The 55219-nt window shown below is 64.3% G+C and carries 57 protein-coding genes, 2 tRNA genes and 1 pseudogene; 31 read left to right on the plus strand and 29 right to left on the minus strand.

Annotated features, from left to right (window positions below):
• Positions 1 to 43 precede the first annotated feature (43 nt).
• The 6 genes and pseudogenes from POR01S_RS09775 to POR01S_RS09795 all read right to left on the minus strand — a co-directional run bounded on the left by POR01S_RS09775 (position 44) and on the right by POR01S_RS09795 (position 3966).
• A tRNA-Ala gene (locus POR01S_RS09775) sits at positions 44 to 119 on the minus strand.
• Positions 120 to 218: 99 nt separating this feature from the next.
• Entirely contained in the window at positions 219 to 1097 is an 879-nt protein-coding gene (locus tag POR01S_RS09780; protein WP_027597598.1) for a ParB/Srx family N-terminal domain-containing protein, read from the minus strand.
• 70 nt (positions 1098 to 1167) lie between these two features.
• The gene (locus tag POR01S_RS09785) at positions 1168 to 2289 is read right to left on the minus strand and encodes a beta-ketoacyl-ACP synthase III (protein WP_007162895.1); all 1122 of its coding nucleotides are present in this window, start codon (positions 2287 to 2289) and stop codon (positions 1168 to 1170) included.
• A 72-nt stretch (positions 2290 to 2361) separates the two neighbouring features.
• Positions 2362 to 3351, minus strand: coding sequence for a DctP family TRAP transporter solute-binding subunit (locus POR01S_RS09790; RefSeq protein WP_027602831.1), 990 nt, complete (start codon positions 3349 to 3351; stop codon positions 2362 to 2364).
• 186 nt (positions 3352 to 3537) lie between these two features.
• A pseudogene (locus POR01S_RS24005) lies at positions 3538 to 3633 on the minus strand (hypothetical protein); the annotation flags it as partial.
• 93 nt (positions 3634 to 3726) lie between these two features.
• Positions 3727 to 3966, minus strand: coding sequence for a DUF2789 domain-containing protein (locus POR01S_RS09795; protein WP_007162892.1), 240 nt, complete (start codon positions 3964 to 3966; stop codon positions 3727 to 3729).
• A gap of 138 nt (positions 3967 to 4104) precedes the next feature.
• Here POR01S_RS09795 and cprA point away from each other — a divergent pair, with 138 nt between their 5' ends.
• Positions 4105 to 5256 carry a cationic peptide resistance protein CprA gene (gene cprA / locus POR01S_RS09800; RefSeq protein ID WP_042135497.1) on the plus strand — a complete coding sequence of 384 codons (1152 nt, stop codon included), beginning with the start codon at positions 4105 to 4107 and terminating at the stop codon, positions 5254 to 5256.
• A gap of 43 nt (positions 5257 to 5299) precedes the next feature.
• On the opposite strand, the gene POR01S_RS09805 is transcribed toward cprA, so the two are convergent.
• Positions 5300 to 6238: a bestrophin family protein gene (locus tag POR01S_RS09805; RefSeq protein ID WP_042135499.1), complete on the minus strand. Its 939-nt coding sequence runs from the start codon at positions 6236 to 6238 to the stop codon at positions 5300 to 5302.
• Between the two features lie 283 nt (positions 6239 to 6521).
• Between POR01S_RS09805 and POR01S_RS09810 the strand changes: the two genes are divergently transcribed.
• On the plus strand, positions 6522 to 7160 hold the full coding sequence (locus tag POR01S_RS09810) for a DsbA family oxidoreductase (protein WP_027597593.1): 639 nt from the start codon (positions 6522 to 6524) through the stop codon (positions 7158 to 7160).
• Here POR01S_RS09810 and def read toward each other — a convergent pair.
• Entirely contained in the window at positions 7157 to 7696 is a 540-nt protein-coding gene (gene def / locus POR01S_RS09815) for a peptide deformylase (protein WP_042135501.1), read from the minus strand. The genes POR01S_RS09810 and def overlap by 4 nt on opposite strands.
• Positions 7697 to 7755: 59 nt before the next feature.
• On the opposite strand from def, the gene POR01S_RS09820 reads away from it, so the two are divergent.
• Positions 7756 to 8946 carry a serine hydrolase domain-containing protein gene (locus POR01S_RS09820; protein WP_042135503.1) on the plus strand — a complete coding sequence of 397 codons (1191 nt, stop codon included), beginning with the start codon at positions 7756 to 7758 and terminating at the stop codon, positions 8944 to 8946.
• Here POR01S_RS09820 and POR01S_RS09825 read toward each other — a convergent pair.
• The 8 genes from POR01S_RS09825 to POR01S_RS09860 form a co-directional block, all read right to left on the minus strand.
• Positions 8934 to 9788 carry a hypothetical protein gene (locus tag POR01S_RS09825; protein WP_052382647.1) on the minus strand — a complete coding sequence of 285 codons (855 nt, stop codon included), beginning with the start codon at positions 9786 to 9788 and terminating at the stop codon, positions 8934 to 8936. The two genes, POR01S_RS09820 and POR01S_RS09825, sit on opposite strands and share 13 nt — an antisense overlap.
• Positions 9789 to 9791: 3 nt before the next feature.
• Complete coding sequence (locus POR01S_RS09830; RefSeq protein WP_027597590.1) at positions 9792 to 10694, minus strand: response regulator; 903 nt, start codon at positions 10692 to 10694, stop codon at positions 9792 to 9794.
• Between the two features lie 67 nt (positions 10695 to 10761).
• A complete protein-coding gene (locus POR01S_RS09835; protein ID WP_052382648.1) occupies positions 10762 to 12621 on the minus strand; it encodes a M48 family metallopeptidase in 1860 nt (619 codons plus the stop codon).
• A gap of 4 nt (positions 12622 to 12625) precedes the next feature.
• On the minus strand, positions 12626 to 13213 hold the full coding sequence (locus POR01S_RS09840; RefSeq protein ID WP_007162885.1) for a LemA family protein: 588 nt from the start codon (positions 13211 to 13213) through the stop codon (positions 12626 to 12628).
• Between the two features lie 123 nt (positions 13214 to 13336).
• On the minus strand, positions 13337 to 13945 hold the full coding sequence (locus POR01S_RS09845; protein WP_042135505.1) for a hypothetical protein: 609 nt from the start codon (positions 13943 to 13945) through the stop codon (positions 13337 to 13339).
• A gap of 383 nt (positions 13946 to 14328) precedes the next feature.
• Positions 14329 to 16968: an aminopeptidase N gene (gene pepN / locus POR01S_RS09850; protein WP_042135507.1), complete on the minus strand. Its 2640-nt coding sequence runs from the start codon at positions 16966 to 16968 to the stop codon at positions 14329 to 14331.
• An 11-nt stretch (positions 16969 to 16979) separates the two neighbouring features.
• Positions 16980 to 17822 carry a DUF2797 domain-containing protein gene (locus tag POR01S_RS09855; protein ID WP_027597587.1) on the minus strand — a complete coding sequence of 281 codons (843 nt, stop codon included), beginning with the start codon at positions 17820 to 17822 and terminating at the stop codon, positions 16980 to 16982.
• 85 nt (positions 17823 to 17907) lie between these two features.
• Positions 17908 to 18171 (minus strand): YeaC family protein, encoded by a 264-nt coding sequence (locus POR01S_RS09860; protein WP_007162881.1) that lies wholly within the window; start codon positions 18169 to 18171, stop codon positions 17908 to 17910.
• Positions 18172 to 18564: 393 nt separating this feature from the next.
• Here POR01S_RS09860 and pdeM point away from each other — a divergent pair, with 393 nt between their 5' ends.
• Positions 18565 to 19224, plus strand: a complete 660-nt coding sequence (gene pdeM, locus POR01S_RS09865; RefSeq protein WP_042135509.1) for a ligase-associated DNA damage response endonuclease PdeM — start codon at positions 18565 to 18567, stop codon at positions 19222 to 19224.
• An 18-nt stretch (positions 19225 to 19242) separates the two neighbouring features.
• Here the strand turns inward: pdeM and POR01S_RS09870 are convergent, their stop codons facing one another.
• Together POR01S_RS09870 and POR01S_RS09875 are read right to left on the minus strand one after the other, a co-directional pair.
• The gene (locus tag POR01S_RS09870; protein WP_027597585.1) at positions 19243 to 19467 is read right to left on the minus strand and encodes a hypothetical protein; all 225 of its coding nucleotides are present in this window, start codon (positions 19465 to 19467) and stop codon (positions 19243 to 19245) included.
• Between the two features lie 67 nt (positions 19468 to 19534).
• Positions 19535 to 20416 (minus strand): polyprenyl synthetase family protein, encoded by an 882-nt coding sequence (locus tag POR01S_RS09875; RefSeq protein WP_042135511.1) that lies wholly within the window; start codon positions 20414 to 20416, stop codon positions 19535 to 19537.
• A gap of 135 nt (positions 20417 to 20551) precedes the next feature.
• On the opposite strand from POR01S_RS09875, the gene fni reads away from it, so the two are divergent.
• From fni to POR01S_RS09905, 6 genes are all read left to right on the plus strand, one after another.
• On the plus strand, positions 20552 to 21601 hold the full coding sequence (gene fni, locus POR01S_RS09880; protein WP_042135513.1) for a type 2 isopentenyl-diphosphate Delta-isomerase: 1050 nt from the start codon (positions 20552 to 20554) through the stop codon (positions 21599 to 21601).
• Positions 21601 to 22896 (plus strand): nucleotide disphospho-sugar-binding domain-containing protein, encoded by a 1296-nt coding sequence (locus POR01S_RS09885; RefSeq protein ID WP_081875199.1) that lies wholly within the window; start codon positions 21601 to 21603, stop codon positions 22894 to 22896. Before fni ends, POR01S_RS09885 begins: the two co-directional genes overlap by 1 nt.
• A complete protein-coding gene (gene crtY, locus POR01S_RS09890; RefSeq protein WP_115946145.1) occupies positions 22859 to 24052 on the plus strand; it encodes a lycopene beta-cyclase CrtY in 1194 nt (397 codons plus the stop codon). The genes POR01S_RS09885 and crtY overlap by 38 nt, the downstream gene beginning before the upstream one ends.
• Positions 24049 to 25545, plus strand: a complete 1497-nt coding sequence (locus POR01S_RS09895) for a phytoene desaturase (protein WP_007162874.1) — start codon at positions 24049 to 24051, stop codon at positions 25543 to 25545. Before crtY ends, POR01S_RS09895 begins: the two co-directional genes overlap by 4 nt.
• A gap of 2 nt (positions 25546 to 25547) precedes the next feature.
• Positions 25548 to 26483, plus strand: coding sequence for a phytoene/squalene synthase family protein (locus POR01S_RS09900; protein ID WP_042135516.1), 936 nt, complete (start codon positions 25548 to 25550; stop codon positions 26481 to 26483).
• Positions 26484 to 26655: 172 nt separating this feature from the next.
• The gene (locus POR01S_RS09905; protein WP_007162872.1) at positions 26656 to 27189 is read left to right on the plus strand and encodes a gluconate 2-dehydrogenase subunit 3 family protein; all 534 of its coding nucleotides are present in this window, start codon (positions 26656 to 26658) and stop codon (positions 27187 to 27189) included.
• Positions 27190 to 27229: 40 nt separating this feature from the next.
• Here the strand turns inward: POR01S_RS09905 and POR01S_RS09910 are convergent, their stop codons facing one another.
• The 5 genes from POR01S_RS09910 to POR01S_RS09930 all read right to left on the minus strand — a co-directional run bounded on the left by POR01S_RS09910 (position 27230) and on the right by POR01S_RS09930 (position 31293).
• Entirely contained in the window at positions 27230 to 27757 is a 528-nt protein-coding gene (locus POR01S_RS09910) for a sterol desaturase family protein (protein ID WP_027602819.1), read from the minus strand.
• Positions 27758 to 27779: 22 nt separating this feature from the next.
• Positions 27780 to 28724, minus strand: a complete 945-nt coding sequence (gene yegS / locus POR01S_RS09915; protein WP_007162870.1) for a lipid kinase YegS — start codon at positions 28722 to 28724, stop codon at positions 27780 to 27782.
• 126 nt (positions 28725 to 28850) lie between these two features.
• Complete coding sequence (locus POR01S_RS09920) at positions 28851 to 30047, minus strand: molybdopterin molybdotransferase MoeA (protein ID WP_042135518.1); 1197 nt, start codon at positions 30045 to 30047, stop codon at positions 28851 to 28853.
• Positions 30044 to 30583, minus strand: a complete 540-nt coding sequence (moaB, locus tag POR01S_RS09925; RefSeq protein ID WP_007162868.1) for a molybdenum cofactor biosynthesis protein B — start codon at positions 30581 to 30583, stop codon at positions 30044 to 30046. Before moaB ends, POR01S_RS09920 begins: the two co-directional genes overlap by 4 nt.
• Positions 30584 to 30801: 218 nt before the next feature.
• Positions 30802 to 31293 (minus strand): hypothetical protein, encoded by a 492-nt coding sequence (locus POR01S_RS09930; protein WP_027597574.1) that lies wholly within the window; start codon positions 31291 to 31293, stop codon positions 30802 to 30804.
• Between the two features lie 205 nt (positions 31294 to 31498).
• Between POR01S_RS09930 and mobA the strand changes: the two genes are divergently transcribed.
• The 16 genes from mobA (at position 31499) to POR01S_RS10005 (ending at position 41740) form a co-directional block, all read left to right on the plus strand.
• The gene (gene mobA, locus POR01S_RS09935) at positions 31499 to 32074 is read left to right on the plus strand and encodes a molybdenum cofactor guanylyltransferase MobA (RefSeq protein ID WP_042135521.1); all 576 of its coding nucleotides are present in this window, start codon (positions 31499 to 31501) and stop codon (positions 32072 to 32074) included.
• A 109-nt stretch (positions 32075 to 32183) separates the two neighbouring features.
• Positions 32184 to 32405, plus strand: coding sequence for a YgdI/YgdR family lipoprotein (locus POR01S_RS09940; protein ID WP_007162865.1), 222 nt, complete (start codon positions 32184 to 32186; stop codon positions 32403 to 32405).
• 76 nt (positions 32406 to 32481) lie between these two features.
• A tRNA-Pro gene (locus tag POR01S_RS09945) sits at positions 32482 to 32558 on the plus strand.
• Positions 32559 to 32724: 166 nt separating this feature from the next.
• Positions 32725 to 33960: a tyrosine-type recombinase/integrase gene (locus tag POR01S_RS09950; protein WP_042135523.1), complete on the plus strand. Its 1236-nt coding sequence runs from the start codon at positions 32725 to 32727 to the stop codon at positions 33958 to 33960.
• A 5-nt stretch (positions 33961 to 33965) separates the two neighbouring features.
• Positions 33966 to 34892 (plus strand): hypothetical protein, encoded by a 927-nt coding sequence (locus tag POR01S_RS09955; protein ID WP_042135524.1) that lies wholly within the window; start codon positions 33966 to 33968, stop codon positions 34890 to 34892.
• A gap of 100 nt (positions 34893 to 34992) precedes the next feature.
• Positions 34993 to 35205: a helix-turn-helix domain-containing protein gene (locus tag POR01S_RS23385; RefSeq protein WP_058778348.1), complete on the plus strand. Its 213-nt coding sequence runs from the start codon at positions 34993 to 34995 to the stop codon at positions 35203 to 35205.
• 134 nt (positions 35206 to 35339) lie between these two features.
• Positions 35340 to 35660 (plus strand): ogr/Delta-like zinc finger family protein, encoded by a 321-nt coding sequence (locus POR01S_RS23390; RefSeq protein ID WP_081875200.1) that lies wholly within the window; start codon positions 35340 to 35342, stop codon positions 35658 to 35660.
• Positions 35657 to 35911 carry a helix-turn-helix transcriptional regulator gene (locus tag POR01S_RS09965; RefSeq protein WP_255211822.1) on the plus strand — a complete coding sequence of 85 codons (255 nt, stop codon included), beginning with the start codon at positions 35657 to 35659 and terminating at the stop codon, positions 35909 to 35911. Before POR01S_RS23390 ends, POR01S_RS09965 begins: the two co-directional genes overlap by 4 nt.
• Positions 35908 to 36159 (plus strand): helix-turn-helix transcriptional regulator, encoded by a 252-nt coding sequence (locus POR01S_RS09970; protein ID WP_028700272.1) that lies wholly within the window; start codon positions 35908 to 35910, stop codon positions 36157 to 36159. Before POR01S_RS09965 ends, POR01S_RS09970 begins: the two co-directional genes overlap by 4 nt.
• Positions 36160 to 36191: 32 nt before the next feature.
• Positions 36192 to 36461, plus strand: coding sequence for a hypothetical protein (locus POR01S_RS09975; RefSeq protein WP_042135529.1), 270 nt, complete (start codon positions 36192 to 36194; stop codon positions 36459 to 36461).
• A gap of 521 nt (positions 36462 to 36982) precedes the next feature.
• Entirely contained in the window at positions 36983 to 37249 is a 267-nt protein-coding gene (locus POR01S_RS09980) for a hypothetical protein (protein WP_042135531.1), read from the plus strand.
• Positions 37242 to 37499 (plus strand): hypothetical protein, encoded by a 258-nt coding sequence (locus POR01S_RS09985; RefSeq protein ID WP_042135532.1) that lies wholly within the window; start codon positions 37242 to 37244, stop codon positions 37497 to 37499. Before POR01S_RS09980 ends, POR01S_RS09985 begins: the two co-directional genes overlap by 8 nt.
• On the plus strand, positions 37492 to 37770 hold the full coding sequence (locus POR01S_RS09990; protein WP_052382649.1) for a hypothetical protein: 279 nt from the start codon (positions 37492 to 37494) through the stop codon (positions 37768 to 37770). Before POR01S_RS09985 ends, POR01S_RS09990 begins: the two co-directional genes overlap by 8 nt.
• The gene (locus tag POR01S_RS09995; RefSeq protein WP_042135534.1) at positions 37763 to 38770 is read left to right on the plus strand and encodes a toprim domain-containing protein; all 1008 of its coding nucleotides are present in this window, start codon (positions 37763 to 37765) and stop codon (positions 38768 to 38770) included. The genes POR01S_RS09990 and POR01S_RS09995 overlap by 8 nt, the downstream gene beginning before the upstream one ends.
• A complete protein-coding gene (locus tag POR01S_RS10000; RefSeq protein ID WP_042135536.1) occupies positions 38767 to 40557 on the plus strand; it encodes a DUF927 domain-containing protein in 1791 nt (596 codons plus the stop codon). The genes POR01S_RS09995 and POR01S_RS10000 overlap by 4 nt, the downstream gene beginning before the upstream one ends.
• Before the next feature lie 400 nt (positions 40558 to 40957).
• A complete protein-coding gene (locus POR01S_RS10005; RefSeq protein ID WP_042135538.1) occupies positions 40958 to 41740 on the plus strand; it encodes a hypothetical protein in 783 nt (260 codons plus the stop codon).
• A 59-nt stretch (positions 41741 to 41799) separates the two neighbouring features.
• Here the strand turns inward: POR01S_RS10005 and POR01S_RS10010 are convergent, their stop codons facing one another.
• From POR01S_RS10010 to POR01S_RS23405, 6 genes are all read right to left on the minus strand, one after another.
• A complete protein-coding gene (locus POR01S_RS10010) occupies positions 41800 to 42291 on the minus strand; it encodes a hypothetical protein (protein WP_042135540.1) in 492 nt (163 codons plus the stop codon).
• 510 nt (positions 42292 to 42801) lie between these two features.
• Positions 42802 to 45429: a DEAD/DEAH box helicase gene (locus POR01S_RS23400; RefSeq protein ID WP_081875201.1), complete on the minus strand. Its 2628-nt coding sequence runs from the start codon at positions 45427 to 45429 to the stop codon at positions 42802 to 42804.
• Positions 45426 to 46412 carry a Hachiman antiphage defense system protein HamA gene (locus POR01S_RS10015; protein WP_042135542.1) on the minus strand — a complete coding sequence of 329 codons (987 nt, stop codon included), beginning with the start codon at positions 46410 to 46412 and terminating at the stop codon, positions 45426 to 45428. The genes POR01S_RS23400 and POR01S_RS10015 overlap by 4 nt, the downstream gene beginning before the upstream one ends.
• 434 nt (positions 46413 to 46846) lie before the next feature.
• Positions 46847 to 47467 (minus strand): LysE family translocator, encoded by a 621-nt coding sequence (locus POR01S_RS10020; protein ID WP_042135544.1) that lies wholly within the window; start codon positions 47465 to 47467, stop codon positions 46847 to 46849.
• 107 nt (positions 47468 to 47574) lie between these two features.
• Positions 47575 to 48063, minus strand: a complete 489-nt coding sequence (locus POR01S_RS10025; RefSeq protein WP_027597570.1) for a hypothetical protein — start codon at positions 48061 to 48063, stop codon at positions 47575 to 47577.
• Positions 48064 to 48277: 214 nt separating this feature from the next.
• Positions 48278 to 48664 (minus strand): response regulator, encoded by a 387-nt coding sequence (locus POR01S_RS23405; protein WP_052504098.1) that lies wholly within the window; start codon positions 48662 to 48664, stop codon positions 48278 to 48280.
• A gap of 235 nt (positions 48665 to 48899) precedes the next feature.
• Here POR01S_RS23405 and POR01S_RS10035 point away from each other — a divergent pair, with 235 nt between their 5' ends.
• The 5 genes from POR01S_RS10035 to POR01S_RS23910 all read left to right on the plus strand — a co-directional run.
• Positions 48900 to 50513, plus strand: a complete 1614-nt coding sequence (locus POR01S_RS10035) for a histidine kinase famiy protein (RefSeq protein WP_007162860.1) — start codon at positions 48900 to 48902, stop codon at positions 50511 to 50513.
• 254 nt (positions 50514 to 50767) lie between these two features.
• Positions 50768 to 52261, plus strand: a complete 1494-nt coding sequence (locus tag POR01S_RS10040; RefSeq protein ID WP_042135546.1) for an ATPase domain-containing protein — start codon at positions 50768 to 50770, stop codon at positions 52259 to 52261.
• On the plus strand, positions 52258 to 54360 hold the full coding sequence (locus POR01S_RS10045) for an ATP-binding protein (RefSeq protein WP_042135548.1): 2103 nt from the start codon (positions 52258 to 52260) through the stop codon (positions 54358 to 54360). The genes POR01S_RS10040 and POR01S_RS10045 overlap by 4 nt, the downstream gene beginning before the upstream one ends.
• A gap of 35 nt (positions 54361 to 54395) precedes the next feature.
• The gene (locus POR01S_RS10050; RefSeq protein ID WP_042135550.1) at positions 54396 to 54881 is read left to right on the plus strand and encodes a GNAT family N-acetyltransferase; all 486 of its coding nucleotides are present in this window, start codon (positions 54396 to 54398) and stop codon (positions 54879 to 54881) included.
• A 157-nt stretch (positions 54882 to 55038) separates the two neighbouring features.
• A partial coding sequence (locus POR01S_RS23910; protein WP_217996695.1) for a hypothetical protein occupies positions 55039 to 55219 on the plus strand: 181 nt, incomplete at its 3' end.

The following is a 55219-nucleotide window of genomic DNA, read 5'->3' on the forward strand; positions in this document are numbered from 1 at the left end:
ACGAAACCTTCTACCGATTCCCCCCGAAGGCGAAACCGAAATTTGGTGGAGCTAGACGGGATCGAACCGTCGACCTCTTGCATGCCATGCAAGCGCTCTCCCAGCTGAGCTATAGCCCCGTCGGTCAGGACGGGGCGCATGTTAAGAGGCCCGGCCTCCCCTGTCAACACCAATAAGAAAAAAACCTGCTAGTAACAGACACTTAAGCCGGAAACCGACTAGATCGCCCGGGACAGGGCCGCACGCTGGGCGCGGGCGGCCAGCAGGTAGGTGAACTTGCCATCGCTGGAAGAGAGCTTGCGCAGGACCTTCTTGTCCAGGGCGCGATAGGCCCCCATCTCCAGCGCCGTACGGCCCGAGCTGCCGATCAGCATGCCCGGGTTGGCCACCATCAGCCTGGCGGCCTGCTCCACCGCCTTGGCGTAGCTCTTGCGATCGTCGAGATCGTAGTCCCGCAGCGGCAGCAGCATGCGCAGCCACTCGGCCCAGTAGAACTCGAGGAATTCCGACGGCAATACCCGGCCATCCGGGGTCCGCGGCTTGTCGTAGCCGATCTGGCGGGTGAAATAGACCAGCGCGCGGTAGGGGTCGTCGGCCATGGCGGAGAGGCCCAGGGTCGGCGGCAGCTGCTCGGGCAGGATGGGCCGGCCCTGGGGATCCTTGAGCCAGGCCTTGCGCTCGTCGAGCAGGCGGATCCAGAAGTCGGCCATGCTCGCGGCGTCGCTGAAATCGTCGGTGACCCTGACCCATACCGGGGTCTCGGGGCCGCCACCGGGGTGCTCCCAGAAGGCGGAAAAGGTGTGGTGGCCGTCGGTGAGATAGAGCTGCCGCCCCGGACCTATGACGACGGTCTTCATTTCATCCGGACAGCTACCCGGCGGCCGTACCCCGAGGGCGTCGCCGGCCGAGCGCAGACTGGTGCTCGGCTGGAAGCCACCACTCAGGTGCTGCCCGTTGGCTTCGCAGTAGTCGTCGAACAGCTTGCGCCGGTCGCAGGCGTACTTGCCGAGCTTGTACAGCACCTGGTCGTGGCCGATCGCGGGCTGGGTGGGGCGCAGCTGATGCAGCTGCACCTGGAGCAGGCTTCCTGGCGGCACGGGGTCTTCCTATCTCAAGAGGTCTTCCCAGGTCCGACAACGGTCATCCCGGGAAGACTCCTGCCGTCGATCAGACCTTGCGCAACACTACGCTGCCGATGGAATAGCCCGCGCCAAAGGAGCTGAGCACGCCCAAGCTGCCGCTGGCCAGATCCTCGTGGTGCAGATGCAGCGCGATGACCGAACCGGCCGAGCTGGTGTTGCCGTAGGTATCGAGAATGACCGGCGCCTCGTTGGGCTCGGGTTCGCGCCCCAGCAGGCGTTTGACGATGAGCTGATTCATCGCCAGGTTGGCCTGGTGCAGCCAGAAGCGCGAGACCCGCTCGACGGGGATGTCCAGTTCGGCCAGGTGATTGCCGATCAGCTCGGCCACCAGGGGGCAGACCTCCTTGAACACCTTGCGCCCTTCCTGGACGAACAGCTTGTCCGGGTGGGTCATGCCCTCCTCCGCCGCGCGGTTGAGGAAGCCGAAGTTGTTGCGGATGTTGTTGGAGAACTGGGTGAACAACCGGGTACCGAGGATCTCGAAGCGGTGCGCCGAGGTCGCCTGGTCGGCACGCTCCACCACCAGGGCGGTGGCCGCATCGCCAAAGATGAAATGGCTGTCGCGGTCGCGGAAATTCAGGTGGCCGGTGCAGATCTCCGGATCGATCACCAGTACCGCCCGCGCCTGCCCCAGTTGCACGGCGTTGGCCGCGGTCTGCAGGCCGAAGGTCGCCGAGGAGCAGGCGACGTTCATGTCGAAGCCGTAGCCCTGGATACCCAGCGCGGCCTGGACCTCGATGGCCACCGCCGGATAGGGCCGCTGCAGGTTGGAACAGGCGACGATGACGCCGTCGATGTCGGCGGCCGTCCGCCCGGCCCGTTCCAGGGCTTCGCGTGCCGCGGCAACGCCCATCTCGCAGAGGATCGAGGGCTCGTCGTTGGAACGCTCGGGGATGCGCGGCACCATGCGCGCCGGATCGAGGATGCCGGCCTTGTCGACCACATGGCGGCTGCGGATGCCGGAGGCCTTCTCGATGAAGGCGGCGCTGGATTCAGGCTGGGGCGCCAGGCTGCCCTGGGCGATGGCGTCGGCATGCTCGGCATTCCACTGGCCTGCCCACTGGTTGAAGGACGCAACCAGCTCGTCGTTGGAAATGCTTTCGGGCGGCGTATAGAGCCCACTACCGCTGATGACCGCGTGCTGCACGGCTATTCCTCTTGTTGTCGGGATGACGCCGTGCCAGTTTGCCGCAAATCCAGGGTGGACGCCCGTGCAATCTCAGCGCCGATTGGCCGCCTCGGCGGCGCGCAGGACATCGCTGCCCACTTCGCTTTCGTACCCCTTGATCAGGGGCGCCACCGCCGCGCGCCAGGCCTCGCGCTCGGCAGCCGTCGGCACCAGGATCTTGCTGGTATTGGCCGCCACCACCCGCTCGCGTGCCTTGGCGTTGATGGCTTCGGCATCGCGATTCACCGACTGGGACACCTCGTCGAGGATGGCCTCCAGCTCGCTGCGGATTTCGAAGGGCAGCCCGTTCCAGAAGGTGGTGTTGGTGATGAGCATGTAGGTTAGGAAGCTGTGGTTGTCCTCGACGATGTAGGGCTGCACGGTATTGATCTTCTGCCCCAGCAGGTTCGACCAGGGATTTTCCGCGCCCTGGACCTTGCCGGTACGCAGGGCGTCGTAGACCTGGGCGAAGGGCAGCTTGACCGCCTGGGCGCCGAGCTGCTGATAGTAGGCCGCCAGCACATCGGAGGACTCGACGCGGAAGGTCAGGCCCTTGAGGTCGGCCGGAACGTGGATTTCCCGGGTGGCCGAGAGTTGCCGGCCACCGTTGTTCCAATAGGCCAGCCCGGTGATGCCATGGGTGACGAGACTGCCCAGCAGTTCGCGACTCTTGTCGCGGCGCTGAAAGCGCTTGACCGCCTCGATATTGTCGAACAGGAAGGGCAGATCGTAGACCTTGAGCGGCTTGGCCAGGGCATTGAGCTTGGAGACCGAGGGTGCCAGCAGCTGGACCCTGTTGCTGCGCAGCGCCTCCAGTTCGTCGGCATCGCCCACCAGGCTGGAGTTGGGATACACCTCGATCTTGACCTTGCCCGCCAGGCGTTCCTGCACCAGCTTCTGCAACTGCAGGGCACCGCGCCCCTTGGGCGTGTCGTCCGTCACCACATGGGCGAACTTGATGACAATGGGTTCGGCCACGGCGAAGGGCATGGCCAAAGCGATAAGCGAGCCGGCCAGGGTGGCGAAAAAGGTCTTGATCATGGGATTCCCTGCGTTGAACGATCCATCGGATCGCCTGCGCGACCCCGTCGCGATGCGTGCGCGACGCGATTACCTTAGCAGCCGCGGCGGGAAAGGCTGGTCAGCGGAGGAAAACGGCACGACGAAAGTGCAGGAAAGCCGGATCAGGGGTAGGAACAGCGCCGTCGAAACGGCGCCAAGAATCCATCAGGGCGAGATGGGATCGCTCGCGGGAAAGGTTTCCTCGACGGAATCGTCGAGTTGCTCTTCGCTGACCTCGTCCTCGTCATTGGCGACGGGCGGATCGTTGGGCTGCTGCTGGGCATGGACGGCGTTCATGGCAAATCTCCGGACACGAGAGGTGTGGCAGGGCTGGAGACCTCCAGCCCTACAGCATTAGTCATGACTATGCAGACGGACGTTCAGCTCGTCGACGATCGGCGCCCAGTCGGCATCGCCCATGATTTCGTCCTTGAGAAAGGCCTTTTGCGCCGGCGACCAGAAGTCGGCCTCGGACACCTTGACCTCATCGGGCAGTGGCGAATGACTGGCGATGAAGTCGTCGATGGCAGCCGGATCGGAGTCCAGGCCCAGTTGTTCGAAGAGGGTCGTCAGATCGTGAACGGGAAGTTCCATGGGGGTCTCCAGGCGGTTATCGGTCGTTACGCTGGGCATCTAGAAAGACGCCAGCCTGGAGGGGTTCCCCGGCCTTAATAAATCCTTCAGCGTCGACCCTTAAGGTACGCCCACGTTCCGCCAACCAGGGCCTCCGCCATGTCGCTTCCCGTCTCTTCCATCCAATTCACCGCCGCGCCGCGCCGTATCCTCGTCACCGGCGCCACCGGCTTTCTCGGCGGCGCCGTCACCCTGCGCCTGCTGGAGCTGGGCCATGTCGAAGGGCTGAGATTCCTGGTCCGGGCCGCGACTCCCGCAGAAGGCCTGGAGCGCCTGCTGCAGAATCTGCGCGTGCATGACGTCGACGAGCGCCTGGCCGCCCTGCTCAGGCCCGAACAGATCCTCTGTGGCGACCTGCTGGACACCCACTGGATCGACGCCGCCAAGCCGCTCCTGCAGACGCTGGACGAGGTCATCAACTGCGCGGCGGTCGCCTCCTTCTCGCGCAATCCGAAGATCTGGCCAGTCAACGTCGAAGGCACCTTCGCCCTGGCCGAGGCCTGCGCCCAGTCGTGGCGGCTGAAGCGCTTCCTGCACGTCAGCACCGCCATGGCCTGCGGTCCGCAGCGCCAGTCACCGGTCGCCGAGACCTGGGACTTCCCCGAGCCGGAGCAGCAACTGGTGGACTACACCGCCTCCAAGGCGGCCATCGAACTCAAGCTGCGCAACGAGTTGCCGCTGCTGCCGCTGGTGGTGGCACGCCCTTCCATCGTGGTGGGTCACCGTCGTTCCGGCTGCAAGGCGTCAGGCAGCATCTTCTGGGTGTTCCGCATGGGTTTCGCCCTGGAGCGCTTCACCTGTGGCCTCGACGAGCAGATCGATGTCATTCCGGTGGACTACTGCGCCGAAGCCCTGGTGGAACTGGCCCTCAAGCCGAAGCTGAACTACAGCCTGTATCACATCTCGGCGGGCAATGCCGGCGCCTGCACCTTTGGTGAAATCGACGAGGCCTATGCCGGCGCCATGGGCGATGCCCCGGTGGGCGAGCGCTATCGCCAGGTGGACAGCGCCGATCTCAAGGAACTGGCGGCCGACTTCAACGAACGCATCGGCCCGGCGAATCCGCGGCTGGTGCTGCGGGCGCTCAAGCTGTACGGCGGCTTCGCAGATCTGAACTACCTGTTCGACAATCAGCGTCTGCTGGACGAAGGCATCGCCGCCCCGCCGCGCTTCACCGACTACCTGGATGTCTGCGTGCATTCCTCGCGCGACATCAGCATCCCGGCGCAGATGCAGTGGGACTTCAAGTAAGGCCCATGCCCGGGGCTGGCGATGGCCAGCCACCGGGCGCCGCTCAGACGGAATCCTTCTCCGGCGAGCTCAACCGCGAATCCCGCACGATGTCGCTGACCGAGGCGTAACCCCCGCGGGCATCGCGCAGCATGGTGCGCAGGTTGCCTTCGATGGTATTGCAGATGGTGCCCATGGTGATCTGGTGCCGACTGCGCTGGAAGGGACTCTGCAGATCGGTCCCGACCTTTTCCAGCGCCAGGAACATGAAGCCCACCACGGTGGAGGCCAGCGGCGTGTACCACTCCAGGCTTTCCACCAGGCCGATGGGCATCAGCACGCAGAACAGGAAGACGAACAACCGCGGGAAGTTGACATAGGGATAGGGCAAGGGCGTGTTGGCGATGCGCTCCATGCCGCCCTGCCAGTTGGACATGTCGACGAAGGTGGCTTCCAGGCGCTCCAGGCGGATGCTGTCCAGGCGACCGGCGCGGTACTCCAGGGCGATCAGGCTGGAAGAGCCGCTGAGGATGGCGTTGGCGAAGTTGTTGGTCTCCTTGCGCATCGCCCACTCCTCCTTGCCCAGGTAGGTGCGGACTTCCTTGGGCAGCGGGTCGCCGCTGAGCTGGCAGGCCAGGCAGCGGACGTAGGCGAGATGGCGCTCGATGAGTACCGTCTTGATGGCGTTGAAATGCTCGTCGCCATCGTCGATGAGCGTCAGCGCCTGCCGGGCGAAGCTGCGCGAGCTGTTGACCATGCCACCCCAGAGGGTGCGCGCTTCCCACCAGCGCTGATAGGCACTGGTGTTGCGAAAGCTGGTCAGCACGATCAGCGCCGAGCCGATCAGGGTCAGGGGGATGTTGGGCAGCTGCGCCCGTTGGTCGACGAAGATCATGTAGTCGACGGTGACGGCGATGTCCCACAGCAGCAGCCAGAAAACCGACCAGCCGACGTAGCTGAAGGTTTGCCGAAGGAATGTCAGTTTGCGTTCGAAAAAACCCAAGGTGATAGTCCTTAGCGCGTGAAAGAAAGGATGCAGCCATAGGAACCTGGGGTCGGGGACAGGTTCAAGGCAAGCGTCTAGAGCGCGGATCGCCACCCATTTCACGCAATTGGCCGGTGGCCATTCCGTTTCCGGATATGAAGAGGACGTCGGTTGCTGGCTGCCAACCTCCGGCTCGCAACCCGTACTTGGAGGCCCTATCGGCCGTGGATATCGGCACGTTCACCGAACATCCGCTTTCGGGTGCGGTCCGACAGACACCATGCCCTTCCGGAGCACTGCCATGACCGCCACCCCGCGCGTTCGTCTGGATGTCTGGAGCGATTACGTCTGTCCCTTCTGCTACCTGGAGCTGCCCCAGCTGGCGCGTCTGCAGGAAGAATTCGGCGACCAGCTGGCCATCGAGTGGCATGCCTTCGAATTGCGTCCCGAGCCCACGCCCACCCTCGACCCTGCCGGTGACTACCTGCGCCGGACCTGGGATCGCGCCGTCTATCCCATGGCCGCGGAATACGGCATGGTGCTGCGGCTGCCGCCCGTGCAACCCCGCAGTCGCCTGGCGCTGGAGGCGGCGGAATTCGCCCGCGAGCAGGATCGCTTCGACGCCTTCCACCTGGCGGTCTTCCAGGCCTTTTTCGAAGAGGGTCGGGATATCGGCGAGCTGGACGTGCTGCTCGACCTGGCGCGTCACAGCGGTCTGGACAGCGAGGCGCTAAGAGCCAGCCTGGCCCGGGGCGACCATACCGATGTCGTGCTGCACGCCGAGGATCGCGCCGAAGCCCTGGGCATCACCGCGGTACCGACGCTGCTGCTGCGCTCCGCCGGGGCGCCCGTCGAAGAGGCTCGCGCCCTGGATGGCGCGGTGCCCTTCGCCCAGTTGGCGGCGGCCGTCAGGGCGCAGCTGGAGGCCGCCGGCGCCTAGCGCTGCGCGGCCGCGGTCAACTCGGGAAACAGTACCTCGGTGAAGCCGAAGCGGGCGAAATCTTGGATGCGCGAGGGATAGAGTCGCCCGATCAGGTGATCGTATTCGTGCAGCACCACCCGTGCATGGAAGCCTTCGGCCTCCTGGTCCACCGGACGACCGTCGCCATCCACGCCCCGATAGCGGATCCGCCGCGGCCGTGGCACCTCGCCGCGCAACCCCGGGATCGACAGGCAGCCTTCCCAGCCCAGCTCCTCGCTGGCGTCCAGCACCTCGATCCGCGGATTGATCAGCACCTGCAGGGGCACCGGCGCCGCCTCGGGATAGCGGACATTGCGCTCGAAGCCGAAGACCATCAGTTGCAGATCTTCGCCGATCTGCGGCGCCGCGAGGCCCACGCCACCGGCGGCGGCCATGGTGTCGAACATGTCCTGGATCAGCCCCTGCAGCTCGGCCGAACCGAAGCGCTCGGCCGCCACCGGCGGTGCCACCCGCAGCAGGCGGGGATCGCCCATCTTCAAAATGTCACGAATCATGCGAGGATTCCTCCTTTGGCCGGTCCAGCCGCCGGCGATTCGCCAGGAGCTTAAACCAGATGTCTTCCCTACTGCTCGCCAGCGCACTCGGCCTCGGCCTGAGTACCCCCCTTGCCCAGGCCGAGGACGCGGCCCTCGCCGCCCGCCTCGATCCGATTTTGGAACAGGCCATCGCCCAGCAGCGCATCGTCGGCACCGTGGTCATGGTCGCTCACCAGGGCCGCGTGGTGTATCGGCGCGCCGCCGGTTTCGCCGATCGCGAAGCCCGGCGGCCGATGCAGGAAGACCAGCTGTTTCGCTTCGCCTCCCTGACCAAGCCGCTGGTGGCCGTGACCGCCTTGCGGCTGGCGGACCAGGGCCGCCTGGATCTGCAGGCGCCGGTCAGTCGCTACCTGCCCTACTTCACCCCGGCTCTGGCCGATGGCACTCCGGCCACGCCGACCCTGGCGCAGCTGCTCAGCCACACCGCCGGCCTGCACTATGGTTTCGGCGAAGACCAGCACGGTCCCTATCACCGTGCCGGGGTATCCGACGGCCTGGATGATGCCTCCCTCACCCTGGAAGAAAACCTCCGACGCCTGGCGGGGGTGCCGCTGGACTTCCAGCCGGGCACCCAGTGGCGCTACTCCCTTGGGCTGGACGTGATGGGCGGCGTGCTGGCGGCCGCCACCGGGCAGCCCCTGCCGGCGGTCGTCCAGCGGGAGGTGGCCGCACCGCTGGGTCTGCACGACCTGAGCTTCCACGTCAGCGACGCCGGGCGCCTGGCCACAGCCTATCGCGACGGCTATCCGCGCCCCGAACCCATGAGCGAGCCCTATCTGCTACCCATGCCCAAGGGCGGCATTCTCTATTCGCCGGCACGCGCCCTTTCGGCGCAGGCCTTCGCCTCGGGCGGCGGTGGCATGCAGGGCAGCGCGGGCGACTATCTTGCTTTTCTCGAGGCGCTCCGCCAGGGGCGGCTGCTCCAACCGGCCAGCCAGCGCCTGTTCATGGAAGACCAGATCCCTGAGCTGCAGCGCGACGACGCCCCGGGCTGGGGCTTTAGCCTGGGCGCGGCGGTGCTGCGCGATGCCCGGATGGCGAAGACCCCGCAGACGCCTGGCACCCTGCAATGGGGTGGCGTCTACGGCAATGCCTGGTTCATCGACCCGGCGCGCGAGCTGAGCGTGGTGATCCTCACCAACACGGCGATCGCCGGCATGAGCGGCCCCTTCCCCGACGCCATCCGTGATGCCCTTTACCGCGACTGAGCGGCGTCCAGCCGGGCCTGCAGCGCCTGCAGCTGCTCCTGCAGCGCGGCATGCTCCTGTTGCAGGGCTTGATAGCTGTCGGTGACGGCGTCGGTATCGATGAACACCTGCTCGATGAACTCCTTTTCCACCAGGGTGCGCGACAGCTTCGCCCGCTCCTCTTCGAGACTCTCGCGCAGGGTCTCCAGCTCCTCCTGCAGGCGCCCATCCACCTCGGCCACGCCCGCCGCAGCCGGCGCCGCGGGCTGTTGCCGCAGCCGCAGCAGCTCTTCGCCGAGTCGCTGTACCTTCACCTTGAGCTGATCGCGCTCGCGGCGCACTTCCAGCAGGGTGCCCTGCACCCGATCGTGATCGAGACTGAGGCGCTGCAGCTTGGCTTCCGCGCCGCGCATCTCGCGATTCTGCACGTGCAGGTTGGTGATCAGCTTGTGCGCCCGGTCCAGCTTGGACTTGAGATCGTCCAGCTTGAATTCCAGACTCTCGCGATGGGACAGCAGGTCGTCGATATAGGGCTGGTTGGTCTTCTTCCAGTCCGGATAGTCGTCACCGCCCACCCCGTCGAGGCGGCCTACCAGATCCAGGCTGTCGCTGATGGCCTGCCCCAGGGGCTCGACATCCGCCTGCCGCGCCGCGTCGATCAGGCTGGCCGCGGTCTCGGCCTGACTGGTGAGCGGCAGCGGCGCGCCGGGCGCAGACGCCGCAGGGACCTCGGGGTCCTCGACCGCGGCCTCGGGGCGTGGAAAGAGGCGCTGCCAGAGCAGGGTCAGGACCAGGGCGATGAGCAGGACATTGGACAGGGTGACCAGCAGGAAACCCCATTCGACGAAGCGCGAGTCGGCCATCCCCTAGCTCAACAGGAAGGCGATGAAGCCGTCACCCAGCCCGGGAAAGGACAGGCTGAAATCGGCGCGACCATTGTTCTGCCGCCAGAGGCTGTAGAGCTTCTCGAAGGGCTTCTGCACCAAGTGACTGGTGCTGAGTACCAGCGGCGCACCACCCTTGCCGGCGGAGATCATGCCGCTGAGGTCGGCGAGGAAGGCGGTGGCGTTCTCGTAGATTTCCCGGCTCAGGGTCGCGCTGGCAATGGCGCTGTGGATGGCTGCCGGCGCGAGTCCGGCCAGGGAGCCACCGAGAATGCAGGCCGCGTTGAGGTCCAGCAGGCAGACGGCTTCCAGTGCCTTGCTCTGCGGATGGCCATAGATGCCGATCACATAGGGCAAGGCCAGCCGATCAACCGGAATCGGCGCCATGGGCTCTATCTGGCAGACGATGGACGAGAGGCCGAGCAACTGGCGGATGCGCTGTGGGTCAGGGTTGAAACGAGTCGGGATCGGCAGGCTCTCGCGACCGGAGGATTCAATGGCCTGTTCGGCGCTGGCGCCATCCTGCAGCACGGTGAGCACCGCCTGCTGCAGGGTTTCCTGGGCGAAGGGCTTGGTCACCACGAAGGCTGCGCCATTGCGGTAGGCCGCCTCGATGTTGCGCGCCGACGACTCGGTGGTGACAAAACCCACGTGGATGTCGGCGCCCACCCGCTGACGGATCGCCTGGAGCAGTTCCAGACCGGTCATGCCGGGCATGTGCCAGTCGGTGAGCACCAGGTTGGGCGTCCAACTCTCCAGCAGCGCCACGGCTTCCTCACCGGTGGACGCCACGCGCAATTCGATATCCCTGTAACCGGTATTCGCCAGAATCCGCTTGATGATGGTCTGGACCGCTCGACTGTCGTCTACCACGAGGAACTTCATGCATCATCCTGAATTATGAACGCCACGTTATCCCTCGGCGAGCTGTCGCCGCGGGCGCCAGTGTGGATCACAGTGCAGATATCACCTGGCCAGTATCAGCCGAACGGCAACCTTTTTGCGAGAGCTTGTCATCGGCGAGTGAAAGGTATTCGTCCAGGGCGGGATACGGCAATTCGAGGACCGCACAATAGAGCCTCAGCAGCTCCAGCTCTGCGGTTTGCACCCTTTCGTCCGCCTCGATGAGACAGAGCAGGCCCTCCAGTACCAGGGTGCGCGCCGCCACGCTCAGCTGGGCGAGCTGCGCCAGGGCGCCGTCCAGCGCCGGACGCCAGGGACGCGGCGGCGCGTAGCTACAGTGCAAACCGGGAAAGGTACGGGCGACGGCGAGCAGGAAGGCCCGACGAGCGGCCTGGACGTCATCGTGGCTCTGTTCGGCGGCCACCGCATAGAAGGTAAGGACCGCGGTCCGGGCCTGCGCCAGCTTGCCCCGCCCCGACAGCCGTTGGCGACCCGGCGCCAAGCTGGCGATCAGCTGACGCTGGATGATCTGCGCCAGGCAGTAGCGGGACAACTCCAGGTCCGGCGCAGCGGCGAAGCCTGCCTTGAGATCGATCAGCAGCTGGCGCAGGACCGGCCGCGGCAGTTGGCGGATGGCCGGAAAGGTCAGTTGCGCCACCGGCAGCCGCAGAGAGGCATGCAGACTGTTCACCCAGCGCGCGCCCTCCCCGCCGCCCGCTGCCGGCGGCGTGCCGGCCAGTGCCAGCAACAGCTCCGCCGCCTGCTGCGGCTGGCGCAGCACTTCGAGCAGGGCCGGTGGAAGGGTGCGCAGGGGCGTATCGGCCAGTGCCGGTGCAACCGGCAGCGCTACGGCGGTCGGCGGCGGCGAAGCGGGCGGCGTACCCCCTGCCACATAGGCGACGCCCATGGGCAGCAAGGCTTCCGCCCGGAGGCGCTCCAACTGCCATTCGTCGAAGTCCGGTTCCAGGTGCTGGATGCGCTCCAGCACCGGGGGATGGGTGGCGAACCAGGAGGCGCCCGAGTCGCCCAGCACCATGTGCGCGACGCTGCGCGCCCGACGGTGATAGAGCCGCCCCTGCAGCGGATGGGCGGCGATCTTCTTCAGGGCATTGGCCAGACCCTGGGGCTGGCGGGTGAACTGCACGGCGGAGGCATCCGCCAGACGCTCGCGTGAGCGCGCCGCCGCGGCCTGGATCAGGTTGGCGAAGAACAGTCCGCAGCCGCCGACCGCCAGCAGCACGGTGCCCAGCAACCAGCCCAGCAGGTGGTTGCCATCGACCCGGGTGATGGTCGAGGTGCGATCCGAGAAGAGCTCCTGTCCGAGGTCGGCGATCAGGCTGATGCCATGCAGCCAGCCCAGCAGGCGCAGATTCAGGCGCATGTCGCCGTTGAGCAGATGACTGAATTCATGGGCGACGACACCCTGCAATTCGTCCCTGTTCAAGAGCTGGAGCGCGCCGCGGGTCAGGCACAGGCTGGCATCTGCCGGTCCGTAGCCGCTGATGAAGGCATTGATGGCCGGCTCGTCCGGCAGCAGGTACAGCCGCGGCACCGGTACGCCGGCGGCCAGGGCCATCTCCGCCACCACGTTGTGCAGCTGACGGGTACGGGGGTCGGTCTCATCGTCCAATGGCACGGCGCCCAGCCGCCTGACCACGGCCTCGCCGCCCTGGCGCGCCAGTTGCCGCACCTTCCAGAAGGAAGCGCCGGCGATGATGCCGGTGAATGCCAGGCCGGTCTTGACCAGCGTCGCCCCACGCCCACCGAGGTAGTCGATCACCTCCCGCGGCAGGAACACCAGGGCCAGACCGGCGCTGGCCAGCGCCATGAGCAGCACCACCAGGGCCAGCAAGGCAAGACACAGCCGGGTGCGCCGGCGCGCCGCGGCCTGGTCGTCGAGAAAGCGCACGCGCTCAGCTCAGGCTGATGCGCGGGGTCTGGCGGGCGGCCCCGTCCGGCAAGGTCAGCGGCTGCGCCAGGCGAAAGCCGAAGCGACGGGCGAGCAGCGATCCGGGGAAGGTCTCGCAGCGATTGTTGTAGTCCATCACCGCATCGTTATGGGCCTGACGGGCATAGGCCAGGCGATTTTCCGTGGAGCTCAGCTCTTCCATCAGCTGCAGGACCGTGTCGTTGGCCTTGAGCTCCGGATAGGCCTCGCTCACGGCGAACAGCCGCCCAAGGGCGATGCCGAGTCCCTGCTCGCCCTGCTCCAGGGCGTGCAGGGCGACGGGATCCTCCGGCCGGGTCTTGGCCTGGTGCAGGCCGGACTGCGCCTGCTGGCGCGCCGTCATCACCGCCTGCAGCGTTTCGCGCTCGTGCTGCAGATAGCCCTTCACCGCTTCCACCAGATTGGGGATGAGATCGTGCCGGCGGGTGAGCTGGACATCGATCTGGGCGAAGGCGTTGCGGTAGGCGTTACGCGCCGTGACCAGAGCGTTGTAGAGGCTGATCGCGAACAGGCCGAGAGCGACCAAGGCAGCCAGCAGGAGCAGCAGTTTCATCGAATCGTCCTTGAAGGTGCTGAGAATTTCCAGTCTAGGGCGCGCGCCGCTGCGCCCGCTGCACAGCGCGACGGATGCGGCGGTTGAGGGGATGGCTGGTGAATCCGGGGGGCATACCGCGGTTCAAGACGGGGATGGCGTGCCCGGGTCGGTGGGCTGGCGTGGCGCTGCGTCCGCCTTGCGGCCGGGCTGGAGCTGCAGCAGCAGGGCATCGCGCTCCTGACGCATCTGGGCGAGGCTGGTCTGGGTCCGGGTCAGTTCCTCCTGCAGTCGCTGGGCCTGGGCTTCGGAGGCGCGCAATTCGCGATTCTGCGCGCGCAGGCCGGTCACCACCTTGTGCGCCCGAGTGAGCCGCATGACCATGTTGTCGACCTTGAGCTCCAGGGCTTCGCGGTGCGACAGCAATTCCTCGACATAGGGGTCGTCGCTTTTCTTCCACTCGGGATAGTTGGCGTCGTACACCTCTTCCGGGCCCTCGTCGAAGAGATCGACGTTACGGTTCGCCGCCGGGGCGGGACTGGCGGGAAGTGGCGGCGGCGGAGCGTTGGCAGGCGCGCTGTCGACCACCTCAGGGGCAACCGGCGCCTGCTCCTCGTTAGCGCCCTCGGCCTTGGAAGCCGCGTCGCTGGCGACGTACCGCTGCCACAGCAGAAACACCACCAGGGCGATCAGCAGGATATTGCACAGGGTTATCAGGACGAATCCCCAATCCATCAGCTGTGCATGACTCATCTGCCGCTCCGTGCTTTTCCGGTGACTGGATCCAAGGCCTGTCGAGACCTCTCGCCTACCCTGTCGGCGGCGGCGCCTCGTTCTGCAGCCGATTTGAATACAGCTGGCAGCCTAAAGCATTTCTATCAGCCAAGCGGCGCCAGGGCGGAGACGAATTGTCAGGCACGGGGGTGTGCGCGGTTTTTCCACTGGGCAGCAGAGGCGCTACAGGCTAGGGCCGCGCGGGAAAATCCGGGCGAAAAAAAGCCCGACGCTGGACGTCAGGCTTTGCAACGGTGGGCGGATGTTGGGCTTCGCTGCGCTCAACCCAACCTACGGGAGGAGGTAGGTTGGATTGAGACGGCTCTGTCGTCGAAGCCCAACAAGCAGCCCAGTCGGATCTCCTACGCCAGGCTCTTGCTCACCACCTCGTAGACGTCGCTGGACAACTCGCCGCTGGCCAGGATGCGCTCCAGCTCGGCGCGCATCAGCGCCTGACGCGCCGGGCCGTACTTCTTCCAGCGGGTCAGGGGCGTCAGCAGCCGCGAGGCGATCTGCGGATTGAGGCGGTTGAGGATGATGATCTGGTCGGCCAGGAAGCGATAGCCGCTGCCATCCTCGGCGTGGAAATTGACCAGGTTGCTGTTGGCGAAGGCTCCGATCAGCGCACGCACCTTGTTGGGGTTCTTCAGGGTGAAGACCGGATTTTCCATCAGCGCCTGGACGCGCGCCAGACCACCCGGCAGGGGGCTGGACGCCTGGACGCTGAGCCAGGTGTCCATGACCAGCGGATCGCTCTTGAACTCTTCGAAGAAGCGCGCCAGGACGTCGGCCTTTTCCTGCTCGAAACCGGAATTGACCAGGGCACTCAGGGCAGCCAGGCGCTCGGTCATGTTGTCGGCGTTGTCGAACTGCTCCAGGGCGGCGTCGCGCGCCTCCGGCTCTTCCAGCAGCATCAGATAGCCGAGTACGGCGTTCTGCAGACTGCGGCGGGCGATATGGTCGGCGCTGGCCTGGTAGGGCGTGGTACGCGAGGCCTCGCGGGCGCTGCGATAGCGCTGCCAGAGCACGTCGCGCAGGGCTTCGGCGATGGCCCGACGCGCCTGACGGCGGGCGCCGTGGATGGCCCCGGGATCGGCCTGCTCGGACAGTTCCACCAGATAGGCTTCGGACGGCAGCGAGAGCATCTCGGCGACCATGGCCGGATCGAGGGACTCGTCCGCCGCCACGGTGCGCAGGGCTTCCACCAGCCGGGTGTCCAGCGGCTCGCCGGCGATCATGCCCTGCAGCACCTGCACGGCCAGCTGCTGGCCGGCGTCCCAGCGGTTGAAGCCGTCGCTGTCGTGCTGCATGAGGAAGGTCAGCTGTTCACGGCTGTAGGGGAAGCTGAGCTTGACCGGCGCGGAGAAGCCACGCAGCAGCGACGGCAGCGGGCGCTCGGGCACGTCGACGAAGGTAAAGGTCTGCTCGGCCTGGGTGACCGACAGCACCCGGTCGGTGCCCTGGGCAGAGCCCTCGCCTTCCAGGCGCAGCGGCAGGTCGCGCCCCTGGCCATCCAGCAGACCGAGCTGGACCGGGATCACGAAGGGCTCCTTGGTCGGCTGGCCCGGGGTGGGCGGGCAGCTCTGGCTGAAGGTCAGCCGATAGGTCTGGGCCGCGGCGTCATAGCCGTCGCTGACCGCCAGGCGCGGGGTGCCGGACTGGCTGTACCAGCGCTTGAACTGGCTGAAGTCGGCGCCATTGGCGTCTTCCAGGGCCTTGATGAAGTCGTCGCAGGTCACCGCCTGACCGTCGTGGCGCTCGAAGTAGAGATCGGTGCCCTTGCGGAAGCCCTCGGCGCCCAGCAGGGTGTGCAGCATCCGCACCACCTCGGCGCCCTTCTCGTACACCGTCAGGGTGTAGAAGTTGGAAATCTCGATGAAGTGGTCCGGGCGCACCGGGTGGGCCATGGGACCGGCGTCCTCGGCGAACTGGTTGGTGCGCAGGAAGGCCACGTCCTCGATGCGCTTGACCGTGGGCGAATTCATGTCGGAGCTGAAGCCGGCATCGCGGAACACGGTGAAGCCTTCCTTGAGCGACAGCTGGAACCAGTCGCGGCAGGTCACGCGATTGCCCGACCAGTTGTGGAAGTATTCGTGAGCGACGATGGCCTCGACGCGCTGATGGGCGGCGTCGGTGGCGGTGCGCGGGCTGGCCAGCACGGCGCTGGAGTTGAAGATGTTGAGGCCCTTGTTCTCCATGGCTCCCATGTTGAAGTCGTTCACCGCGACGATCATGAAGATGTCCAGATCGTATTCGCGGCCATAGACCTCCTCGTCCCAGCGCATGGACTTCTTCAGGCTGTCCATGGCGTGCTGCAGCTTGCCGATGTTCTCCGGTTCGACGTAGATGCGCAGGGCCACGTCGCGGCCACTGCCGGTGCGGTAGCTGTCTTCGACGCACCAGAGGTCACCGGCGACCAGGGCGAACAGGTAGGCCGGCTTGGGGAAGGGATCTTCCCAGGTGGCCCAGTGACGGCCGCCCTCGGCTTCGCCGCTGGCCACCGGGTTGCCGTTGGAGAGCAGGATCGGGTACTTGGCCTTGTCGGCTTCCACCGTGGTGGTGAAGACGCTCATCACGTCCGGCCGATCCAGGTAGTAGGTGATCTTGCGGAAGCCTTCGGCCTCGCACTGGGTGCAGAACATGGTGCCGGAGACGTACAGGCCTTCCAGGGCGGTGTTGCTTTCCGGATGGATGCGCACCGAGGTCTTGAGCACGAAGGCTTCGCCCTGGGGCTGCAGGGTCAGGCTGCCCGCCTCGACCTGATAGTCGTCGGCGGCCAGGGCCTGGTCGTCCAGCGCCACGGCCAGCAGCTCCAGTTCCTCGCCATGCAGCACCAGCGGCGGCAGGCCCGCGCCACGGGCCGGATTGCGCTGCAGCCGCAATTCGGCATGTACCAGGGTCTGGTCGTCGTGCAGCTCGAATCTGAGGCGGGTCTCCTCGATGAGGTACTCGGGCGCCTGGTAGTCCTTGAGATAGATGGTCTGGGGCTGGTCGGTGCGCATGGCTTACGTCCTTACATCTCTGCTGCGGAGGCGGACACGGCCAGCTGATAGGCCGTGTACTTGCGAATATTGATCACGCCGGTATCGAACATCAGGTATTGACCCTTGATGCCCAGCAGCGTGCCTTCCACCACGGGGGTCTTTTCCAGGTCGTGGCTGACCACCTTGGTGGGATAGACCGTCACCGGATAATGGATCTCGATGGGCGCCATGTCGACCACCGGCTGGATCGCCTGCAGACCGAAGCGGCCCTGGAGATCGTCCAGACCCTGGGCGCAGGCGTCGAAGATCCGCTCGCGCACCGCCACCAGGTCTTCCGGTGCGGCCACGCCCTTGAGCATGGCGCGCCAATTGGTGCGATCGCCCACCTGGCTGCGCAGCAGGTCTTCCACCAGGCCGGACTGCTGGCGCGTGGCGACCCTCAGGATCGGCAGCGCCTGGTAGGCGCCCTGGTCGATCCAGCGGGTGGGCAGCTGGGTGGCGCGGGTGATGCCCACCTTGAGCCCCGAGGAGTTGGCCAGGTAGACGACGTGGGGCACCATGCAATGGGCTTCGCCCCACTCCGGCTGGCGACAGGTGCCATGCTCGTAGTGGCACTTTTCGGGGCTGACGATGCAGCTGTCGCACTGGGCCAGGGCGGTGAAGCAGGGATAGCAGTAGCCCTGGCTAAAGCTTTTGCGGGTCTTGCGGCCGCAGTGGGTGCAGTGGATGGCGCCCAGGTATTCCAGGCGCAGGCGACGGCCGATCAGCGGATTGACCGGTACCTCGCGCTCGTCGAGGCGAAAGGCGTAGTTGACGGGGTCGGCCAGGGTCACGGCCATCTTGCGCAGGGCGCCACGGCCCAGTTCGGTCATCACGGTAGGAATTTCTCGATTTCTAAAAGACGCGAGGTGCCTCTTCGTCGCCGAAGGGCACCTCGTCGGGGTAAGGCGCTGACAATCAGTGGATGGCGTCGGACTTGAACAGGATGTTCTCGATGGGCACCGACTTGGAGGCGCACTCCTGGGGACCCATGTAGCCGGTCCGCTGGTCTTCGGGCAGGTGCTTGGCCTCGTAGGCGATCACCGCCTGCAGACAGAGCTCGACCTGGTCGCGACTGAGCTTGCGGCCGTCCGGCCACTTGCCGATCTCCACGGCCAGCTTGAGGCCTTCGTAGATATCGGGGGTGATGTTTTCCAGCATCTGGGCGAAGGATGTCGACATGGGTCGCTCCGGACTCTAGTGAACCGCCAGTTTACCGGGCTGCAGGCGACGGCGCACCTGGCCTGGTTCAATGGTGGTCATAGGTTGTATTTCGGCTCGCGGCCCGGTGTCGCGATAGGCTGGGTTGAGACGGCTCCATCGTCGAAGCCCGACAGGGGCGATGCCGGATTGGGCTGTTGGGCTTCGCTGCGCTCAACCCGACCTACGCGGATGCGAATCCCGTAGCGTGGAAAACGGTCTGGCCTTTTCCACTGAAGAATTCGGGTCAGGGTCGCCCTCACCCCAACCTCCTCACCCAGGGAGCGGGCGCTAGCCGAGCAGGCCTACCCTGCAACAGGTCTGAACCCTGGCACCTGGCCGCCATCAGAGCAGGAAGCGCTTCCTGGAGACCCCATGCCTGCCTATCACCCTCTCATCCTCGCCGGTGTCGAGCTCTGGCTGCTCGCGGAAAAGGCCATCTATTGGCCGGCGCGCCAGGCGCTGCTGGTGGCCGATATCCATTTCGGTAAGGCGGCCGCCTTCCGGGCTCTGGGCCAGCCGGTGCCCCATGGCACCACGGCCGGCAACATCGCCCGGCTCGACAGCCTGCTGACACGCTACGACTGTCGCGAGATCATCTTTCTCGGCGACTTCCTGCACGCTCCGGAATCCCGCGCCCCCCTGACCCTGGACACCCTCGAGCGCTGGCGGGAACACCAGGCCCATCTGCGGCTGCTGCTGATTCGTGGCAACCATGACCGGCGCGCCGGGGACCCACCGGCCGCCCTGGGCATCGACGTGGTGGGCGAACCGCTGGACCTGGACGGCCTGTCGCTGCAGCACGAACCCGATCCACACCCGCGCCTGCCGGTGCTGGCCGGCCACATTCATCCGGCGTTTCGCCTGCAGGGGCGTGGGCGCCAGGCGCTGCGCCTGCCCTGCTTCTGCCTGGAAAATGACGAGGTACTGATCCTGCCGGCCTTTGGCGACTTCACCGGCGGGCACCTGCTGGCACCCGATCCGGCGCGGCGGATCTTCGTGGTGGGGGATGGCGGTATCTGGCCCTTGCGCTAGAGCCAGATACCCTGGCGATCAGCCTTCTTCGGTGATCCCGGTGATGGTGATGCCGTGGCGTTCCAGCAGGGCCACCGTGGGTTCGTCGTAATCCCGGGGGACTTCGCTGTCGTCGTATTCTTCCAGGGCATCGTCGCGGACGATCTGGGCGATCCGCTCCATGTCCGGTTTCTGGTCAGCGTCGGTGGTGACCACCGAGGTGTTGCCGTCAACGTTGCTGTAAGCAATTTTCCACTTCGACATCTCAGGACTCCTCAGGGGGAAACAAGGCTATCGAGAGATTAGAGGGCCGGATCCCCAGTAATTCGCCCTAACGCGGACGAAAGACGATATCCAGCAGGCCGGCCAGGGCGCCGTCGGCGCAACCAGCCTGGGCCAGAGCCTCGTGGGCCTGCTTGAGGTGACCGTGCAACTGGCGTTGCGCATGGTCGCGGCCGAGCAGGCTGACCAGGGTGGACTTGTCGCCATCCTTGCCGGCGTCCTTGCCCAGGCCCTTGCCGTCGTCCAGATCATCGAGCAACTGGAAGGCCAGGCCGAGCTGGCAGGCGAAGACGTGGAAGGCCTCGCGCTGCACGGCGGTGGTGACCAGGGTGGCACCGGCCATGGCCATGGCCGCGGAGAACAGCGCGCCGGTCTTGAGCTGGTTGGTCAGGGCGATGGCATCGGCCGGCCGTGCCTGGCGGCCGCCGTGCAGGTCATGGTACTGGCCGCAGACCAGCCCGGCGGTGCCGACCGCATCGGCCAGTTGGCAGACCATCTGGGTGCGGGTTTCCGCTGGTACCCCGGCGAGGCCCGCGACCAGGCGCAGGGCGTGGCTGAGCAGGGCCACCGCAGCCAGCATGGCGACGTCCTCGCCGAACTCGACGTGCAGGGTCGGCCGCCCGCGGCGCAGGCGGGCGTCGTCCATGCAGGGCATGTCGTCGAGGAACAGCGAGGCGGCGTGCACCATCTCCACGGCGCAGCCAAGATCGAGGACGGCCTCGTCTCCCTGACCCAGGTCCTCGGCGGCCAGCACCATCAGCAGCGGACGCAGCCGCTTGCCGGGTGCCAGCACACCACTGCGAATCGCTTCGGCGACCGGATCGCTGCCGGCCGGTAACAGCTCTGCCAGACGCTCGTCGATACGGGTACGCTGCCATTGCAGCGCAGCGGCAAAATTGTCTGTCGCGTTCGGCACTAATACGGTCGCCATGAGTCGAGATACTCCATATGTGGAACCGACGAACGGTCGCACCTTGGTGGATTAGGTCTTCGCAAAGCGAACCCGTCGTCCCCTACCAGACCACAACGACCGACGAAAGGTCATTCAGGGCGGACTCTAGAAGACATGGTGGATTGGGAACTGGCAAGCCGCAAGAACGATCATCTGGACATCGTGCTGGATCCCCACAAGGCCCGCAGCGCCGTTACTACGGGCTTCGACGCCTACCGCTTCACGCATTGCGCCCTGCCCGAGCTGAACCTCGACGAGATCGACCTCGGCACCCGCCTGTTCGAGCGTCCCCTGGCCGCGCCGCTGCTGATCAGCTCCATGACCGGCGGCCCAGAGCGGGCCGCGCTGATCAATCGCCATCTCGCCGAAGCGGCCCAGACCCTGGGCATCGCCCTGGCAGTCGGGTCCCAACGCATCGCCCTGCAGCAGGGTGGCGACCAGGGCCTCACCGGCGAATTGCGCCGTCTGGCGCCGGACGTGCCGCTGCTGGCCAACTTCGGCGCGGCGCAGCTGGTGGCGGGCTATGGCCTCGATGAAGCCCGCCGCGCGGTGGAGATGATCGAGGCGGACGCCCTGATCGTGCATCTCAACCCCCTGCAGGAAGCCGTGCAAGCCGGTGGCGATCGCCGCTGGCACGGCATTCTCCTCGCCTTGGAAAATCTGGTTACACAACTGGCCGTGCCGGTCGTCGTCAAGGAAGTCGGTGCCGGCCTGTCGGGCCGGGTCGCCACGCAATTGTTGGAGGCTGGTGTGGCGGTGCTGGATGTCGCCGGCGCCGGAGGCACCAGCTGGGCAGCGGTGGAAGCCGAACGGGCCCGTGACGAGCAGCAGCGGGCCATTGCCCGGGCCTTCACCGACTGGGGTATCCCCACCGCCGAGAGCCTGCGCCAGGTGCGCACCGCCTGCCCGCAGGCAACGGTGATCGCCTCCGGTGGCATCCGCGATGGCATCGACGTGGCCAAGGCGATCCGTCTCGGCGCGGATCTGGCCGGCCAGGCCGCCGCCGCCCTGCCCGGCGCCACCGAATCTACCGAGGCGGTGATCGCGCATTTCCAAGTGGTGATCGAACAGTTGCGCATCGCCTGCTTCTGCACTGGCTCGGCCGATCTGGCCGGCTTGCGCCAGGCCGAGCTGCTGGACGCCGCATCGCTGCGGTGCCCATAGTGGCCGACACCCGACCGGACGCCGCCATGCATGTCGCCCTGATCTCGCCGCCGCTGCCGAGCCACCTGTCCACCCATCTGGTGCTGGGCGAGGCGCTGGTCGCGCTCGGCCACCGGGTCACCCTGCTGCACCAGGTAGAGGTGGGCGACCGGGCGCTGCCGGCGGGCATCGAGTTCGAGGCGATAGGCGCGACCAGTCATCCGCGCGGCAGCCTGGCGCCGCTGCTGGCCCGTACCGCCAGCAGCAAGCCCTGGTCGGTATTCGGCGTGATCGCCGACATGGCGCGCAATACCGAGCTGTTCTGCCGCGAAGGCCCGGCCGCGCTGCGTGACCTCAAGGTCGACTGCCTGATCGCCGACCAGATGGAGCCGGCCGGGGGCCTGCTCGGCGACCACCTGGGCCTGCCCTATGCGTCCCTGGCCTGCGCCGTGCCGATGAATCGCGAGCCCCATCTGCCCCTGCCCACCCTGCCCTTCGCCTACCCCGCCAGCGAGCGGGAGCGGCAGATCGTCCAGGGCGCCACCCAGGTGTTCGACCTGATGATGCGCGGCCAGGGCAAGGTCATCCAGCGCCAGGCCCAGGCCTTCGGCCTTGGCGACCGCCGAACCCTCGACGACTGCTTTTCGCCCTATCTGCAGCTGAGCCAGTGCCTGCCGGGCTTCGACTTTCCGCGTCGTGCCCCGCCGCCCCATTTCCACGAAGTCGGGCCGCTGCGTTCGCCGGCGGTGCGCGAGCAACCGCTGGCGCTGGAGATCGATCCGCGCCGGCCCTTCGTCTTCGCCTCCTTCGGCACCCTGCAGGGTGGCCGGCTGCCGCTGTTTCGTCGCATCGCCCAGGCCTGTCGCCAGCTGGGCATCCAGGTGCTGATCGCCCACTGCGGGCGCCTGGATGCCAGCGGCGAACGCCGTCTGTTCGACGACGGCGCCACCTGGGTCACCGACTTCGCGCCCCAGGAAGCGGCCATTGCCCGCGCCGATGCGGTCATCACCCACGGCGGCTTCAATACCGTGCTGGACGCCCTGGCGGCCGGCAAGCCCATGCTCGCCCTGCCCATGGTGTTCGACCAGCCGGGCATCGCCCGGCGCCTGGAGCGGGTCGGCGCCGGCATCTGCATGGCACCGCGGTTGGCCAGCAAGGCCCGCCTGACCCAGGCCCTGGGCGCCGTGCTGGCCGACCCCAGCTATCGCCAGGCGGCTGAACGCTTCGTGCCCATCGCCAGAGCGGCAGGCGGCGTCGCCACGGCCGCTCGCCTGGTGGATGGCCTGGCCCGGCGAGGACTCGAACGTGCGTCCTGACCTGCTGATCGTCGGCGGCGGCCTGGCCGGCGGCCTGCTCGCCCTGCGCCTGGCCGAAACCCGCCCGGAGCTGGACTGGCGCCTGGTGGAAGCCGGTCCGCGCCTGGGCGGCAACCACACCTGGTCCTTCCACGAGCCGGACCTCACCGCGCCGCAGCATGCCTGGATCGATCCGCTGGTCGCCCATCGCTGGCCGGGCTACGAGGTGCGCTTCCCCCAGCGCCAGCGGCAACTCGGTAGCGGCTACGCCAGCATCAGCGCCGAACGCTTCCATGAGGTATTGAGCGCGCGCCTGCCCGCCGAGCGCCTGCTGCTGGGACGCGAGGTGCTGCGCCTGCAAGACGATGGCGTGGTCTTCGCCGATGGCTACACCCTGGCCGCCGGCGCGGTGATCGACGCCCGCGGACCGCGACCCGATCCGGCGCTCTGGCTCGGCTATCAGAAATTTCTCGGCCAGGAGGTACGCCTCACGCGGCCCCATGGCCTGGCCGAACCCATCGTGATGGATGCCACCGTCGATCAGCTGGACGGCTATCGCTTCGTCTACAGCCTGCCACTGGCCCCCGACCGGCTGCTGATCGAAGACACCTACTACGCCGATGGCGAGAGCCTGCCGGTCGAGCGCCTGCGCCAGCACCTGGCCGACTATGCCGGGCAGCAGGGCTGGGAGATGGCCGAGGTGCTGCGCGAGGAACAGGGCGTGCTGCCCATCACCCTGGGCGGCGATCTGGACCGCTACTGGGACAACGTCACCGCCGGCGCCCCCATCGGCCTGGCCGCCGGGCTGTTCCATCCCACCACCGGCTATTCGCTGCCCGAAGCGGTACGCCTGGCGGAGCACCTGGCCGCCCAGCCCTTCACCTCCAGCGCCGTGCTGCGCGACGGCCTGCGGCAGTACGCCCAGGGCCGCTGGCAGGGCCAGGGCTTCTTCCGCCTGCTCAATCGCATGCTCTTTCTCGCCGGCCGCCCCGAGCACCGGGTGCGCGTCATGCAAAGGTTCTACGGCCTCGGAGAACCGCTGATCCAGCGCTTCTACGCCGGCCGCCTCACCGCCTTCGATCGGCTGCGCATCCTGTCCGGCAAACCGCCGGTGCCGCTGAAACCGGCCCTGGATGCCGCGCTGGCTCGTCCTCCTCAGTTCAAGGAAGCACCATGACCCAAGGTAACGCGCCCAAGCGGGCCATCGTCATCGGCGCCGGCTTTGGCGGTATCGCCCTGGCGATCCGTCTGCAGTCGGCCGGCATCGCCACCACCCTCATCGAGGGCCGCGACAAGCCCGGCGGTCGTGCCTACGTCTACGAGGACGCGGGCTTCACCTTCGACGCCGGTCCGACCGTCATCACCGATCCCTCGGCCCTGGAAGAGCTGTTCACCCTCAGCGGTCGACAGATGCGCGACTATGTGGAGCTGCTGCCGGTCAGCCCCTTCTACCAGCTGTGCTGGGAAGACGGCACCCGCTTCGACTACGTCAACGACCAGGCCCGGCTGGACGAGCAGATCCGCGCCCTGGAGCCGGACGACGTGGCCGGCTACCAGCGCTTCCTGGCCTATTCCCAGGCGGTGTTCGAAGAAGGCTACATCCGCCTCGGCGCCAAGCCCTTCCTCAAGGTCGGCGACATGCTCGCCGCCGGTCCCAAGCTGGCCCAGCTCAGCGCCTGGCGCAGCGTCTACACCCAGGTGTCGCGCTTCGTGAAGAGCGAGAAGCTACGCCAGACGCTGTCCTTCCATACCCTGCTGGTGGGCGGCAACCCCTTCGCCACCTCCTCGATCTATGCGCTGATCCATGCGCTGGAACGCAAGTGGGGCGTCTGGTTCGCCAAGGGCGGTACCCACCAGCTGGTGCTCGGCCTGCTGAAGCTCTTTACCGACCTCGGCGGCGAGGTGCGGCTGAACGCGCCGGTGGAACGCATCCTCACCGAAGGCAATCGCGCCACCGGTGTCTGCCTGGCCGACGGCAGCCAGCTCGCGGCCGATCTGGTGGCCTCCAACGCCGACGTGGTGCACACCTATCGCAAGCTGCTTGGCCACCACACCCATGGCGTGGTCGAGGGCAATCGCCTCAAGCGCAAGAGACACAGCATGTCGCTGTTCGTCATCCATTTCGGCCTGAGCCAGCCACCGGTGGGTCTCGAACACCACATGGTCTGCTTCGGCCAGCGCTATCGCGGCCTGATCGACGAACTGTTCAAGGGCCCGGGCGTGCCGGACGACTTCTCGCTCTACCTGCACTCGCCCTGCGTCACCGATCCGTCGCTGGCACCGCCCGGCCACAGTTCCCACTACGTGCTGGCGCCGGTACCGCACCTGGGCAATGCCGACGTCGACTGGAGCGTGGAAGGCCCGCTCCTGAGAGACAAGATCTTCGCCTACCTGGAAGAGCGCTACATGCCCGGCCTGAGGGCCAACCTGGTCACCTCGCGCATCTTCACCCCGGCCGATTTCCGCCAGGAGCTCAATGCCCATGTCGGCTCGGCCTTCTCCCTGGAGCCCATCCTCACCCAGAGCGCCTGGTTCCGGCCGCACAATCGCGATAGTGTCATTCCCAACCTCTACCTGGTCGGCGCGGGCACCCATCCCGGGGCCGGCGTTCCGGGCGTGGTCGGCTCGGCCAAGGCCACCGCCAGCGTCATCCTCGAGGAGCACGGTTAGCCATGCCAGCCACCCCTGACGTCGTCGACCACGCCGAACAGAGCATCGCCGTCGGATCCAAGAGCTTTGCCGCGGCCGCCAAGCTGTTCGCCCCCGAAACCCGCGAGAGCGCCGTGCTGCTCTATGCCTGGTGTCGCCACTGCGACGACGTCATCGATGGCCAGGAACTGGGCCATGGCCAGGTCGAGGGCGATCGCCGCGCCGGACAGCAACGCCTGGCCGAGCTGGAACGCCTGACCCGCGCCGCCTACGGCGACGAGCCGCTGCAGGATCCGGCCTTCGCCGCCTTCCAGCGGGTGGTCAAGCGCCACGGCATTCCCCTTGCGCTGCCGCTGGATCACCTGGCCGGCTTTCGCATGGACGTCGAGGAGCGCGTCTATGTGGAGCTGGAAGACACCCTGGAGTACTGCTATCACGTCGCCGGGGTGGTCGGGGTGATGATGGCGCGCATCATGGGCGCCGAAGACGAGGAAACCCTGGATCGTGCCTGCGACCTGGGCATGGCCTTCCAGCTCACCAACATCGCCCGCGACATCGTCGAGGACGCCCGCATCGGCCGCGTCTATCTGCCGCGGCTATGGCTCGACGAACTCGGGGTGCCGGCGGACGAACTGGCCGCGCCGCGCCATCGCGAAGCCGTCGCCCAGCTGGCCGAGCGTCTGGTGCGCCTGGCCGAGCCCTACTACGACTCGGCACGCCAGGGCCTGGCCGCCCTGCCCCTGCGTTCGGCCTGGGCCATCGCCACCGCCCGCGGCGTCTATCGCGAGATCGGCGTGCAGGTGCTGCACTTGGGCGCCCATGCCTGGGATCAGCGGGTCAGCACCAGCACCGCCGACAAGCTGCGCCTGGTCTGCCGCGGCGCCGCCCGCGCCATGCTGTCCCGCCACCAGCGCGACGAGCCACGCGCGAGCGAGCTCTGGACCCGGCCGCGGCGCTGACGCCCGCGATCGCGCTTCGGTCACATTTGTGCGCATCTTGGGGCTGCCCACTGGCAAACTTTTATGCGATAAACGGGTCGGATTAAAGCGACCCCTGGTGGGCCGCGGATGGATGGATGCCTGAGCCAGAGCGCTGCATCCGGTAGTCAGCCTACGAGTATGGGATTTGCACATGCACAAGACGGAAACGGCTGTTTCACACGATCGCTTCGCTGCCTCCTCGTCACTACTTGCCCTTGGCCTTTCCGCTAACGCGCAGTCCGGTTACAAGCCCGAATTCTTCAACGCCACCCAGTGGCGCACCCTGGTCGCCCTTTGCGCTCACCTGCAGGCCGACAGCGAGCAGGCCGATGCCCGGCTGCCCGAGTTCATCGATCGCCACATGCTGACCCCCTACGCTCACGGCGATCGCTCCAACATCGTCGACCCCTTCGACGAGCAGGCGCAGGTCCAGCAGGGCGCCAACCTGCGCGATCTGCTGCGTGACGGTCTGGCCGTGGTGGACAGCTATTGCACCGAGCGTCTGGGTGCCGGTTTCGCCGAACTGGCAGCCGGTGAACAGGCCCAGGTGGTGACCGCCGCCGAAGCGGGTACCCTGAATCCGCCCGCCAAGGAATTCATCGATCTGCTGCGCAACGAAAGCGAACGCAGTCAGTACGCCCACTCCCTGTTCGCCGCCTACGACGACACCCCTGCCGTCGCCTGACCCCGCTTAGCGCCTCCTCGGAGGCGCTCCCCTCTCCCGCCTAATCCGCACCTTCCTGCACCTGATCCCGCGCCTTGCGCTCGCGCGAAGAATCCAGGGCGCCGCCGTGTATTTCGCGCAGCTGCTGCTTGAGTTGCTGGGTGGTGGGCGCCAGCAGGAAACCGAAGGACACGCAGCCGTCCTTGCCGTCCACCGCATGATGCATGCGATGCGCCTGATAGAGCCGCTTCAGATAGCCGCTGCGCGGGATGTAGCGAAACGGCCAGCGCTGATGCACCAGGCCGTCGTGGGCGATGAAGTACAGCAGGCCATAGAGGGTCATGCCGGCGCCGATCCATTGCAGGCGCCAGTAGCCGGCGTTGCCCAGAGCGATCAGCAGGATCGCGAGGCCAGCGAAGACCACCGCATAGAGATCGTTCTTCTCGAACCAGCCGGTACGCGGGCGGTGGTGGGATTCATGCCAGCCCCACCCCCAGCCATGCATGATGTACTTGTGCGACCACCAGGCGAAGGCTTCCATGCCGGCCACGGTGGCCAGCACGATTCCCGCATTGATCAGTAGCTCCAACGTTACCTCCGCAGGCGCCTGCTCAGGATGTCGCCGCCGGCTCGGCCAGGGTGCCGGCGGTCTCGCCCAGCAGGGGCGAATCCACCGGTAGACAGACCTGCAGGATACCCGGACGCACCTCGAATCTCACCCGGTCTCGCTTGACCGGTTCGCCATCGAGGTTCATGTCCAGGCCTTCGGCGGCTTCCAGCTCCACCCAGGGCAGTCGCGCGCGGATGAACATCTCCTCGGTGCTGAAGCCCTTGCTGAGGAATTCGCCCAGGGTGCCGAGCACGTCCTGGGACGCCGGCAGGATACCCACGTCGAGCAGGCCATCGTTGACCACGGCGGTGGGACAGAGCACATGACCGCCGCCAGCCTGGCGACCGTTGCCGATGCCCAGGGCGAGGAATTCGCCTTCCCATTCGAAACCGGGACCGCGGAAGCGGCCATGGGCCGAATGCACCTCGGCGAAGCGGGTCAGGCCGGTGAGGAAGTATGCCGCGCCGCCCAGTAGGCGCTTGAGTTCACCCGGGGTGTTGGCGGTGACCTGGGAGCCGAAGCCGCCGGTGGCCATGTTGAGAAACAGCTGACCCTCCGCCTCGACCAGGTCGATGGCGCTGGTCGGGCCATCCAGTAGCGCCAGCGCTGCGGCAGGCTCAACCGGCACACCGGCCGCGCGGGCAAAGTCGTTGGCGGTCCCCAGGGGCAGCAGGCCGAGACGGGCCTGGCTGTGGTTCTGCGCCATGGCCTCGGCCACCGCCCGCAGGGTGCCGTCGCCGCCGGCCGCGACCAGGGTGCCGTAGCCTTCGCGGGTCGCCTGCTCGACGAAGCGCGCGGCATCGTCTTCTTCCCAGGTCACCCGCACGTCGATGCGATGACCGGCGGCACGCCGTTCGAGAATGGCCTCTCGAACGTCCTCGTTACCGGTTTCCTTGCCATTGAGAATGACCAGGGCTGCGTCAGCCAGGGTGCCTGTCGTCGTCATGTCTGTCGTCCAAGGTTGGCGCTGCGCGGCGAGATGCCGCGTCAGGTACCGGGCAGCGCCCGGCGAGCGAATCTGGAGACTAGGACTGTGGCCCAACGGCCACGTTCAGTCCTGACCGCCGGTTGGCTAGGCCTTGAGCAATTCGGCCAGCGGGATGAAGCGCACCGGATCGCCCACGGCGAAAGTGCGGTCCTCGCGGATCTCCACCAGGCCATGGGCCCAGGCCGCCGTCTGCAGCACATTGGAGCCCTGGTTGCGATGGGGTACCGCCCGGCCATTCTCCAGGCGCGCCCGCTGGTATTCGCGGCGCGCACCGGCACGCGGCCAGTCGAAACCGGCCGGCACCTCGACGCTCAGGGGGGCCACGTCGATCTTGCCGGCCCGCCGCAGCAGATAGGGCCGCGCCAGCAGACCGAAGGTCACCAGGGTCGAGGCGGGATTGCCCGGCAGGCCGATCAGCGGGATCCCGCGGAAGCGCCCACAGGTCAGCGGCTTGCCCGGCTTGAGCGCCAGCTTCCAAAGGGTCAGCTCGCCCTCCTCGCGCAGGGCCTGCCCCAGGTAGTCGGCTTCGCCCACCGAGACACCGCCGGTGGAAAGGATCAGATCGGCCTGCAGCGCGCCCAGCCGCCGGCGCGTTTCGGCGAGATCGTCGGGCAGGATGCCCTGGTCCGACACCTCGCAACCCAGCCGCCGCAACCAACTGATCAGCAGAGCACGATTGCTGTTGTAGATCTGCCCCGGTCCGAGCGGCTGGCCGGGCGCCACCAGTTCATCGCCGGTCGACAGCACCGCGACCCTGAGGCGCCGAAAGACATTCAGCTGGGCCCGGCCGAGGGAGGCGGCGACGCCCAGCTCCGCAGGACCCAGAGCGGTGCCGGCCGACAGGACCTCGTCCCCCACCTTGACCTCGTTGCCGCGGCGCCGGATGTTGCGGCCAAGCCGCAGTTGCTCGACGAAGCGCACCCGGCCATCGTCCAGCACCTCGGTGTTTTCCTGCATTTCCACGCAGTCGGCACCCGCCGGCACCGGCGCACCGGTAAAGATGCGGGCGCAGGTGCCCGGCTCCAGCGGCGCCGGTGCCTGGCCGGCGAAGATGCGCTGGGAGACCCGCAGCGGTTCGCCCTGCCAGTCGTCCAGGCGCAGGGCGTAGCCGTCCATGGCGCTGTTGTCCCAGGGCGGCAGATCCAGGTCGGCTACCAGGGGCGCGGCCAGGATGCGCCCGTCGGCCTTTTCCAGGGCGACCTGCTCCAGGGGCAAGGGACCGTCTTCGGCCGCCAGGGCCAGCAGTCGCGCCAGGGCCTCTTCCAGCGACAGCAGGCTCATCCGCGTGGCCCGCAGGGTTCGGCCTGCTTGAGGTGCGGCACGAAGTTGCAGGGGCGATGACGGTTGTCCAGCTGCTCGGCGAGGATGCCGTCCCAGGCGGTGCGGCAGGCATTGGTCGACCCCGGCAGGCAGCAGACCAGGGTGCCGTTGGCCAGGCCGGCCAGGGCGCGGGACTGCACGGTGGAGGTGCCGATGTCGGCCACGGAGATCTGGCGGAACAGTTCGCCGAAGCCATCCACCTGCTTGTCCAGCAGGCAGGCCACGGCTTCCGGGGTGCTGTCGCGACCGGTGAAGCCGGTGCCGCCGGTGATCAGCACCACCTGCACCTGGTCTTCGGCGATCCAGTGGGCGACCTGGGCGCGGATCCGGTAGAGGTCATCCTTGAGCAGCACGCGGTCGGCGAGGAAATGGCCGGCGGCCTCCAGGCGGTCGACGAACAGCTGACCCGAGGTGTCGGTCTCGAAGGTGCGGGTATCGCTGACCGTCAGGACGGCGATGTTCAGCGGTACGAAAACCGCCTCGGCTTTGTGGCTCATCTGCTTGGGTTTCCGAAGTGTGCGAAAGAAAGGGTGCAGCGGAAGACCGCCGGACGGGCCGCGGGTTTCCCGAAAGGGGGAGCGCCGGACTGGCAGCGGCCAGGAGATAGCCGCGCCGACTGTCGGCCAGGATCGCGGGGAAGGTCCGAGAAGGCTGCATCGTCACAGCCTAGAGGAAAAGCCGGCGCCCCTTCAACCGAGAGGGCGCCTGGCCACGCCTAGCGCTGGCGTTGTTCGCCTTCGGCATGGGTCTCCCATTTGATGGGACGCGGATCGGCGATGTCGTTGGCATCCTGGCTGAAGCGGCCGTACTGGGGCGCGATGTTCGGGTCTTCCTCCCAGGTTGCCTGCTGGGTGAAGGTGCCGGCCTTCCGATCGAACTTGAGAAAATGCCGGGCCGTTTTGCCACCCCAGTCCGCGGACGGCAGGGAGATGAAATCCACCTGGTACTGGTCGTCGGTCAGCTTGCCGTGCACCACGTAGACGCCGTAGTGCTCCTCGCCGGGCGAGATGATCTTGTAGACGCCGTTGCTGTAGTAATAGAGGGTGGCGTCGGGATAGGGCTTCTTCTCGTAGAGCTTTTCGTAGAACAGCTTCTGGCGGATGGTCGGCTGGCCAAAGGTGACCTTGACCGAGGGAGGTTCACCGCCGCCCGCGCCAAAGGCGGGCAAGGCGGCCAGGGCCAACGCAGGGAGCAACATCGTCTTCATCGTTTCCAAACTCCTTCTGGGCAGGGACTCCCCGCCACCGCACGGCAGGGATCAAAGGTGTCTAGCACGCCCCTTTGCACGGGACGCGCCCGAGTCTAGCCCAGCCGTTTCGCCCGGACAAACCCTTGCTCCAGCCGACCGCCAGCGGCGAAACCGGGCTAGGATGAAAGCCCGCTCCCCACGTCCAAAAGCCGAGGTCCGCTGTATGTCCCTTCTGCCCGCTTCCATCCTGATCCTCGCCGGCGGTCGCGGCCAGCGCATGGGCGGACGCGACAAGGGACTGGTGGAATGGCGCGGCCAGCCCCTGGTGGCCCAGGTGCAGGCCGCGGTAAGGCCACTGACCGATGACCTGGTGATCTCCTGCAACCGCAATGCGCCGCGCTATGCCCAGTGGGCCGATCAGCTGGTGGCCGATGACCAACCGGACTTTCCTGGCCCGCTGGCCGGCATCCTCGCCGGCCTCGCCGTGGCGCGGCATGACTGGGTGCTGCTGCTGCCCTGCGATGCGCCGCGCATCGATGCCGCCCTCGCCCTGCAACTGCTCGCGGCAGCTCAGGCGAGCGCAGGCCCGGTGATGGCGCGCCAGGGTGGCTATTGGCAACCGCTGTTCAGCGCCCTGCCCCGACGCCTGCTGCCGGCCTTGCGCCAGGCCTGGGCGGATGGCGAGCGCAGTCCGCGTGGCGCCCTGCTGCCCCTTGGCCTGACCGCCGTGGACTTCACTGAAGACGATATTCGCCTGGCCAACTTCAACGACCCCGCGGCGCTGGAAAGCGCGGTCTGAACGCGGCGATCCACTAGGCCAGAGGGCGTGACCCACCGGTTCCCGGACGAACTCGGCCCTGCACCCGAGGTCCTAAGCCCGCTTGGTTGCCAAGAAAGGAGACCGTCACATGAACAAGCACCTGCTCCCCGCCGCCCTGCTGGTCGCTGCCAGCGCCCTGCTCGCCGGCTGCTCCACGCCCAGCGTCATCACCCTCAACGATGGCCGCGAGATCCAGGCCACCGACACGCCGAAGTACGATGACGACTCGGGCTTCTATACCTTCAAGCAGCTCGACGGCAAGCCGACCCGCATCAACAAGGACCAGGTTCGCACCATCAAGGAGCTCTGATTCCTGCCCGGCGCGTTTTTTTTACCTAACCCCTTGTGCTTGCATGAGTTTTAGGTAGAATTCGCGCCATCCATCACGGAGCGTAGCGCAGTTTGGTAGCGCGTCTCGTTCGGGACGAGAAGGTCGCTGGTTCGAATCCAGTCGCTCCGACCATTACCTTGTTTCTGGTTGCCCTGAGTGGTACCAAAAACAGCCTCAAAAGCCCGCCCAGTGCGGGCTTTGTTGTTTCTGGTGGTTCCATGTAGTCTCTGGTCATTCCACCGCACCGTGTATGCCGATGTGTATGCCGCGGTAAAATTCGAACCAAAGGCATACAAGGATGAAGCGCCAGGACATCAAGCGTCGCCCCCTATCCGATACCACCCTCTCCAGCCTCGAGCCTGAAGCCGCTGTCTACCGCGAGCAGGATGGCAACGGCCTCTACTTCCGCGTCAAACCCAACGGCCAGAAAAGCTGGGAGCTTCGCTACAAGAAGCCAGACGGCAAATGGTCCTGGCTCGGCCTGGGCGCCTACCCAGCCGTAACCGGTGCCGCCGCCCGCGCCAAGGCCGCTGAGTTGAAAGCCGAGGCCGCCAGCGGCAAAAGCCCTATGGTGACCAAACGTGAGCGCAAGGCCGCCGAGGCGCTGGCCGCGACCAACACCTTCGAAAAGCTGGCTCGCGAGTGGTACGACGCACGCAAACCGCGCTGGGAGGATGGCACCGCCCGACGAATCATCGGCGCCCTCGAGCTGCATGTTTTCCCGGCCTTCGGCCCGCGCCCCTTCACCGACATCATGCCCATCGAGTGGATGGAGTTTCTCAGGGGTATGGAGCGCAAGGGCATCATCGACCAGATGGGCAACGTGCGCCGCTTCTGCAAGGAGATCTACGACCTTGCCAGGGTCACCGGGCGGGCCACGCACAACCCGCTCGAAGGGCTGCACAGATTCCTCCAGACCAAGCCGGCCGAGAACTACGCTCACGTCTCCCAACAAGAGCTGCCGGACCTCTTACGCGCGATGAGCGCCTATCCCCACGCACATGACATCCGCCTCGGCCTAAAGCTGCTGATGCTGACGGGGGTACGGCCGAGCGAACTGCGGGAGGCACCTTGGGCGGAGTTCGACCTGGAGGCAGCCATCTGGAACATTCCGGCCGGTCGCATGAAGAAGCGCCGCGATCACCTGGTGCCTTTGTCTCGCCAGGCGCTCGAGCTGCTCAAGGGCATCCAGGAGCTGAATGGGTACTATCCATTGCTCTTCCCAGGACGCAACGATCGCAAGAAGCCCCGAAGCAACATGGCCTTCAACATGGCGCTCAGACGCATGGGTTACGAGGGCAGGCAGACGGGTCACGGCTTCCGCCACATCGCCTCGACGACCCTGCGTGAGCATGGGTTTCCTCGTGAGCATGTAGAAGCGCAACTTGCTCATGCCGAGCAGGGCGTAGCGGGCGTTTACAACAAGGCCATCTATCTCGATCAGCGACGAGTAATGATGCAGTGGTATGCAGATCATTTGGACAAACTTGAAAAAGGCAACGTCGTCACAATCGACTTTCAAGCCAAAGGATAATTTCAATGTCGTCTTATGAATTCAAAGAGTGGCTCAACTACTCCGAGGCAGCCGCCTACCTCTCTGATAAGACCGGAAGAAAGTTCGATGCGGACGCTATTGATAGAGCTGCGACCAACAATATAGTACGCGCACACTATTGGCCTACTGATGACGCAGACCTCGGCGTATTCAGCATCGTCTTTGACGAAGAGAGGATGAAGAAGCTTCCTCCCTTCTTTGAGCGCTACATTGAGTCACCGGTACCGGTACTGCTTGAACAATCAGAGTACCTTGTTCATTTTGAGGGGCCAGTGCCGATTACCCATTATCAGATTTTCGCCAAAAACTGCAAAGCAGGACACAAACAGCCTATTGGCATCACAATTCAAATCAATCCGCTGGATAGTGGGACGATAGTTGCGGGCGGCTGCTATAGAGTTGATGATAACGGTAAAGCTGTCAGCCTAAAGGAAGGGCTATATGACTTCTTCATACATCTCAGTGACCTAGAGCAGTTGGCAGCAACGTTACCCGATAAACCGCAACTCCCTCCTTGCCTTTGCAACTTGAACCTTCTTAAGGCACCGGACCAGGACGTCTCGGAGGGAACCCCCTTCATCCACAGCCCCGTACCGTGGATGGCGTATCCAGATTCTCGCGGTCCAGAAGCGAGCAACGTGAGGCCAGACAGAAGCGCCGCACCCAAAAGGCCGGAGCCGCTGCTCAGAACGATTGGCTTCGCTGCGCATTTGATTGCAGAACTGGGAGATAAGCTCGATCAGCTCGAGAATGCGGGAAATCGCAAGAGAGGGCTCTCATGTGGCGGCAGACCCAACTGCTCAACCATAGCGAAAGAGCTTGCCCGCGTGGCCGCTGATCACAACTACGACCTGAAAGACGACGGCTTCAGCAAAACGCTGAGCGCAGCGCTCAAGCACCTGCAACCCTGAGTTTCCGAATTCGGAATTCGGAATTCGGAAAAAGCGCCGACCATACATCGCAATCCAGCACCCTTCGCTCCGTCATCGAGAACGCATTACGGAGACTAAGATGCACCATCCCTCACCTACAGCGCCTTGCGCTGACCTCTGGACGCCCCGTCGCGCAGCTCAGGCGCTTGGCGTCTCCCTTCGCACGCTGGCCACCTGGCGCAGTACCGGTCGCCATGACCTGCCGTTCCTCAAGGTTGGGCGCCTGGTGCGCTATCGCGAGCAGGACGTCGCCCGCTGGCTGGAGTCTCGCCGCCAGGGAGGTGCCGAATGACCCTCTCCAGCCCCCAGCAAACCATGCTCTACCCTCTGACAACTTGTGGCAGCGCTCGCTACAAATCCGCCGCATATCGTTCCTCAGCAGTCCAAGGGAAGCTTGGCACGTCCAGAATCCAAGGCGTGCCAACCATGACCAACACTCCCCAATCCACCCGAAAAAACACGCCGCGGCGCCGGTGCCCCGACTGCGGTGCCTCCTTGGTGAAACGCAGCTCGACGAGTAAGCACCCGCTTCTGTCGCGCACCTTCCTCATTTGCCGGAACCCGGTCTGCGGCGCGACCTTCCTCGGTATCGACGAGATCACCCATCGCCTGAGCCCATCCAGTCAGCCGAATCCTGATGTCTCCCTGCCCTACGCGCCGAGCGCCCTCCGCCGAGCAGCACTGGACGACCTCGAGCAGGATGCCGAAGCGGCTCACCCCGGCCAGTTAGAGGGAGGTGCAGCGTGAGCGCGAACTCCAGCAAACAATCTGTCAGCTTCAGCCAGGAATCGCTCCGGTTCGTGCGTATGCCCGAGCTGCTCGCCTTGACCTGCCTTTCCCGCACGACGGCGCATCGCCTGATGAAGACCGATCCGACCTTCCCCAAGCCGGTCAAGCTCAGCGACAGCACCGCCCGTAACGCCCCTGTCGGCTTCGTCCTGGGGGAGGTGCAGGCCTGGATTGAAGGTCGCATCGCGGCCAGGGAGCAACGTGCATGAGCAAGCCGGCACAGAGCGCATTCCGCCCCATCGAGCGCATCAACCTGGGCAATCGCCTGCTGCGGCGCCGCGAGGTGGAACTCAAGACCGGCAAGAGCCGGGCTGCGATCTATGCCGACATTCGTGCCGGCACCTTCCCGGAGCCGGTCCCCATCGGCCGGAGCAGCGTTGCGTGGCTGGAAGCGGAGATCGATCAGTGGATCGCAGACCGCCTCGCCGAGCGAAAGCTCATCAGCGCTGCGCCCTAGGCCTAGCAGTCCCCTACCCTCGGAGATCCACCATGAATCGCTGCACCCTGACCATCGACAACCAGTCCATCACCTTCGCCGTGGAAGACATCGCCAGCATCGAAAGCGCCCTCCTGGACGCGGCGCGCAAGCCCGGCGAACTGACGTTTCGTAGCCTCGGCCCGAGCCGCGTGGGCGCCAAGATCGAGCTGGACGTGTCTGGCACTGCCAACGGCGCCCAGCACACCGCCGGTGGCCTGCCAGGCGGCGCCCTGACCTTCAGCCAGGCCACCGACGCCCCGGTCATCCTGACCGACTGCTGATTCGCTCCCGCTTCCCTTCCTGAATCCATACGCATACGCCGCCGGGCTTGCTCGGCGGAGAGGAGTTTTGCATGTCTCAGAAAAGACAAAGCCCCGGCAAACGCGCCAACGCTGCCAGGGCTCAGAACCAATCAATCCGCACCCGCAAGGCTACCACAGCCGTCCGCGTTTTCAGCCGTTCGTCCCGCTTGGCACGCGCTGCGGTGCAGCACGGCCTGTTACAGGTAGAGCCCGCTCAAGCCTTGCCAAGCCTTCCGAAGACGGCCTATAGTCGTGCTGTCGCGGCAAAATCCGCGACCGGGTTTGGCGACTCGTATATGAAATTGGCGCACAGGCGCCCTCGTACAATTGCTGGCGCTTTTTTTGTGCCCGCAATGCCGTGTTATGGCGGCCGTGCGTGGGAGACCGAAAGGTCTGCCGGGTTCCAATTTCCCCGGTTCGCCAACCTGCGCACGGCTGCCACCCTAAATCGTTTGGCGACGATTGGTGGCAGCTCCGAATCTGAAATTGGAGCCCCACCCATGAAGCGTTCGCACGCCCTCAATCCGTCCCCCCGTTGTATCCGCGTCGCCGCACACAAGGCCATGGCCTTAGCTGCCCTGCACGCAAACTCCAGCCTCTCCACCCGTCTCGCCCGTTACAACCACCACATGCAGCGCGCTCGCGCCCTCGAGGCCGCTCTCGCGCCGGCTGCCGCTGCTACCCACACCACCCTCTCCATTTCTCCTGCCACGCCTACCGCCGTCACCCCGGTGGCCACCGCCGTCCTGGAGGTGCGCCATGGCTGATTCCATCGGTGCTCTCCACCAGCTGCTGACCGAGTTGGCCAACCCGGCCGGCCAGTCGCCTTCGCGCCCTGCCCTCGAGGCAATGCTCGATGCCGTCGACGCCCTCAATCATCAGCCCGGCGTTGCTGACCAGCTGCGCGCCGAGGTCCACGCCGCCGAGCAGGCCGGCCAGCTCCAGATCCGGCAGGTGCCGCTCTCGCTGCTGCGCCTGCTTCTGGCCATGGTGCAGACGGAGGCCGGCCATGAGTGAGCTGATTCCGTTGAAGACCAACCCCAGCCACAACCCGGTGCTGCTGCTCGACAGCAGCCAACCCTTTGCCGCGCTGTCCGAGTGCGCCGACGTGCGCCTGAGCGCCGCCTACGGCCTGGTCGATAGCCTCACCTGTATGACCATGAAGGACGCCGCCAGCCAGGACTTGCTCAACGTCGCCGAGGCGGTCCGGGTGCTGCTGGCCGACGCCTCGGACCTGTACCGCGCCGCCCGTACCGCTGCTGTACGCGAGAGGGTGGCAAATGTCTGAGAGCCGCATTCCCCACCTTATCCGCCAGGCCGCGCTCCACGCGCTGGCCAACGCCACCACCCTGCTCCCCGAGTGGCTGCCGAAAGGCAGTCGCCAAGGCCGCGAGTGGGTCGCGCCCAACGCCGCTCGAGGCGACCGCCAGGCCGGTTCCTTCGGTGTCTCCCTGGATAGCGGAAAATGGAACGACTTCGCCGACAGCGATGCTCACGGCGGCGACCTGGTGTCGCTGCTGGCCTACCTGCGCGGCTGCCGCCAGGGCGCCGCGGCGCGGGAGATCGATCAACGCCTCGGTCTGGGGCTTTTCGAAGCGCTCGCCAGGGGAGATGGCCAACCCTCGGCCGACGCCCAGGCCACCCGCCAGCGCCTCGAGCAGCAACAGCGCGACGCGGAGGCCCAGCTGCAGGACAAGCAGGCCGCTGCGGCGCGCCAGGCGACCTTGCTCTGGCAGCACGGCAAGCCAGTGGATCGGCTGCACACCTACCTGCAGGCGAAACAGGTAGAACCGTTCGGACTGCGCCAGATCTCGCACGGCCGGCTCGCCGTGCCCCTGGTCCTGGGCGGGCGCCTGGTCAACCTGCAGATCATCGATGGCCAGGGCAATAAGCGCTTCCTGGCCGGTGGTCGTGTGCAGGGCTGCTATTGCCCGCTGGGCAAGGTCCAGGACGGCGCCCGGCTGTACATCTGCGAGGGCTGGGCCACCGGCGCCACCCTGCACCATCACACCGGCGCGCCGGTGGTCTGTGCGCTCAACGCCGGCAACCTCAAGCCGGTGGCCCTGGCCATGCGCGAGCGCTTCGGCCGGCGCGTCGAGCTGGTGATCGCCGGCGACGACGACCGCCTTACCCTGGGCAATCCCGGCCGCGCCGCGGCGAACCGGGCGGCAGCCGCGGCGGAAGCCCTGGTGGTCTTCCCCGATTGGCCCTATGACGGTCCGGCCGAACTGTCCGACTTCAACGACCTGCACCTCTGGCAAAGCGGACGCTGGGAGGTGCCGGCATGAGCGCACCCGAAGCGAAAAGCGGCCTAAGCCTGGTCGGCGAACCCAAGGCGCCGGACCGCGACACCCTCGACCGGCCGTGCTTTGCTGTCTACGACCGCCTTGTCTTCAAAGAGGGCAAGCAATTCCGCGAAGGCACCTGGTACCACGGGGTGAAGCACACCGGCCCGGAAGACAAGCCGGTGCCCTTCGACTACTGGATTTGCTCGCCACTGCACGTCGACGCCGAGACGGTGAACACCGAGGACGGCAGCATTGGCCGCCTGCTCAGCTTCCGCTATCGCGGCAAGCGCATTGAGTGGGTCATGCCCATGGAGGCTCTGGCCGGCAAAGCGGATGAGGTGCTCAAGGCGCTCATGCGCCAGGGGCTGGCCATCGAGTACCACCAGCGCCGCCACGTCGCGCCGTACCTGGCCAGCTACCACGCCCCGGCGCGGGTGATCGCCACCACCACTAAGCCAGGCTGGCACGAATCCGGCGCCTTCGTCCTACCATCGCGAGTGATCGGCGGCGACAACGTGCGCTATCAGGACTCCGGCCGGGCGGTGAACCTCTTCACCAGCAAGGGCACGCTGGCCAACTGGCAAGCGCAGATCGCGCCGTACTGCCTGGGCAACCCGGTGCTGATCCTGGCCGTGTGCTGCGCCCTCGCCGGGCCGCTGCTGGCCAAGCTCGGTATCAACGGCGGCGGCATCCACCTGGTCGGCGATTCCTCGAGCGGCAAGTCACTGGCCCAGCTGCTCGCGGCCTCAGTCTGGGGCAACCCCGGCACCTTCGCCGCGTCCTGGGATGTGTCCAAGGGCGGTGTGGAGATTGAGGCGGCCTCACGCAATGACACGGTGCTGATCCTGGACGAGATCAAGCGGGCCGACCCCAAGCGCGTCCAGGAGATGGCCTATGCCATCGCCAACGGCATGGGCAAGAGCACCATGACCCGTGAGCGCGAGGGCCGCGCCAAACTGACCTGGCGCGTCCTGGCGCTGTCCAGCGGCGAGCGCTCGCTATCCGAGCACGCCGCCATTGCCGGCAACGGCGCCCACGCCGGCGCCGAGTTGCGCATGGTGGACGTGAACGCCGGCACCCGCCCCTTCCGCGCGTTCGACGACGTGCACGGCCTCACCGGCCAGGAATTTCACCGGCTGCTGACCGATGCCGTGGGCCAGGACTACGGCCACCTGGGGCCGGCATTCGTGGAAAGCCTGCTCAAGACGCCTGAAGAGTTGCTCGAGCGCTTTCGCCAGGTCCGCGCGACCTTTCGCACAGAAAGCTCCCAGGCCGGCCGGGTGGCGGATCGGTTCGCCGTGCTGGCCCTGGCCGGCGAATTGGCGGCAGAACGCAGCCTGCTGGGCTGGCCAATCGGTGCAGCGGGCAACGCCTGCCGCCAGCTGTTCAGTGAATGGCTCGCCAGGATGGGTGATGGCAACGCCGAGGAGCGCCAGATCCTGCGCGGTATCGGCGATTTCATCGCCCTGCACGGCGACAGCCGCTTCTCCTGGATCCACGCCGAGCACGCCGCGTCGACCGTGCGCGATCGGGCCGGCTTCTACGAGCTGATCGACGATCGCCGGCTGTACCTGTTCAACGCGCCCGCGCTGCTCGAAGCGGCGGCCGGCTACGGCAAGGAGCGGATCCTGCGCGCCCTGGTGGAAGCCAATGCGCTCGCCAAGGTGGATGAAGAGGCCCGCACCTCCCGGCGCACGAAACGCTATCGCACGCCAGGCGGAGGCAATGCTCGGTTCTACGTCATCGACCCCGAGCGCTTGGAAACCGAGGGTGAGAGTCAAGCATGAATCTCTCAGTAAATAACCCCTTGCTGACTGTTTTCGGCGGGAACAGTGGGAACGTGGGAACAGGCCAGCAACGACGCGGGCTGCAGCGTTCCCATCTGAATTACGAGAGTGGGAATGTGGGAACACAACTCTGTTCAAGTAATAGCCTCCCTCCTCCCTCTGTTCCCGCTCGAAAAAGGGTGGGATCAAATTCCCACTCTAAAACCCGCATTCCAGAGCGGTTTTGTCCGCGTGCCCACGTTCCCGGTCGATTTGCGTTTTCAGACACGAACAAGGGTGTTCTGGCACGAAGTGCTTGACGCCCCTGGCTTCACTTGATCCACCAAACCCAACCGCGACGGGTGGCCCTGCGCGAGCACGGTCGGTCCCGAGCACCCCAACCCCAAACGAGAGACACCCTATGAGCACCGAAAACCACACCACCGCCCTCCCCGAGGACATCGCCGCCGCACTGGCCAACCATGACCAGCGAAAAGCCGACTATCTTGCCCAGCGCGAGACGCTGACCGCCCTTGGCAAGCGGGTCGAAAAGCACCGTGCTGCAGCCAGCGCTGCCCGGCACGAATCGGAGACGGCCGGTACCGAATGGCGAGCGGCCTTCCGCGCCGCCGATGGCGAGCCGAAGCCGGAGATCTTGAAGGTGAAGCGCGCCGAGCTGGACAAGCGCGAGCTGGCCGAGAGCTACGAGCAGCTGGCGGCAGAACTGGAGCCGAGCTACCGACTGGCCCAGGTGGAAACGGCCTATGCGCGTCGGGCCTATGACATTGCCCAGGAGAAGGCCGTGGGGATCTATGGCGACCACCGCCTGGCCGTTGCATCGGCGGCACTGTTCGCCACGGTTGAGGGGCGCACCTGGCTAAGGCTGGTTAAGCGCCAGGAGGCCAAGCATCTACAGGCAGTGATCAGCGAGGACGTTATTGGCGACAGCTACACCGTCTCTGGCCAGACTGAGCGGAAACAGGCTGCACGGGGACGACTGGAGCGTGCCCTGGCAACGCTGGTCGACGAGGCAGCAGCAACCGCCGAGCCGGCCGACGTGGATCCACTCGAGCAAGACCTGCAGGCCCTGGACATCACCGCCTACGAATTGACAGGCCGCGCAACCAATCCTATCGCGCTCAACCGCCAGCGGGCCGAGGCGCAGGCACTACTCGAGCAGCAAGGTCAGCGGCATAGCGCCTAGCTTTTCCTGGCCAGCGACAGGCCGCCTACGGGCGGCCTTTTGCTTTCCACACGTACGAGTCAGCTAGCTGCCTGCAAAGGCTGCTGCATGGGCGGAGCTGATTGCAGGCCGGCCATCGCCACCGTATCAGCGTCGAACTCGCTGGGATGGCGATTTACGATGGCCTCGAAGGTGCCGCGCGCCACGCCGTCCGCCTCGAAGTCGGTGCGGCATTGCAGAAAACCTGAGTGGCAGACGCTGCGCTGTACGGCAGCGATCAAGCCACCCGCACGCAGGCTCTTGATGATGTTGTGCGGCAACTGCCGTGAGCGTCGCAGCGCGGTCACGGCGCCGGCTAGGACCTCAAGAATTTCTTCTTCCGCGGCGGAGAACGGGCCGTTGCCCAGCTTGGCCTTCTTCAGCAGATAGCGCCGGGCAAGGGTATGGGCATGGCGATCCAGCTCAGCCTGCACCTTTCCGTTGATGAGACCGCGAGCGGTCAGGCCGCTTTCCAGCGCGATGAGGTATTCCCAATCGAGAACCTGGGAGATCTGGGCGACGACACGATCCATAGCTGCTATCCCTGCAAGTGGCTTAAAGATGGCGATCTGATAGCACTTTCATGGATTCGTTCCCAACCGTCCGTCTCCGGCCGCTGCGGGCCTCTTACCCCAGCGCGCGCCGTTGTCCCCCCGCCACACCTGCGGGCTAAATGTGTCGACTTTTCTGCACCCCTGCATCACCACGTACACCGCTATCCATGTGGCCTGAGGGTTATAGTAAGGAGCTCGAAAAAACCTGCGAATCCCTGCACCACCGGCCTCCTACGGCTTGCATCTTATCCACTCTCGATAATCCTCAGGTAGCCCTAGAGCCGAGGTATCGACGAGCTCTAAAGTCTCCGGATGGAGTACTGAAAAGGTGGCATCGTTAGCAAGATCTGAAACAGCGTGTCTAACATCTATGTAGCTGCCTAGTGACTCGTTATCAAAAACAGGATGGAACCTACCATCGTGCGAACGACATATATAGAAACAGCCTATTTTCGTTTTATACTTAAGCAAAGGATACATAGCCGTCTCCTATTTCGATATAAATCCGCCTCTTTTTAGATATCTTAAATAAAGTGGCGAAAGACCTCGTCCATCATAACCCCTCAGCCAACCCTCAATATCAGAAACGTCTGGCGGAAGTATTCGCTTTATCTTTAATGCGACACTCCTATTTATTCCGAGCGACATCATTTCCAAAACCTTAGGGTCGTAACTACCTAACTCAATCATAGCAGGCAGGCTCAACTGATATGCGTATCTCTCCCTATCGGCCTCAGACAGGAAACTAGACACGACATCGGACCAAATAGAAAGGTATCTGACCAGTATAAATGCAATAGATCTACTTATGTATCCAGTAACAAATCTAGCAGCAGTGTCTATTTTAGAGCTATCGCCGACATCTTCAGTATCTACGAATCCTTCAAAAGTTGAGTCATCAAGCAATTTCTCGATGAAATAACGATGACTTTCGCCAGACATCCACTTATATGCATCGAACACCAAAGAACCAATAGATATTTTTCGACCAAAGCGTCCTACATTTAAGTCGGATTCAATTTCAAAAATCCCATTCAACCGTCTTACTATATTATCAAACTGATAATAAAGGCTCCTTTCGTGAAATTCTGAATCAGGTCCTCCCCCCCTTATGAATGGAGTTTTATTTGGCATCCATGACCAAACGCCATCATCCAAAACGTCTCTATAAAATTTATCTTGAAGCAGAGGATCGATATGCGGATTCATCTTCAAAAGATTGATAGGAATTTTAATATCGCCGGCCAGCCCCTCTAACTTTTTACGACACCCACGCTTAATATCATCTGATATTTTTGCCTGATTCATCAATCTATCGAAATGAGGTTCATCTGCAATATATAATTGCCGCAAATAAGCAATTGATTGATAATTTTCAATGCTTTCATCTGCACTGAGAATTTCTGACTTTTCCTTGCCAATTAAATACAAGAGATCATGTGAATTATTTTCTATAAAAGCCAAACTGGATGGCTTTATCTCGGTAGGCGCACTATCGGTAAACCTCTTTTCGGCCCATTCGTCGCCAACAATATCAAGACAATAAACCTCCCCGTACATACTATTACTAATGCGACCAGCACGCCCGATTAAATTTAGAAACTCTAATGAGCTTAGCGGATGCGTTCCAGCGGAGGGATTTATAATAATCAGTTTATCTGCCGGAAGATTAACCCCTTGGATAAGCGTAGTGGTACATACAAGGTGCTTTATATCACCTAATAGATAAAGACTTTCCAACTCAAGCCGCACTATGTCTGGAAGGCCACCATGATGAAACGCAACACCCATACGAAGGGTTCTTATTAAGACATACTCCGGATAGATCTCATCCGCAAGAAAATCAATAAGATCCCTGACTCCTTGAGACGCCCCATCAACAATATCCGGATTAGACATTCCGACATAAGGAGCAATCTTCAAAGCCCACTTTTCAGCCTGTCCCTTCCTAGGAGAAAATACTATGCAACTCCCTTCGCACACGTGGCTTCTGAAAAAGCCAGCAAGAGCCTCGCCCTTGTTAGTTTTAACCTTTGAATAAAGAGCAGTTTTTACTGAAAACTGCCCTTCGATAACATTTCCGGTAGGACTAAACAGCTTATAATCAGCTTGTTTCATGCGAGGCCTAAACGTTAGTCCTGCTTTAATCTGGACTACCGGAGTGGCCACTGTAAGCATATCCTCCAACTCCAAATCAACAAGCTTATTGATTGAGCTGGCAATATTCTCCACATATGGTCCAGCAAACAAGAACTGAGTGCTACGCCATATCCCAATCATCCTGTAAAGAGCATCCTCCAGGATCAAGCCCCGCCCTTGCTCCTCCAGATTTTGTATTTCATCAAAAAAAACAATAGATGGATCTGCCAACTTAAAATCTTGAAAGACCTTCATACACCTTTCAGGTGTCAGAACAAAAATCGTTGAAACTGTTGAATCCTCCAAAGCTCGATAAGTAGTGTATACTTTTGAGCTTTTCAATAGCGCCGACTTTAGAGTCATTGCCACCTGATTAACCAAGGCTTTAGTAGGTACCACATAAAATATCGTTGCAGGCGAAGCAATAGCTTGAGCTACAATGTACCGTTGAATAATGAAAGATTTTCCCGCCGATGTGGGAGCCGATATAGCAACATTTTTTCTCGAGCTGAGTTTATCCCAAAGTTGTTTTTGATAATCAGTAAATACAGCACTCGGGCAGCCTTCAAGATCTTGCGACAGATATCCCCGCTTAGCTGAAAGCTCTAAATTTAAGCTGGAGCCAAAACTCTCTTGATATACCCCGTTCTCAAAAATTCCATATAAATGCCGGCTGGCAAGAAGGTTTCCAGTTCTAGACTGCAAAATGTAGCATGCCTTCTTATAAAGCGTATTTGACGGATCGCTTTGGTAAAGCAGCGTACCGTAGGAACTCGCTAGATTTTTAAGGTGCTCGGACGACCCAAGTGCAATAGCCGACGCAAGCCACGTTGCACGTTTGATATCAGTATCATCATACGGCTCTGCCAGATCGACTCCCCACTTACTCAGAAATAGTTTCTTCAAGAGCTTGTCGTAGGTGAGGACAAAGTCTAAATGTTTTGCTGCTTGCTCAGACAGTCCATTGCCCTTATTCATTTGGCTTTACCCTTTCTGCCTTGCTTCTTATCTACTTTTTCAGTCGACCGCTCCACATACTCAACACCATGAATGGCCTTATAAAGCGACCGCTTGAAATTTCCAACATTCACCAGAGGTATAAATAAAAATTCCAAGTAAACTTTCTTGAGCTCTGGATACTTCTCTAGCTTTTCCTCAATTGCGCGAAACTCTTCAGCCCCGGACTCTTTCAACCAATCATCCAGCAGCTGCTCCGCATGCGCTCGACTTAAAGCCGCAACCTCAATCTCCCCAATCTTTTTCGCATCGAACACAATTAGAACCGGATGAACCATTATGCAGCTTCTGTATTCATCCGTGCTGGGATTTAGATGATCAAGCAAGCTTGAAAATTGATCAACGGAGAAATTTTGAGATATATTAGATCGAGCTATAAACAACTCATGACTGAGCGTAGCGCCTGAGTAAGCCCCATGAAACCTATCCAATGAATCTAATGCGCTATCAGTGGCAGACGCCAACGACTGGTATATCTTCGACTCACCAATCAATATTGAAAGCTGCTGTCGATAGGATCCGAAAAATATTCCATCACCACCTTTAACTTGGTCGTTGACATTTGTTAGCAATTGAAGCTTATGGGAAACCATAGGAACTTTTAGCAAAGTTTCAACAAGCATGTAGAGTATTAACTCTCCATACTTTCCGTCATTTACTGGATTGGTTTCGCCGAAAAAGGTGAGGGCTTTTCTAAAAGGGTCTACATTTTCTCGCTCGTAAAGCTCGAGCTGCTTCTTATCGAAGATGTAATTTTTTATGTTGTCTGCCAGTTTTTCGACAAGCGCGAGTGTTTCCTGTTTTGTCCCAGAAAATTTGAGAGGTAATATTTTTAGCGTAACCTTGAGCTCGCCTACAGGACAGGGAGCAGAAAAATACTTATCGAACCAATCAATATCAACGGAGATTAGGTCTTCCCATACACAGTCGTCAAAAATTGACATTGGACTCCCTTCCAGTCTGGACCCCGCGTACTGCGGTATCTACGTGCTACTACTGCGCATCCTCGAAAAAGTCTAGCCAAAGCTTCCAAGTGGTAAAATATAGGCGCCAGAGTGATCATTTTCAAAAATTACTCGCGAAACCAGCTCAAACCTTGCATTTGACGTCGCCCGTACTGGTAAAAGGTTTTTGGCAATCCGTTCTGAGCTCACAGCGGAGAGGCGAAGTCCATTAGTCACTGTGTATGCCTACGTGTATGCCAATAGCCAGCCATAATTCCCAAACCGCTCTATTACGAAGGTCTCGACACTAAATATTGACGTAGTCGCTCGACCAATCTGCTCCGCAAGGGTCACCCCAAGGTCCGCCCGGCGCGGGCTTTGTCGTTTCTGGGGTTTGGCCTTGGCGCCCCAAGGAGCGCCGCCCTCCCCCCTCTCTATCGCCGACTCAACGCCAGCTTGGCGGCGAACAGCAGAAAGACCACGCCCGTCACCCGATCCAGCCAGCGGATCACCGCGGCCTTGCGCAGGGTCTCGCCCAGGGTGCGGGTGGCGCCGATCAAGGTCAGGGACCAGAGCAGGCCCAGCGCCACATGGATGGCGACCAGGCCGAAGGTCCAGGCGATCAGGGGTTGGCCCTGGGGTATAAACTGGGGCAGGAAGGACACGTAGAAGATGCCGACCTTGGGATTGAGCACGTTGCCCAGCATCCCCTTGAGGAACCAGTTGGAGTCTGAGCCGCCCTCGCCTGCCGCGGCGGCGATGGCGTTACGGGGGCGCAGCAGCAGGTTGAGGCCGAGCCAGCAAAGGTAGGCGGCTCCGCAGTATTTGAGCAGCGTATAAGCCAGTTCCGAGACCGCCAGCAGTGCGCCCAGGCCGAAGGCCACGGCGGCGCCCCAGAGCAGGCAGCCGGCATTGATCCCCAGGGCCGCGCGCCAGGCCTGGGCGCGGCCCTCTACTGCGGCGGTGCGCAGGATCAGCGCGGTATCGAGACCCGGGGTGACGGTGAGCAGGGACGCGGCCAGGGTGAAGGCCAGCAGGTTGTCGGCGAGGGGCATGGCAGGGCTCGTTTCGGCGGGAGGCTCGAAACGGTAGCACGGGGTCAGAACGGCGATCAGCTTGCTCTTGAACTGCCCTGGCCGCCCGCAGGCGGCCAGGGCAAGGCTCAACCGGCGGCGCGGAAGGCGGGTTCCTGGTCGGCGATGTAGCGGGCGGCGGCGCGGCGGGCTTCCAGTTCGAAGGCCTGGGGATTGCGATCGACGATGCGCTCCAGGGTGCCGCGGGGAATGCCGTCGGCTTCGAAGTCGGTGCGGCACTGCAGGGCGCCGGCGTGGCAGACGTTGCGCTCGACCGCTTCGATCAGACCACCTGCACGCAGGGTCTTGACGATGTTGTGGGGCAGACGGCGGCTGCGACGCAGAGCGGCGGTGGCCATGGCCAGGACGTCGAGGATCTCGTTTTCCACCGGGGTGAAGGGGCCGTTGCCGAGCTTGCCCTTCTGCATCAGGTAACGGCGCGAGAGCAGATTGCCCTGGCGTTCGAGGGCTTCTCGCGCGGCCAGGTCGAGGCGACCGCGGCTTTCCAGGCTGCGCTCCAGCGCAATGAGAAATTCCCAATCGGTGATCTGAGAAATCTGGGTGATGACTGCGTCCATGAAGCGCTCCTTGCCAGTCGGGAATAGATGGCACATTGATAGCGTTCAGCGCATTTGGTTCCCTGCAAAACCGGCATGCCGACGGACGTCATATCATTTGGCCAGTGCCGACCGGTCGAGGCCGACGAGCGTGTCTATTCAGGGGACGAAAGGAGCGATGACAAGAGCTGGGTAGGTAGGTCGCACCAACCGTCCTATCCCAGGAAACAGGACACTAGCGACGCGGCAGCAGGCTCTCGACCAACTGGCTGAGGTCGGCCACGCTCCAGGGTTTGGGCAGGAAGGCGGCGCGCCGCGGCAGGACGGCGAGATCCTGGTCGATGTAGCCGGAAATGATGATGAAGGGCACCGTGGGCCAGCTCACCGCCGCGAGCTGGGCGAAGGCCAGACCGTCCAGCATGCCCGGCACGTTGACGTCGGCGATGACCATCTTGGTATCGCTGCCGCGGGTGTCCATATGAGCCATCGCTTCATCGCTGGAGGCGACTGCCACGACGTTCAGCCCCTGTTCGGTGAGGATTTCGGTCAGCAGCTCGCGCTGCCCCGGATCGTCTTCCAGAACCAGAATTTGTCTTTGTATTTCAAGGCTTCTCGGCTTCATGGCAGCTCAGACAGCGAAGGCGGGAGAGGTTCTCCCCGAACCTACCTAACGGTCACCTGAGGCAGGTGAGCGGTAGGCTGGCCAATTGCCTTCAAACCCGCGCCACGCCTGGCTTTCAGCCCTTAAAAGAACCATGCCAGACGGCCTCGTGAGGGGCGCGGATGAAGTTTTTTCGCCGCTTGGCTGTCTGAGGGCCAAGACGCCCATTTTTCGCCTGCGCAAGGACCCCGCCTCCGTGAGCCGACAGCCCCCCTCCCGCAAGGCGCGGGTCGACAATTCCGCTACCAGCGATGTTTCGCACGAGGGCAAGAACATCTTCTTTGCCGCGGTGGAAACCACGCGGATGCCGATGCTGGTGACCGATCCCAAGCAGCCGGACAACCCGATCATCTTCGCCAACAACGCCTTCACCGACATGACCGGCTACCAGGTGGACGAGTTGCTGGGGCGCAACTGCCGCTTCCTGCAGGGACCGGAGACGGATCGTTCGGTGGTCGGCCAGATTCGCGAGGCGGTGGAGCAGGAGCGCGAGATCTCGGTGGAGATCATCAACTACCGCAAGGACGGCTCGACCTTCTGGAATGCGCTGTTCGTCTCGCCGGTGTACAACGACGCGGGCGAGCTGACCTACTACTTCGCGTCCCAGCTGGATGTCAGCCGGCGGCGCGACGCCGAGGACGCCCTGCGCCAGGCGCAGAAGATGGAGGCGCTAGGCCAGCTCACCGGCGGCATCGCCCACGACTTCAACAATCTGCTGCAGGTGATGATGGGCTATATCGACATCATCCAGCGCACTGCGGAAAAGCCCAGCTTCGACCAGGAACGCATCGTGCGCAGCGCCACCCACGCCAAGTCGGCGGCGGAGCGCGCCAGTACCCTCACCCAGCAGCTGCTGGCCTTTTCCCGCAAGCAGAAGCTCGAAGGCCGGGTACTCAACCTCAACAACCTGATCCGCACCTCCCATGAACTGGCGGAGCGGACCCTGGGCGACGTGGAAATCCGCACTCAGTTGGACCCCGAGCTGTGGAATTGCCGCATCGATCCCACCCAGGCCGAGGTGGCGCTGCTCAATATCCTGATCAACGCCCGCGACGCCCTGGCGGATTGCCCGCAGCCCAGCGTGGGCATCGAGACGCGCAACGTCGAGGTGCGCGAGCTGGCGAACATGTCCTACGACGGCCTCATGCCCGGGCGCTATGTCAGCCTGGCGATCACCGACAACGGCCACGGCATGCCGGCCAGCATCCGCGATCGGGTGATGGATCCCTTCTTCACCACCAAGGAAGAAGGCAAGGGCTCGGGGCTCGGCCTGTCGATGGTCTATGGCTTCGCCAAGCAATCCGGCGGCACGGTGCGCATCTATTCGGAAGAAGACGTCGGCACCACCCTGCGCCTTTACTTTCCGGTGGATGACAGCCATGTCACCCAGCAACAGGCCGAGCAGCGCTCGGAGCGCCGCAGCGGTACCGAGCGCATCCTGGTGGTGGAAGACCGTCCGGACGTTGCGGAACTGGCCAAGCTGGTGCTGGAAGACTACGGCTACACCGCGCAGATCGCCTTCAATGCCAGCGAAGCCCTGCGCCTGCTGCGCGAAGACGAGCAGCCGTTCGACCTGGTGTTCACCGACCTGATCATGCCGGGCGGCATGAATGGGGTGATGCTGGCGCGCGAGGTGAAACGCCTGCACCCGGCGATGAAGATACTGCTCACCACCGGCTACGCCGAGAATTCGCTGGAGCGCACCGACATCGGCGGTTCGGAATTCGATGTGATCTCCAAGCCCTACATCCCCAACGACTTGGCGCGCAAGATTCGCCGGGTGCTGGACGGACCCAACGGGATCGCCTGAGGGTGCGAGCGCTCTTACCCGCGCCGGGGCCGGGCCGTGTCGATGGGTCGGAGTGGCCTTGGACCAGCGACACGATTAGACTGACGATTAACGGGGCGCGGATCGCGCCCTCCGTTTTTTCCGCTGCATGGTTCCAACGCAGCTCCATAGCTCCCTTCACCTCAGCGTAACGCACAGCGCCCCTGCTTCAGCAGCCGTCTGCGCCGCATGTTTTCCGTGCTCTTCGTTTCCGACGCCGCGAGGTTTGGCCATCCATGAATTCTTCTAGCGCGTCCATTATCGCGACAGGCAATGCCGGCCTGGATCAGGTCCTGCGCGGCGGTCTGCCCAAGGATCGGCTCTACCTGCTGGAGGGCACCCCAGGTTCGGGCAAGACGACCCTGGGCTTGCAGTTTCTCTTCGAAGGCGTCCGCCAGGGCGAGTCGGTGCTCTATATCACCCTGTCGGAGACCAGCGAAGAGCTGCGGTGCGTGGCCGAGTCCCACGGCTGGAGCCTGGACGGCGTGCACCTGTTCGAGCTGTCCGCCGCCGATGCCGTGCTCGGCGGTGCCCAGGAGCAGACCATCCTGCATCCCTGGGAGTCCGAACTGGGTGACACCATCGAGCTGATCCAGGCCCGCGTCGACGAACTCCAGCCGCGCCGCCTGGTGTTCGACAGCCTGTCGGAGATGCGCCTGCTGGCCCAGGATCCCTTGCGCTATCGCCGCCAGGTGCTCGCGCTCAAGCAATTCTTCGCCGGACGCGGCCTGACCGTGTTGCTGGTGGACGATCTGACCGCCAGTGGGGGCGAGCGCGACAATCATCTGCACAGCCTCTGCCACGGGGTGCTGACCCTGGAGCGCCTGACCCTGGACTTCGGCGCCGCCCGCCGGCGCCTGCAGATCCAGAAGTTGCGTGGCGTGGACTTCATCGCCGGCTATCACGACTTCGTCCTGCGCCGCGGCGGCCTGGAGATCTATCCGCGCATGATCGCCGCGGGGCACTACCAGGAATTCGTGGGCCAGCCCGTGCCCAGCAACATCGCGGACATGGATGCGCTGCTGCATGGTGGCCCCCTGCGCGGCACCAGCACCCTGATCACCGGCCCGGCCGGTACCGGCAAGACCACCCTGGCCCTGCAATATGTCACCGCGGCCTGCGCGCGCGGCGAAAGGTGCGCCGTCTATGAATTCGACGAGCGTATCGGCACCCTGCTCAAGCGCGCGGAAAGCATGGGTATGCCGCTCCATCGATATATCGACGAGGGTCTGCTGGTGGTCCACCAGATCGATCCGGCCGAACTGTCTCCCGGCGAATTCGCCTGGCGCGTACGGCGGGATGTCGATGAGAACGACTGCCGACTGCTGGTCATGGACAGCCTCAACGGCTACCTCGCCGCCATGCCCCAGGAGCAACACCTGATCCTGCAGATGCACGAGTTGCTTTCCTACCTGAGTCAGTCCGGGGTGGTGACCTTTCTCATCAATCCCCAGCATGGTCTGGTCGGGACGATGACCTCCAGCCTCGACATCTCCTACATCGCCGATACCGTGGTGCTGATCCGTTTCTTCGAGGCCCAGGGCCGACTGCGCAAGGCCATTTCCATCCTCAAGCACCGCGGTGGCGGCCACGAGGACGCGATTCGGGAATTGCGCATCGATACCCGGGGCATCCGGGTGGGTCAGCCCCTGGTGGACTTCCGCGGCGTGCTGACCGGCACCCCGGAGTACTTCGGTGCCAAGCAACCCCTGATGGAAGAGCGCGATTGACCGAGACCAAGACGTCTTCCTGCGAGCTGATCATCTGTGCCCCGCTCCGGGGCGATGCCGCCAGCCTGCAGCGACTCTTCACCCAGGGCTATCACACGCGCTACCTGTCCACGCTCAACGAGGTTGCAGCCGCGCTGGGCGACGAGACGGGCATCATCGTGTTTACCGAGGAGGCTCTGCGCCAGGAGCTGAACGCTCTGGCGCAGGCCTTGGAGCGCCAGCCGACCTGGTCGGACATCCCGCTGGTGCTGCTGGCTTCCGACTCCAAACGCTCGGGCCGCGGCAACGATCTCCTGCGTCGTCAGCTGCCCGCGGCCGCCACCAATCTGGTCATCCTGGAGCGGCCCCTGAGTGGGGCCTCCCTGCTGAGCAGCGTGGCCGCCGCCTGGCGGTCGCGACTGCGCCAGTTCGAGATGCGCGACCGTCTCGCCGAACTCGCCCAGGAGCGCGAACGCCTGCAGACGCTGCTGGAGAACCTGCCGGTGGGGGTGTGCTTCATGGATGCCCAGGGCCGCACCCTGGTCAGCAATCCCTTCTATGAGCAGTACGTGCCGGGTCAGCGCATTCCGTCCCAGCAACCGCAGGAAGTGGCGCGCTGGACCGCGCTCGACAGCAATGGCCGGCTGCTGCCGCCCGAACGTTTCCCGGGCGCTCGGGCGCTGGGTGGCGAGCGGGTCAAGGGGCAGGACTTCTATCACACCAGTGCCACCGGCGAGGAATCCTGGCTGCGGGTGAGCGCGGTGCCGCTTCACGACGCCGGCCAGCAGATCATCGGTGCGACTACGGTGATCGCCGATATCAGCGAGGAGAAACGCGCGGAACTGGCCTTGCGCCGCTTCAACGAAGAACTGGAAGTCCAGGTCGAGGAGCGCACCCGTACCCTGGCGCTTACCCTTAGCGAATTGCAGCGGGAAACCGCCGAACGCAGTCGCGCCGAAGAGCAGCTGCGTCAGTCACTGAAGATGGAAGCGGTCGGCCAGCTCACCGGCGGCATCGCCCATGACTTCAACAACATGCTCACCGGGGTGCTGGGCGCCCTGGACCTGATGAAGATCAAGAACAAGGGGCAACTTGCCGGCCTGGAGCGCTACATGGAGGCGGCGCAGCACTCGGCGCATCGGGCGGCGGCGCTCACCCAGCGGTTGCTGGCCTTCTCGCGCAGGCAATCGCTGGAATCGCGCCCGATGTCGGCCAACGACCTGATCCTGGCGCTACAGGATCTGCTGCAGGGCACCGTGAGCGAGCAGATCTCGGTGACGCTGGAACTGGACCCGACGGCGCCCTGGATCCTGGCCGACGCCAACCAGCTGGAGAATGCCCTCCTCAACCTGGTGATCAATGCCCGCGATGCCATGCCGGATGGCGGCGTCGTCACCCTGGCGACCTATCCGGTGACGGTCACCGAGCCGGCGGCCGAAGACGAGGCGCTGCCTCCAGGAGACTATGTCTGCATCGAGGTGCGGGACAGCGGAACCGGCATTCCGGAGCGGTTGCTGGACAAGGTGCTCGAGCCCTTCTTCACCACCAAGCCCCAGGGCCAGGGCACCGGTCTGGGGCTGTCGATGGTCTATGGCTTCGCCCGGCAGAGCAATGGCCGCCTGACCCTCGCCAGTGACGCCAGCGGAACCCGGGTGTGCGTCTATCTGCCCACGGCGGAACAGCGCCGCGAGCCGCAGCGCGCCGAGCCGGCGGAGCTCGTCCAGGGTGCCGGCCAGACCATCCTCCTGGTGGAAGACGACGATGCGGTACGGCTGGTCAATCAGGAGGCGCTGCAAGCCCTGGGCTACCGGGTCTGGAGCGCTGCGGAGGGCAAGGCCGCGCTGCGTCTGCTGGATCAGATCCCGCAGTTGGACCTGCTGGTGACCGATGTCGGCCTGCCGGGCCTCAATGGTCGCCAGCTGGCGGAGGTCATCCAGCAGCTCAGGCCGCGGCTGCCGGTGCTGTTCCTCACCGGCTACGCCGAGGGCGCCCTCAGTAGGACTTCCTTCCTGGGTGGTAACATGGAGCTGATGACCAAGCCCTTCACCCTGGACCAGTTGGCTGCGCAGGTCGCCGCCATGCTGTCCGGGTCCGCCAATCGGGCCGTGGCGCCCTCCTGAGGTCGCCGCCGCCCCGCGACCTAGCCAAGGACCCCATGACCTCCCAGATCCGCCCCGCCCGCCGCGAAGACGCCACCCGCATTCACGAACTGATCGTCGAACTGGCCGACTATGAAAAGGCCGTCCACGAGGTGCTGGCCAGTCCGGCCCAGATCGAGGCGACGCTGTTCGCCGCCGACACCCCGACCCGGGCGCTGGTCGCCGAGCACGACGGCGTGGTGGTGGGCTATGCCGTGTATTTCTACAGCTATTCCACCTGGCTGGGCCGCAACGGCATCTACCTGGAAGACCTCTATGTGAGCCCCAGCGCCCGCGGCACTGGCCTGGGCAAGGGCCTGCTGCGCGAACTGGCCCGGGAAGCGGTGGCCAACGACTGCGGCCGCCTGGAGTGGAGCGTGCTGGACTGGAACACCCCGGCCATCGACTTCTACGAAAGCCTGGGCGCCCAGGCCCAGAGCGAATGGGTGCGCTATCGTCTGGACGGCGCGGCGCTGCGGGATCTCGCCGAGAGTGGGCGGTAGGATTCACAGGTTGGGTTGAGCGCCAGCGAAGCCCGACGCGACGGGACGCGACATGGGTAATGTTGGTTGCGGTTATGGCGATCCGCTGTTGCCGGGGGACGCCGATCGCGGCCATGGGCCGCTCCTACAGGTTCCGATTCCCCTGTAGGAGCGGCCCATGGCCGCGATCAGCGCCTTAGCGTGGAAAACGGCGCAGCCTTTTCCACCGGGGACGTCGGCATGGGGCGCGCCCTCACCCCAACCCTCTCCCAAAGGGAGAGGGGGATTTTCGACCAAGGATCAGCGTCGTAGCGTGGAAAACGGCGCAGCCTTTTCCACCGGGGACTGCGGCATGAGGC

It is taken from the genome of Pseudomonas oryzihabitans NBRC 102199 (genome assembly GCF_000730625.1).
GTDB classification, from domain to species: Bacteria; Pseudomonadota; Gammaproteobacteria; order Pseudomonadales; family Pseudomonadaceae; genus Chryseomonas; species Chryseomonas oryzihabitans.

Coding starts and splice junctions, on each gene's coding strand:
- POR01S_RS09790 (WP_027602831.1), bottom strand. CDS start 3,351: ATGATCAAGACCTTTTTCGCCACCCTGGCCGGCTCGCTTATCGCTTTG.
- POR01S_RS09795 (WP_007162892.1), bottom strand. CDS start 3,966: ATGGAACTTCCCGTTCACGATCTGACGACCCTCTTCGAACAACTGGGC.
- cprA (WP_042135497.1), top strand. CDS start 4,105: ATGTCGCTTCCCGTCTCTTCCATCCAATTCACCGCCGCGCCGCGCCGT.
- POR01S_RS09810 (WP_027597593.1), top strand. CDS start 6,522: ATGACCGCCACCCCGCGCGTTCGTCTGGATGTCTGGAGCGATTACGTC.
- def (WP_042135501.1), bottom strand. CDS start 7,696: ATGATTCGTGACATTTTGAAGATGGGCGATCCCCGCCTGCTGCGGGTG.
- POR01S_RS09820 (WP_042135503.1), top strand. CDS start 7,756: ATGTCTTCCCTACTGCTCGCCAGCGCACTCGGCCTCGGCCTGAGTACC.
- POR01S_RS09825 (WP_052382647.1), bottom strand. CDS start 9,788: ATGGCCGACTCGCGCTTCGTCGAATGGGGTTTCCTGCTGGTCACCCTG.
- POR01S_RS09830 (WP_027597590.1), bottom strand. CDS start 10,694: ATGAAGTTCCTCGTGGTAGACGACAGTCGAGCGGTCCAGACCATCATC.
- POR01S_RS09840 (WP_007162885.1), bottom strand. CDS start 13,213: ATGAAACTGCTGCTCCTGCTGGCTGCCTTGGTCGCTCTCGGCCTGTTC.
- POR01S_RS09845 (WP_042135505.1), bottom strand. CDS start 13,945: ATGAGTCATGCACAGCTGATGGATTGGGGATTCGTCCTGATAACCCTG.
- pepN (WP_042135507.1), bottom strand. CDS start 16,968: ATGCGCACCGACCAGCCCCAGACCATCTATCTCAAGGACTACCAGGCG.
- POR01S_RS09855 (WP_027597587.1), bottom strand. CDS start 17,822: ATGACCGAACTGGGCCGTGGCGCCCTGCGCAAGATGGCCGTGACCCTG.
- POR01S_RS09860 (WP_007162881.1), bottom strand. CDS start 18,171: ATGTCGACATCCTTCGCCCAGATGCTGGAAAACATCACCCCCGATATC.
- pdeM (WP_042135509.1), top strand. CDS start 18,565: ATGCCTGCCTATCACCCTCTCATCCTCGCCGGTGTCGAGCTCTGGCTG.
- POR01S_RS09870 (WP_027597585.1), bottom strand. CDS start 19,467: ATGTCGAAGTGGAAAATTGCTTACAGCAACGTTGACGGCAACACCTCG.
- POR01S_RS09875 (WP_042135511.1), bottom strand. CDS start 20,416: ATGGCGACCGTATTAGTGCCGAACGCGACAGACAATTTTGCCGCTGCG.
- fni (WP_042135513.1), top strand. CDS start 20,552: ATGGTGGATTGGGAACTGGCAAGCCGCAAGAACGATCATCTGGACATC.
- crtY (WP_115946145.1), top strand. CDS start 22,859: ATGGCCTGGCCCGGCGAGGACTCGAACGTGCGTCCTGACCTGCTGATC.
- POR01S_RS09895 (WP_007162874.1), top strand. CDS start 24,049: ATGACCCAAGGTAACGCGCCCAAGCGGGCCATCGTCATCGGCGCCGGC.
- POR01S_RS09900 (WP_042135516.1), top strand. CDS start 25,548: ATGCCAGCCACCCCTGACGTCGTCGACCACGCCGAACAGAGCATCGCC.
- POR01S_RS09905 (WP_007162872.1), top strand. CDS start 26,656: ATGCACAAGACGGAAACGGCTGTTTCACACGATCGCTTCGCTGCCTCC.
- yegS (WP_007162870.1), bottom strand. CDS start 28,724: ATGACGACGACAGGCACCCTGGCTGACGCAGCCCTGGTCATTCTCAAT.
- POR01S_RS09920 (WP_042135518.1), bottom strand. CDS start 30,047: ATGAGCCTGCTGTCGCTGGAAGAGGCCCTGGCGCGACTGCTGGCCCTG.
- moaB (WP_007162868.1), bottom strand. CDS start 30,583: ATGAGCCACAAAGCCGAGGCGGTTTTCGTACCGCTGAACATCGCCGTC.
- POR01S_RS09930 (WP_027597574.1), bottom strand. CDS start 31,293: ATGAAGACGATGTTGCTCCCTGCGTTGGCCCTGGCCGCCTTGCCCGCC.
- mobA (WP_042135521.1), top strand. CDS start 31,499: ATGTCCCTTCTGCCCGCTTCCATCCTGATCCTCGCCGGCGGTCGCGGC.
- POR01S_RS09940 (WP_007162865.1), top strand. CDS start 32,184: ATGAACAAGCACCTGCTCCCCGCCGCCCTGCTGGTCGCTGCCAGCGCC.
- POR01S_RS09950 (WP_042135523.1), top strand. CDS start 32,725: ATGAAGCGCCAGGACATCAAGCGTCGCCCCCTATCCGATACCACCCTC.
- POR01S_RS09955 (WP_042135524.1), top strand. CDS start 33,966: ATGTCGTCTTATGAATTCAAAGAGTGGCTCAACTACTCCGAGGCAGCC.
- POR01S_RS23385 (WP_058778348.1), top strand. CDS start 34,993: ATGCACCATCCCTCACCTACAGCGCCTTGCGCTGACCTCTGGACGCCC.
- POR01S_RS23390 (WP_081875200.1), top strand. CDS start 35,340: ATGACCAACACTCCCCAATCCACCCGAAAAAACACGCCGCGGCGCCGG.
- POR01S_RS09970 (WP_028700272.1), top strand. CDS start 35,908: ATGAGCAAGCCGGCACAGAGCGCATTCCGCCCCATCGAGCGCATCAAC.
- POR01S_RS09975 (WP_042135529.1), top strand. CDS start 36,192: ATGAATCGCTGCACCCTGACCATCGACAACCAGTCCATCACCTTCGCC.
- POR01S_RS09980 (WP_042135531.1), top strand. CDS start 36,983: ATGAAGCGTTCGCACGCCCTCAATCCGTCCCCCCGTTGTATCCGCGTC.
- POR01S_RS09985 (WP_042135532.1), top strand. CDS start 37,242: ATGGCTGATTCCATCGGTGCTCTCCACCAGCTGCTGACCGAGTTGGCC.
- POR01S_RS09990 (WP_052382649.1), top strand. CDS start 37,492: ATGAGTGAGCTGATTCCGTTGAAGACCAACCCCAGCCACAACCCGGTG.
- POR01S_RS09995 (WP_042135534.1), top strand. CDS start 37,763: ATGTCTGAGAGCCGCATTCCCCACCTTATCCGCCAGGCCGCGCTCCAC.
- POR01S_RS10000 (WP_042135536.1), top strand. CDS start 38,767: ATGAGCGCACCCGAAGCGAAAAGCGGCCTAAGCCTGGTCGGCGAACCC.
- POR01S_RS10005 (WP_042135538.1), top strand. CDS start 40,958: ATGAGCACCGAAAACCACACCACCGCCCTCCCCGAGGACATCGCCGCC.
- POR01S_RS10010 (WP_042135540.1), bottom strand. CDS start 42,291: ATGGATCGTGTCGTCGCCCAGATCTCCCAGGTTCTCGATTGGGAATAC.
- POR01S_RS23400 (WP_081875201.1), bottom strand. CDS start 45,429: ATGAATAAGGGCAATGGACTGTCTGAGCAAGCAGCAAAACATTTAGAC.
- POR01S_RS10015 (WP_042135542.1), bottom strand. CDS start 46,412: ATGTCAATTTTTGACGACTGTGTATGGGAAGACCTAATCTCCGTTGAT.
- POR01S_RS10020 (WP_042135544.1), bottom strand. CDS start 47,467: ATGCCCCTCGCCGACAACCTGCTGGCCTTCACCCTGGCCGCGTCCCTG.
- POR01S_RS10025 (WP_027597570.1), bottom strand. CDS start 48,063: ATGGACGCAGTCATCACCCAGATTTCTCAGATCACCGATTGGGAATTT.
- POR01S_RS23405 (WP_052504098.1), bottom strand. CDS start 48,664: ATGAAGCCGAGAAGCCTTGAAATACAAAGACAAATTCTGGTTCTGGAA.
- POR01S_RS10040 (WP_042135546.1), top strand. CDS start 50,768: ATGAATTCTTCTAGCGCGTCCATTATCGCGACAGGCAATGCCGGCCTG.
- POR01S_RS10050 (WP_042135550.1), top strand. CDS start 54,396: ATGACCTCCCAGATCCGCCCCGCCCGCCGCGAAGACGCCACCCGCATT.